General features: G+C 66.1%; 52 protein-coding genes (1 of these 52 running past the window's edge). 20 read left to right on the forward strand and 32 right to left on the reverse strand.

Annotated elements, in window-relative coordinates; all coding sequences use genetic code 11:
- The 3 genes from BR07_RS0121130 to BR07_RS0121145 all read right to left on the reverse strand — a co-directional run.
- Positions 1–546: ice-binding family protein (locus BR07_RS0121130; protein WP_037187216.1), on the reverse strand; the 546-nt coding region annotated here is incomplete at its 3' end.
- A 586-nt stretch (positions 547–1,132) separates the two neighbouring features.
- The gene (locus BR07_RS0121140; RefSeq protein WP_155957138.1) at positions 1,133–2,470 is read right to left on the reverse strand and encodes a hypothetical protein; all 1,338 of its coding nucleotides are present in this window, start codon (positions 2,468–2,470) and stop codon (positions 1,133–1,135) included.
- A gap of 296 nt (positions 2,471–2,766) precedes the next feature.
- On the reverse strand, positions 2,767–3,165 hold the full coding sequence (locus BR07_RS0121145; protein WP_027507121.1) for a hypothetical protein: 399 nt from the start codon (positions 3,163–3,165) through the stop codon (positions 2,767–2,769).
- Positions 3,166–3,441: 276 nt separating this feature from the next.
- Here BR07_RS0121145 and BR07_RS0121150 point away from each other — a divergent pair, with 276 nt between their 5' ends.
- From BR07_RS0121150 to BR07_RS25840, 3 genes are all read left to right on the forward strand, one after another.
- Positions 3,442–4,101 (forward strand): TetR/AcrR family transcriptional regulator, encoded by a 660-nt coding sequence (locus BR07_RS0121150; protein ID WP_197027860.1) that lies wholly within the window; start codon positions 3,442–3,444, stop codon positions 4,099–4,101.
- A gap of 67 nt (positions 4,102–4,168) precedes the next feature.
- Positions 4,169–4,750 (forward strand): DUF6790 family protein, encoded by a 582-nt coding sequence (locus BR07_RS25835; RefSeq protein WP_051613672.1) that lies wholly within the window; start codon positions 4,169–4,171, stop codon positions 4,748–4,750.
- The gene (locus BR07_RS25840) at positions 4,747–5,385 is read left to right on the forward strand and encodes a hypothetical protein (RefSeq protein ID WP_197027861.1); all 639 of its coding nucleotides are present in this window, start codon (positions 4,747–4,749) and stop codon (positions 5,383–5,385) included. The genes BR07_RS25835 and BR07_RS25840 overlap by 4 nt, the downstream gene beginning before the upstream one ends.
- Positions 5,386–6,286: 901 nt before the next feature.
- Here BR07_RS25840 and BR07_RS25845 read toward each other — a convergent pair.
- On the reverse strand, positions 6,287–6,589 hold the full coding sequence (locus BR07_RS25845) for a hypothetical protein (protein WP_155957139.1): 303 nt from the start codon (positions 6,587–6,589) through the stop codon (positions 6,287–6,289).
- Positions 6,590–6,942: 353 nt separating this feature from the next.
- Between BR07_RS25845 and BR07_RS0121175 the strand changes: the two genes are divergently transcribed.
- Entirely contained in the window at positions 6,943–7,311 is a 369-nt protein-coding gene (locus tag BR07_RS0121175) for a histone-like nucleoid-structuring protein Lsr2 (protein WP_027507123.1), read from the forward strand.
- 87 nt (positions 7,312–7,398) lie between these two features.
- Here the strand turns inward: BR07_RS0121175 and BR07_RS0121180 are convergent, their stop codons facing one another.
- The 16 genes from BR07_RS0121180 to BR07_RS26410 form a co-directional block, all read right to left on the reverse strand.
- Positions 7,399–7,917 (reverse strand): hypothetical protein, encoded by a 519-nt coding sequence (locus BR07_RS0121180; RefSeq protein ID WP_155957140.1) that lies wholly within the window; start codon positions 7,915–7,917, stop codon positions 7,399–7,401.
- 29 nt (positions 7,918–7,946) lie between these two features.
- On the reverse strand, positions 7,947–8,525 hold the full coding sequence (locus tag BR07_RS26400) for a hypothetical protein (RefSeq protein WP_051613674.1): 579 nt from the start codon (positions 8,523–8,525) through the stop codon (positions 7,947–7,949).
- 24 nt (positions 8,526–8,549) lie between these two features.
- A complete protein-coding gene (locus BR07_RS0121190; RefSeq protein WP_027507125.1) occupies positions 8,550–10,175 on the reverse strand; it encodes a peptidoglycan DD-metalloendopeptidase family protein in 1,626 nt (541 codons plus the stop codon).
- Positions 10,172–10,474: a hypothetical protein gene (locus BR07_RS0121195; protein WP_027507126.1), complete on the reverse strand. Its 303-nt coding sequence runs from the start codon at positions 10,472–10,474 to the stop codon at positions 10,172–10,174. Before BR07_RS0121195 ends, BR07_RS0121190 begins: the two co-directional genes overlap by 4 nt.
- Complete coding sequence (locus BR07_RS25855; protein ID WP_051613675.1) at positions 10,471–12,300, reverse strand: ATP/GTP-binding protein; 1,830 nt, start codon at positions 12,298–12,300, stop codon at positions 10,471–10,473. The genes BR07_RS0121195 and BR07_RS25855 overlap by 4 nt, the downstream gene beginning before the upstream one ends.
- 30 nt (positions 12,301–12,330) lie before the next feature.
- A complete protein-coding gene (locus BR07_RS0121205; RefSeq protein WP_027507127.1) occupies positions 12,331–13,830 on the reverse strand; it encodes an SCO6880 family protein in 1,500 nt (499 codons plus the stop codon).
- Positions 13,827–15,347, reverse strand: coding sequence for a hypothetical protein (locus tag BR07_RS0121210; RefSeq protein WP_027507128.1), 1,521 nt, complete (start codon positions 15,345–15,347; stop codon positions 13,827–13,829). Before BR07_RS0121210 ends, BR07_RS0121205 begins: the two co-directional genes overlap by 4 nt.
- Positions 15,344–16,162, reverse strand: a complete 819-nt coding sequence (locus BR07_RS26405; RefSeq protein WP_051613676.1) for a hypothetical protein — start codon at positions 16,160–16,162, stop codon at positions 15,344–15,346. The genes BR07_RS0121210 and BR07_RS26405 overlap by 4 nt, the downstream gene beginning before the upstream one ends.
- Positions 16,159–16,797, reverse strand: a complete 639-nt coding sequence (locus tag BR07_RS0121220) for a hypothetical protein (RefSeq protein WP_037187219.1) — start codon at positions 16,795–16,797, stop codon at positions 16,159–16,161. Before BR07_RS0121220 ends, BR07_RS26405 begins: the two co-directional genes overlap by 4 nt.
- A 27-nt stretch (positions 16,798–16,824) precedes the next feature.
- Entirely contained in the window at positions 16,825–17,112 is a 288-nt protein-coding gene (locus BR07_RS0121225; protein WP_027507130.1) for a hypothetical protein, read from the reverse strand.
- Complete coding sequence (locus tag BR07_RS0121230) at positions 17,109–17,402, reverse strand: hypothetical protein (protein WP_027507131.1); 294 nt, start codon at positions 17,400–17,402, stop codon at positions 17,109–17,111. Before BR07_RS0121230 ends, BR07_RS0121225 begins: the two co-directional genes overlap by 4 nt.
- Entirely contained in the window at positions 17,399–17,683 is a 285-nt protein-coding gene (locus BR07_RS0121235; protein WP_027507132.1) for a hypothetical protein, read from the reverse strand. Before BR07_RS0121235 ends, BR07_RS0121230 begins: the two co-directional genes overlap by 4 nt.
- Positions 17,684–17,727: 44 nt before the next feature.
- Positions 17,728–18,372: a DUF6668 family protein gene (locus tag BR07_RS0121240; RefSeq protein WP_027507133.1), complete on the reverse strand. Its 645-nt coding sequence runs from the start codon at positions 18,370–18,372 to the stop codon at positions 17,728–17,730.
- Between the two features lie 29 nt (positions 18,373–18,401).
- Positions 18,402–20,075: a cutinase family protein gene (locus BR07_RS25865; RefSeq protein WP_051613677.1), complete on the reverse strand. Its 1,674-nt coding sequence runs from the start codon at positions 20,073–20,075 to the stop codon at positions 18,402–18,404.
- Positions 20,076–20,100: 25 nt separating this feature from the next.
- The gene (locus BR07_RS0121250; protein WP_027507134.1) at positions 20,101–20,922 is read right to left on the reverse strand and encodes a hypothetical protein; all 822 of its coding nucleotides are present in this window, start codon (positions 20,920–20,922) and stop codon (positions 20,101–20,103) included.
- Between the two features lie 73 nt (positions 20,923–20,995).
- Positions 20,996–22,114 (reverse strand): hypothetical protein, encoded by a 1,119-nt coding sequence (locus BR07_RS26410; protein ID WP_051613678.1) that lies wholly within the window; start codon positions 22,112–22,114, stop codon positions 20,996–20,998.
- Positions 22,115–22,682: 568 nt separating this feature from the next.
- Here BR07_RS26410 and BR07_RS27915 point away from each other — a divergent pair.
- The gene (locus BR07_RS27915; protein ID WP_081821465.1) at positions 22,683–23,150 is read left to right on the forward strand and encodes a helix-turn-helix transcriptional regulator; all 468 of its coding nucleotides are present in this window, start codon (positions 22,683–22,685) and stop codon (positions 23,148–23,150) included.
- A 154-nt stretch (positions 23,151–23,304) separates the two neighbouring features.
- Here the strand turns inward: BR07_RS27915 and BR07_RS25880 are convergent, their stop codons facing one another.
- Positions 23,305–24,348 carry a GAF domain-containing protein gene (locus tag BR07_RS25880; RefSeq protein WP_231476470.1) on the reverse strand — a complete coding sequence of 348 codons (1,044 nt, stop codon included), beginning with the start codon at positions 24,346–24,348 and terminating at the stop codon, positions 23,305–23,307.
- A gap of 39 nt (positions 24,349–24,387) precedes the next feature.
- Positions 24,388–25,782, reverse strand: coding sequence for a cytochrome P450 (locus BR07_RS0121265; RefSeq protein ID WP_027507135.1), 1,395 nt, complete (start codon positions 25,780–25,782; stop codon positions 24,388–24,390).
- 142 nt (positions 25,783–25,924) lie between these two features.
- Here BR07_RS0121265 and BR07_RS27160 point away from each other — a divergent pair, with 142 nt between their 5' ends.
- The 3 genes from BR07_RS27160 to BR07_RS25885 all read left to right on the forward strand — a co-directional run bounded on the left by BR07_RS27160 (position 25,925) and on the right by BR07_RS25885 (position 28,894).
- On the forward strand, positions 25,925–26,125 hold the full coding sequence (locus tag BR07_RS27160) for a toxin-antitoxin system (RefSeq protein WP_155957142.1): 201 nt from the start codon (positions 25,925–25,927) through the stop codon (positions 26,123–26,125).
- A 438-nt stretch (positions 26,126–26,563) separates the two neighbouring features.
- The gene (locus BR07_RS0121270) at positions 26,564–26,743 is read left to right on the forward strand and encodes a hypothetical protein (RefSeq protein WP_027507136.1); all 180 of its coding nucleotides are present in this window, start codon (positions 26,564–26,566) and stop codon (positions 26,741–26,743) included.
- A gap of 231 nt (positions 26,744–26,974) precedes the next feature.
- Complete coding sequence (locus tag BR07_RS25885) at positions 26,975–28,894, forward strand: hypothetical protein (protein ID WP_051613680.1); 1,920 nt, start codon at positions 26,975–26,977, stop codon at positions 28,892–28,894.
- A 901-nt stretch (positions 28,895–29,795) separates the two neighbouring features.
- Here the strand turns inward: BR07_RS25885 and BR07_RS0121280 are convergent.
- Positions 29,796–30,689, reverse strand: coding sequence for a ParA family protein (locus BR07_RS0121280; RefSeq protein WP_037187262.1), 894 nt, complete (start codon positions 30,687–30,689; stop codon positions 29,796–29,798).
- 1,491 nt (positions 30,690–32,180) lie between these two features.
- Between BR07_RS0121280 and BR07_RS0121285 the strand changes: the two genes are divergently transcribed.
- The 6 genes from BR07_RS0121285 (at position 32,181) to BR07_RS0121305 (ending at position 40,153) form a co-directional block, all read left to right on the forward strand.
- On the forward strand, positions 32,181–33,353 hold the full coding sequence (locus BR07_RS0121285) for a site-specific integrase (RefSeq protein ID WP_027507138.1): 1,173 nt from the start codon (positions 32,181–32,183) through the stop codon (positions 33,351–33,353).
- Positions 33,354–33,769: 416 nt separating this feature from the next.
- Positions 33,770–34,051 carry a DUF3892 domain-containing protein gene (locus BR07_RS0121290; protein ID WP_027507139.1) on the forward strand — a complete coding sequence of 94 codons (282 nt, stop codon included), beginning with the start codon at positions 33,770–33,772 and terminating at the stop codon, positions 34,049–34,051.
- Between the two features lie 280 nt (positions 34,052–34,331).
- Positions 34,332–35,882: a GNAT family N-acetyltransferase gene (locus tag BR07_RS26800; protein WP_231476472.1), complete on the forward strand. Its 1,551-nt coding sequence runs from the start codon at positions 34,332–34,334 to the stop codon at positions 35,880–35,882.
- On the forward strand, positions 35,849–36,280 hold the full coding sequence (locus BR07_RS26805; RefSeq protein WP_081821467.1) for an ASCH domain-containing protein: 432 nt from the start codon (positions 35,849–35,851) through the stop codon (positions 36,278–36,280). The genes BR07_RS26800 and BR07_RS26805 overlap by 34 nt, the downstream gene beginning before the upstream one ends.
- A gap of 1,989 nt (positions 36,281–38,269) precedes the next feature.
- Entirely contained in the window at positions 38,270–39,454 is a 1,185-nt protein-coding gene (locus tag BR07_RS25895; protein WP_051613681.1) for a hypothetical protein, read from the forward strand.
- A gap of 147 nt (positions 39,455–39,601) precedes the next feature.
- Positions 39,602–40,153 (forward strand): hypothetical protein, encoded by a 552-nt coding sequence (locus tag BR07_RS0121305; protein WP_027507141.1) that lies wholly within the window; start codon positions 39,602–39,604, stop codon positions 40,151–40,153.
- Between the two features lie 245 nt (positions 40,154–40,398).
- On the opposite strand, the gene BR07_RS0121310 is transcribed toward BR07_RS0121305, so the two are convergent.
- From BR07_RS0121310 to BR07_RS0121330, 4 genes are all read right to left on the reverse strand, one after another.
- Positions 40,399–40,944, reverse strand: a complete 546-nt coding sequence (locus BR07_RS0121310; RefSeq protein WP_155957143.1) for a hypothetical protein — start codon at positions 40,942–40,944, stop codon at positions 40,399–40,401.
- Positions 40,945–41,065: 121 nt separating this feature from the next.
- A complete protein-coding gene (locus BR07_RS0121315) occupies positions 41,066–41,662 on the reverse strand; it encodes a chorismate mutase (RefSeq protein WP_027507143.1) in 597 nt (198 codons plus the stop codon).
- A gap of 85 nt (positions 41,663–41,747) precedes the next feature.
- Entirely contained in the window at positions 41,748–43,088 is a 1,341-nt protein-coding gene (locus BR07_RS0121320) for a YncE family protein (protein WP_155957144.1), read from the reverse strand.
- A gap of 898 nt (positions 43,089–43,986) precedes the next feature.
- A complete protein-coding gene (locus BR07_RS0121330) occupies positions 43,987–44,649 on the reverse strand; it encodes a hypothetical protein (protein WP_155957145.1) in 663 nt (220 codons plus the stop codon).
- A gap of 669 nt (positions 44,650–45,318) precedes the next feature.
- Between BR07_RS0121330 and BR07_RS0121335 the strand changes: the two genes are divergently transcribed.
- Positions 45,319–45,678 (forward strand): hypothetical protein, encoded by a 360-nt coding sequence (locus BR07_RS0121335; protein WP_027507146.1) that lies wholly within the window; start codon positions 45,319–45,321, stop codon positions 45,676–45,678.
- A gap of 569 nt (positions 45,679–46,247) precedes the next feature.
- Here BR07_RS0121335 and BR07_RS0121340 read toward each other — a convergent pair.
- The 4 genes from BR07_RS0121340 to BR07_RS0121360 form a co-directional block, all read right to left on the reverse strand.
- Positions 46,248–47,156 (reverse strand): hypothetical protein, encoded by a 909-nt coding sequence (locus tag BR07_RS0121340; protein ID WP_027507147.1) that lies wholly within the window; start codon positions 47,154–47,156, stop codon positions 46,248–46,250.
- Between the two features lie 345 nt (positions 47,157–47,501).
- The gene (locus BR07_RS25900; protein WP_051613683.1) at positions 47,502–48,719 is read right to left on the reverse strand and encodes an MFS transporter; all 1,218 of its coding nucleotides are present in this window, start codon (positions 48,717–48,719) and stop codon (positions 47,502–47,504) included.
- A gap of 192 nt (positions 48,720–48,911) precedes the next feature.
- The gene (locus tag BR07_RS26415) at positions 48,912–50,165 is read right to left on the reverse strand and encodes a TetR/AcrR family transcriptional regulator (RefSeq protein ID WP_197027862.1); all 1,254 of its coding nucleotides are present in this window, start codon (positions 50,163–50,165) and stop codon (positions 48,912–48,914) included.
- 235 nt (positions 50,166–50,400) lie between these two features.
- The gene (locus BR07_RS0121360) at positions 50,401–50,934 is read right to left on the reverse strand and encodes a hypothetical protein (RefSeq protein ID WP_155957146.1); all 534 of its coding nucleotides are present in this window, start codon (positions 50,932–50,934) and stop codon (positions 50,401–50,403) included.
- Positions 50,935–51,314: 380 nt separating this feature from the next.
- Here BR07_RS0121360 and BR07_RS26420 point away from each other — a divergent pair, with 380 nt between their 5' ends.
- The 4 genes from BR07_RS26420 (at position 51,315) to BR07_RS0121380 (ending at position 55,568) form a co-directional block, all read left to right on the forward strand.
- The gene (locus tag BR07_RS26420) at positions 51,315–51,956 is read left to right on the forward strand and encodes a hypothetical protein (protein ID WP_051613684.1); all 642 of its coding nucleotides are present in this window, start codon (positions 51,315–51,317) and stop codon (positions 51,954–51,956) included.
- Entirely contained in the window at positions 51,953–53,122 is a 1,170-nt protein-coding gene (locus BR07_RS0121370) for a PrsW family glutamic-type intramembrane protease (protein ID WP_027507150.1), read from the forward strand. Before BR07_RS26420 ends, BR07_RS0121370 begins: the two co-directional genes overlap by 4 nt.
- A gap of 179 nt (positions 53,123–53,301) precedes the next feature.
- Positions 53,302–54,000, forward strand: coding sequence for a DUF5715 family protein (locus BR07_RS27470; RefSeq protein ID WP_197027863.1), 699 nt, complete (start codon positions 53,302–53,304; stop codon positions 53,998–54,000).
- A 56-nt stretch (positions 54,001–54,056) separates the two neighbouring features.
- Positions 54,057–55,568, forward strand: coding sequence for an asparagine synthetase B family protein (locus tag BR07_RS0121380; protein WP_197027864.1), 1,512 nt, complete (start codon positions 54,057–54,059; stop codon positions 55,566–55,568).
- Between the two features lie 338 nt (positions 55,569–55,906).
- Here the strand turns inward: BR07_RS0121380 and BR07_RS0121390 are convergent, their stop codons facing one another.
- Positions 55,907–56,998, reverse strand: a complete 1,092-nt coding sequence (locus BR07_RS0121390) for a hypothetical protein (RefSeq protein WP_027507152.1) — start codon at positions 56,996–56,998, stop codon at positions 55,907–55,909.
- Between the two features lie 424 nt (positions 56,999–57,422).
- On the opposite strand from BR07_RS0121390, the gene BR07_RS0121395 reads away from it, so the two are divergent.
- Positions 57,423–57,671, forward strand: the 5' end (the start) of a protein-coding gene (locus BR07_RS0121395) for a hypothetical protein (RefSeq protein WP_027507153.1). It continues 1,770 nt past the right edge of the window; the window shows 249 of its 2,019 coding nt (coding positions 1–249); the start codon lies at positions 57,423–57,425; the stop codon falls past the right edge of the window.

The following is a 57,671-nucleotide window of genomic DNA, read 5'->3' on the forward strand; positions in this document are numbered from 1 at the left end:
GAGCGCCAGGATCGATCCGACGAAGGTGGTCGATGTCCCGAGGGCAGCGGATGATCCGACCTGCCAGAACACGTTGCAGGGCTGGGCACCGTTGACGAGGTTCACGGTGCTGTTCGACGCGGTGGTCAGGGTCGACCCCGCTTGAAAGATGAACACAGCGTTCGGGTCCGACTGAGCATCGAGTGTGACGGTGCCGGTGAGTCCGAGTTCGGTGTCCGCCTTGTACACACCGGAGACGAGTGTGCGGCCGCCGATCTCGACGGGCACGGCGGTCGGGGGTGTGCGGCCGGCGGCGTCGTTGTACGCGACGGTCAGATCGGCCTGCGCCTGCGCCGCGACGGGGTCTGCCCGGCGGATGACACCATTGGTGACGATTCCCGGTGGGAATCCGTCGACGGCGGATCCTGCGCTGACACCGACCGATCCGCTGATGTTCGACACGCCGGTGTTGGTCACGGCTGCGCCGGCCAACACTGCGAAGGGGTCGGCGGTACCGAGTCCGACGGTCGGCGTCGCAGCCGAGGCGACTGCCCCGTTGGTAAGCATCAGCGCTGCCGTCGCTAGTGCGGCCACCCCGACCAGAGGGGGCAAGGACCAGTTGAAGCTGTTGTGCGGGCGATGATTCGGGTGCGTCAAGAGGGATCCTGGTGAAGGAGAAGCGCGCGCAGCGAGTAGTCGTCGATGCGCTCGGGCACGCATCGCCGGCCCCCGACGGGCACTGGCGGTGCAGGTGAAACGTCCCCACGACGGTCGGCGTCGTTCCGCACCTCGATCACGAGGAAGATGCGGCGCACGAAGTCTCGTGAACACTGCGAAAACGGTGAAATTCGTCGACGCGCTCTCAGCGGAAACGACGGTGATCGAAACAGTGCAGCCCGCACCCGGAGGATGCGTCATGGCAAACGTTGCGTCTTGTTGCTGACGGTACACCCAAGCGACGTTTCACCTGGGGTTCTTCCGATTCCCGAATCCATGCTGCGAGATTGCACGTACTGGGATTAGGAAGTGCGCCGCGCATATGACGCCGTTCCTGCACGTGCCTCGACTCGTCCGCCTCATCACCGCCCACGAGCACGAACCCGGCCGGTAGACACCGCTGCGTGGCCGCACGAGGGACGACGGTGCGCCTGCGTCAGGAATCCCAGATGGGACCGAAGGCGGGGATGCCGCGGCGTTCGAACTCGCTGACCACTCGGTCGGTGACGGCCTTGTTGGAGACGATGATGACCGCGTCGGCGCCGGAGTCCACGAAAGCCTTGTACGAGAGGTCGAAGACGTCGGGTTTGCCCTGCTCGCTGGTGTTCCAGATGACGGCCTCCGGCTGCGATCCCTGCACTTCGTCGACGAGACCGTCGCCGTACGTCGCGCGCGGATTCTTGGTGACCCACACCAGACGTGCTCCTCGGGTGTCGGTGAGGAGGTGGCCGAGGGTCGGTCCGATTCCGCTACCGGTCGCGATGTAGAGGACGCGGTCGAAGAGCCTTTTGGCATTGGCGACACCGGCGGTCGGGATCCCACGTACCCATACGTGGGAGGGCGGATTCTCGATGAATTCACCCGTCCAGCCGCCCGCACGGGAGACGACCATGCGGTACCCGCTCTCGCCCGGAGCCGCGGGAACACACGCGAAAGGATGCCACCCGAGGAGCGGGTGACGGCTGATCGCGCGAGTGGTGCCCACGGCAGGGGTGAACCCGTGGTCGAGCCGGACGATGACGGTGTGATCGGAGGGGCGCTCGGTGGTGATCGCGACCTTGCGGAGCAGAAGCCACGGCCACACCGCCAGACTGGTGGACACCACCAGCATCCAGAAGATCGGGGAGGACACCAGCGCGTCGCCGAACGGGCGGGCCGGCCTGTGCAGATGGGCCAGGATCAGCGTGTTCGCCCAACTCAAAACCAGCACCGTCCACGTCCCGAATCGGTGCGAGGCCTCGAAGATGTCGTGGTGTCGGGTGCGTAAACCCGGTGAGGCCAAGACGCAGATGGTGATCAGCGTCAGGCAGACCGCGACGGCGATGCCCATGGACACGTCGTCGAAGCCCAGCACTCCGTCGAACCACGCCGGCGCCAGCTCGACCTGGTAGACCACGTACCAGAGCGTGCCGGAGATGGCGCCGCCGACGTGAAGGCCGCCCACGTGGTAGTACTGCGCCAGCCGCCAGCGCAGCCGCAGCGGCCAGGATGTGGGCGCTTTTGTCGCGAGGTAAGACAGCAGGTTCACCATCCAGTGTTGGCGCGGCAGGATCGCGAACAGGATGTTGACCTGGGAGATCGCCGCGATCACCTGCAGGCTGGGCGCGTCCGGTCGCCACCAGTTCGCACCCACACCCCAGAGGAACAGCGCAAGGTTCGCCGCGACCACACCGACGAAGAGCACGACGTACGTACCCACACGGGCCCGGCGTCGGCGATCGGGTTCGGCGAGGTTCGAGCCGTCGGCAGTGATCAGACCCGCGTCATTGGCCACGCGGCTCATCATTCTCCTTATCGTCAATTTCTGTCGCCGTTCGAGCAGTCGCACGAGACGGCTCTTTAGGACTCGACGACGCCGACACGTATCCGGTGGGCTGCGTTTCCCGGCGGAGGGCTTCGATGAAGCCGTTCACTCCGATTCTGGTCGTGTTGTACACCCATTGCGCTGTGAGCTGCGCGGCCGACGATCGACGAGACGTCGACGATGACGGACACGCGGGGGGCGTTGTCGACCAGTTGCCGCCGGGGATGTGCCGACAGAATCGTGTGGGAGGACCACGTCGAGGGTCCTCAGGGTGTGGGGGGTGTGAATCCCCTTGTGTCCCCGGCGGGGAGGTTCGTGACCGTCACACGTGCGCCGTTGTCGAGAAGGGCGATGGTGAGGTTTCGGTTCGTGCGGTTGTCGACGTAGAGAAGATCGCCCAGGCGTCTGCTGTCGGCCGGGAAGAAGGTCAAGTTTCCGTTCTCGCCGTCCCTGATGATGATCTCCCGGTACGGGATGATGGACGCCGAACCGACCGAGGCCCCGGTGGCCGGGTCGATGACGGCGACCGCGTAATGGCCACGATCGATGGTGGCGGCCGCGGGCGACGCGAGCAGCACCGGGGACAGAACGAGCGCGGCCGGGGCGAGGACGCGGCCGGCGATTTTGGCAACTGCGGACGCGGTCGGGTGCGGGGTGTTCGACATGAGGGCCGTGACCTTCTTTCGTGGGTGAGTGCGGCGTCAGCGACGGTCGAGCGACGAGTGGGTCGTGCGTGTGCGTCACCGGTCCGAACGGGCTCGGCCCTGACCACCGGTTTCGCTCCACTTGTCCGGGCGCCCTGCGAACGCTACGGGGAACCGGCACGGCAGGGTGAACGGTGTTCACCGTGACCTTTTCTCCGCCGTTACCGTGTGCGTGGTACCGCGAGTTCGCAGTACCACCGGTGCCGGACGGCGTCGTTTCGTGCAGGGGGAACTGTCTTGGTTGATCGCCGACCGAAGCGCCGTCAGGCCGGCCGCGGTGACGGGGCGCGGTTGCGTGAAGATCTGCTGCGGGCGGGCGGGGACATTCTCGCCGGATCCACCGGTGTTGCGGACTTGACCGTGCGTGCGGTGTGCGACCGAGTGACGGTCGCCCCGGCGTCGTTCTACTTGCATTTCGCAGGCCGCGACGAGTTCCTGTACGAGTTGGCCTACCGACGACTCGGTGATAGTGAGGCGACCCTCGCGCTCACCCTGGCCGCAGTGGACGATGCCTTCACGCGGGTGGAGTTGCGTGGGGAGTCGTACGTGAACTTCGCACTGTCCAACCCGGATCTGTATCGGGTGCTGTTCATGGGAAGCGGCCACGAGTCCACCCCGACTCGATTCGAGGAGGCCAGTACGTTCGCCGACACCGGGCTGGGGGCGTTGTCGGCCGATGTGGCCCAAGCAATGACCGAGGGCACCATCGCGGCCGGTGACCCCGACGCAGTGGCTGCGGTGCTGTGGATGAGCCAGCACGGCTTCGCCTCGCTGTTGATCTCTCTCCCCGACTTCCCCTGGCCCACGGTCGCGGCGTTACGCAGCACACTGTCCGCTTTCACCGGTGCCGCACTGGCCGGCCCGGAACAGCGCGGCCCGGTGCCGCCCACTCACTGATCGTTTCTCGGCCGCGCTCATTCGAGCGTGGGGCCCCGCACCATCCCGACCGACGAGGAGAACACCGATGTGGTCCGACGCCTGGAACAGTGCCCCCGACTACGGGCCGGTGGCTGTCCCCCTGATCAGCGTCATCGGGGCTGTCGTCAGCATCCGGCGACACCGCGGCGACCCCGCCGCGCCCTCGCCCGGTGACACGCTCCTGCTCTGGCTGTTGGTCGGAGTGGCAGGGGTCGGTGGCCTGGTGGTCACCGGCTCCCACGTGTTCGCCGCCGACGCCACTGCCGAGCAGATCGGCTTCCCCGCCGGAAACCCGTTCCAGTTCGAGGTCGCGATGGCCAACCTCGCTTTCGCCGTTCTCGGATTGCTCTGCGCGACACGAAAAGGGTCGTTTCGCACAGCAACCGCGATCGGATTCTCGGTCTTCTACCTCGGCGACGCCGTCGGGCACTTCGTGGAACTGGTGCGCAACGACAATTACGCCCCCTACAACTCCGGTCCCATCCTGATCGTCGACGTCGCTGTCCCGGTGCTGGTTCTCCTCGCGCTCTCCGCCGCCCACCGACACCGAACACGCCAACCGATTCGCACGGACCACGAGACAACAGTGGACCCGAACGGCGCTGCGGCACAACAGGAGATGCGATGACCACCCCCCACCCGATCGCAGATGCGGCAGTGAAGTTCACCGACAACCCCGCCGCGGGTTTCGTTCCCTGGATCGCGTTCTGGGTCATCGCCAGCAGTCCCAGCACGTGGGTCTACGGTGCGGCGGCGGCCGCCCTGGCGGGTGCGGTGATCTGCGTCCCGGACCTCCTCGCCCGGTCCCCAAAAATGCTCGACATCGCCACGACGGTGTTCTTCCTCGCCCTCACCGTCATCGGGGTGATGATCGGACCCGCGGAGGGTGACGTCGTGGACCGGTGGTCGAACGTCATCTCCAGCGCCGCGCTCGCCGTCATCGCGCTCGGCTCGTTGTTGTTCGTGCCGTTCACCGAGCAGTACGCCCGCCGGGGCGTTCCCCGCGCCGTCTGGACCACCCCCGCCTTCAAGCGCATCAACCGCGTCCTCACCGCAATGTGGGGTGTGGTCTTCGCTGCGATCGCTCTCAGCGGGGTCGTCGCCATCACCGCCCCCGCTACGGCCGACTGGACCAACTGGGTCATACCCATCGTCCTGCTCGTCGCGGCGATGAAGTTCACCGGCTGGTACCCCGACGCCGCGGCTCCTAACTCCCCGACACCGACTACCGCAGCCCGCGACGACCGGACGACGAGGGCGTAACGAACACGGCGGCATCGACCATCACCTGAACCAGGTCTTCGACTCGGATGTACGGCCCGTCGATGGCGCGGGGACTGCAGACTCGACCCCCCCCACGCCATCGACAGCGCGGGATTCTCGGCGCGGCGGAGTTCGCCGCGATGCGTCTGTTGCCGCGGCCTCAATGCAACGAACCCTACGTTTGAGTTATTTTTCGATCAGCCCACTGCCCACACGTGGACCGGGCCCGACAGTAAAACTCACGTGCGGGGGTTCCGGGTCAGTTGTCTTGGGGTGCGCGCTCCACCCGAGCGACAATCGATTCGGCGAGCTCGCGCATCGAGGCGGCGTCGCCGGGGGGGGGGGCATGCCGAGCTCTGACATGGTCCAGTGCCCATAGGCCAGAGCGAGAATGCGGTACGCGGCCTTGCTGTACAGCACGTCCGGTCGATACGGGTGATCGGCGGCCACTGCGTCGGCGACTGCGCAGTGCAGATCCATGTACGCGGCACGAATCTTCCGACGCAGATTCTCGTCGAAGCGAGCGGAGGCGATGAGTGCGTCGATGGCGGCGTAGTCGTCATCGACGGTGGTCGGTGCGACCCTCGGCGAGCCAGGCGTCGACGCAGGCGATCGACACCGGAAGCCGGGCCCACCGAACCCGAACAACGATGTCTCGGCCGGTAGGCAACACTCCGACGCCACCCGAGAGTTGTCGGTGACCGGCCGGTTCGCGCGGAGTCACAATCTGGGCACCGACGACGGAACTCAGCGACGGCGGGCGAGCCCACCGAGACCGGCCGCTGAAACGGGAGAGCCTCGCTCGATTCTCGGCAGCACCCCCCTCGCGCGAGCGGCGGTACAGATCCGGCTAGCTGCATAGCTGTACAGCTGCCTAGCTTGCTACCGAGTGCGGCCCGACTCAGAACATCGCCAGTTGAGCGGGGTCGTTCGGCCTCCCCCGCCGCGTGGACACGACGCGGATCGACGAGGGGGCGTACCCGGCCGCCGCCAGGATCGCCGACCTCACTGCCTCACGTTCCCGCGGCGATATCGACGGCCGGCGAAATTCCGTCAGCCATCGGGCGGTGCCGGGTTGCGGTGCGCTCACGACGCGGTCGGTGAGCCGGTCGAGGAGAACGTCGACGCGATCCTGAAGAACCGCCGCGGCCTCCGTGACCGCCGCGGCGTAGACGGACGGCGGGACGCCGCGGCGGCCGGTCACCACGCCTCCCCTCTCGCTGGCGCAGACTCGTCCCGGTCGGTGTCCATCCCAACAACGTTCGCGGTATGCGCCAGGATGATCACCCGACAGGTGTCAGCGACGATTTCGTGAGGAAGCGGCGGCCCTGCCAGCGTTCTGATGCGCACGGATGCACTGTGCACTCCCCCACCGACAAACACGTGTCCACTTTCGGACAGCACAATTCGTACCGTCCATCTCGTATTTGTTCCAACCCTCGGCCTGTTTTCCTGGCGAGGTACGCCGAACGCCCGGCCTCGCAACTATAGGTACGCGAAAAGCCGTGGTAGAACTCGACAGAGCACAGTTCACCGCGACGAAGAGGACCTTTACCCGTGGCCAAGCAATACGTCGTCGAATTGACCGACGACATCGACGGAACCGCCATCGCCGACGGCACCGGAGAATCGATCAGCTTCTCGGTCAACGGAGTCGACTACAGCATCGACCTCAAGGACAAGAACGCCACCGAGTTCCACCGCAAACTCGACTACTACATCCAGCACGCCGAACGTGTGGGTGGTCGCAAGCGCAAGACCGCCACCCCGAAGCCGTCTGCAGCGGCCGAATCGGCGCCGTCAACGAAACGTGATCCCGAGCAGACCCGCGCCATCCGTGAGTGGGCGAACGCGAACGGTTACACCGTCAACTCCCGCGGCCGCATTCCCGCCGAGGTCGTCGAGGCCTACGACTCCGCGAACTGACCCCCGCCACGATCCCCCGCGGTTCCTTGCGACGCCGTCCCTAGCGTGGTGGTCGTTGCATCACGCCCGCGGGGGCCACGACACCAGTCAGCGGGCGCTCAACGCTCCGGTGACGGTGGTCATCTCGGCGGCAGCGCGCCGTAGATGCAGCATCGTGGTCCGGTCGGGTCCTGCTTCCCACGGCACCGGTGGCCCGGACCGGACCATCAGGTAGCGCACGACGGACTTCACGGTGTCGGCGATCGCGACAGCGAGCACCCGATATCCGGCGGCCGGGTTGTCGCAGGTGCAGTCGGCCAATTGCAGCACGTCGCAGAGGTCGTCGAACGCCGCCCGCGCTTCCCACGACGCGATGTCCGCATCACGTCCGAGGGCGACGTACCAACTCTCGGCGGCGCGGCACACGTGACCACGGGCGGTCTCGAGCGCTCCGGCCAACTCCGGGTCGGCGTCGACGGTGCGATGCACCAGGCGCAGCGCGAACGCCACCGTCTGCACGTCTGTGGGGGTGAGGTCGTCACCCGACGGCACCGACATCAGCGCGGCGGCGGCCGCAGCGACAGGTGCGGTGTCGCAGCGACCCGGTCCGGTGTGTTTGGTCTGCATCGGTCGGCCTCCGTCGCGGTCGTGGGCGGTCACAGGGTGCTGCTCAGGATGCGGTAGTTCGCTACTTTCCACGACTCCTCGACCCGAGTCAGCGTCACGTCGGCGGTGTAGGTGGTGAACGGGGTGCTCTCCCGCGAGCGATGCAGCACCGTCTGGGAGATGGTCACCGGCACCGTCGCGGTGCCCCCGTCGACAACGGTCTCGCCGGGCGCTTCGACGGCCGCGGTGACGGTGTCGTCGCTGCGCGCCCACCCCGCCCACTCGCTCATCAGACGCGGCGCCGGCGTCGGGGGTGTGGCGGCGGCGGTGGCCATCGGCCCGGTCAGGAACGCGCTCTGGGTGTGCAGGGCGTCCCAGGTGGAGTCCTGCACCGACGGTTGCCAGGTGTAGATGCCGGCCATGACCACGGTGGCCACCGAGGTCGGATAATCAGCAATCGGGTCGATGGCGAAACCGGCGTCGGTGCCGCCCCGCTCGCCCTCACCGCGGGTGGTGCCGGTCAGGACGACCAGCGCAGTACCGACCGCGATGAGGGCGACGACGGCGACGGCCGCGAGGACGGCGGCGGCGACGCCGGGTGTGCGGGTGGTGGTGCGGTAGGCAGGCATCGGTGGTGTGTCCGTTCTTTTCGGTCAGCGGGCGAGGTCGTAGGCGGCGGCGGTGCCGCTGATGGTGGTGACGTAGTTCTGTGTTTCTGCATAGGGCGGGATGCCGCCGAACTGTTGGACGGCGCCGGGTCCGGCGTTGTAGCCGGCGAGCATCAACGCGACCGGGTCACCGGTGATGGCACCGGATTCGATGCCCGGCCTCAGTGTGTCGGCGACGGCGCAGTTGTAGCGGCCCTGCGCCATGACCGCGTCGCCGACGTCGTTGGGGTCACCGGCCCCGGCGGGCCCGGTGACCTGACCGGCCTCGTCGACCGGGTAGCCGTAGGAGGCCCAGGTGCCGGGGAGGAACTGCGCGTACCCCTGCGCCCCGGACGGGCTGGTCAGCCCCGCGGTGAACCCCGACTCCTGCTTCAGTTGCGCGGCGAGGATCGCCGGGGACAACTCGCGGCACTGCGCCGCCGAGAGCGGCAACCATCTCTCGAACTCCGGCGGGATCTGCCCGGCGGCGAGGTCACCCGTGCCGCCCAACCCGGCACCGGGGGCGGTGGTGCAGCTGCCGTTCGCCTTCGGTGCCGATCCGGCCCCGCCGGGGGCGGGTCCGTAGGTCTGCCCGGGTGCGGGCGGGCCGTGGCCGGCGACGGTGACGTGGACGTGGTCGAAGTGGTTCTGCGTCGGTGATCCCCTGTCCTCCATGATGTTCGGCTCACCGGTCGACGGGATGTACTGCTGACGCCAGATCATGTACTCGATCTGCAACACGTCGCGGTTGGCCCACAGGTAGTCCTTGACCTGGTCGCCGAGGGCTTTGCCGTCCTCGGTGGACCAGTTGTCGATCGTCACGTCGACGGCTCGGCCGGAGGGGTGGTCGTCGAATCCGCCGCCGTCGGCGCGCCACCCACCGATACGGGTGATCTGCGGGAACGTCGCGTGGACGGCGCGGGCGACGCGGACGGTGTCGACCTGGAAGTGCTCTTCCGAGCCGACGGAGGCGGGCAGCGCGGCCATCTCCGCGGCCCCGGCGGCGGTGTCCGGGGTGGACGGTGGCGAGGACGGCGGCGGCGACGGTGCCGACCCGGGCGCGCCGGTGCCGGGGTCGGCCGCGGCGGCGTAATAGGGGGCGGGGTCGATCGCGTGGCCGGGCGCCCACCCGCCGGGGTGGTACTCGAAATGCAGGTGCGCCCCGGTGGACTGGCCGTCGTTGCCCTCGTTCGCGATGTGCTGCCCGGCGGTGACCCGGTCCCCGACCTTCACTAGCACCCCGTCGGCGAACATGTGGCCGTAGACCGTAGAGACGAGCCGGCCGTCGATGTTGTGGTCGAGGACGATCCAGTTGCCGAACCCGGACGCAGGTCCTGCCTTGGAGACGATGCCGTCGGCGTAGGCGTAGATGGGGGTGCCGACCGGGCCGGCGATGTCCATCCCGTTGTGCTGAGTTCCCCACCGCGCCCCGAACGGACTGGTCACCTGCCCGTCGGAGGTCTTCATCGGCTTGGCGAACGACCCGGCCGGTACTCCACCGGCTGTCGAGCTGCTGCCGCCGCGCGGGATGCACGGATCGTCCGGGTCCGTGCCGATGGTGGTGACGAACAGGACCACGAACAACGCCGCCGCGAGCGCCGTGACCAGCGCGATCGCCCCGCCCTTCTTCATTGCGCTGCGATCGAGCGAGGCGAGACGGCGGCGAGCCGGTCGGTCAGGTCACGGTTGACCCGCAGCAGGCGTTCGATCTCCGCTTCGGCGGCGCGGAGCTTGGCGACCACCTCGTCCGCCGCCGGTGCGCGGGAGGGCCCGAACTCGAGCTTGATCCACCGGTTCACGGTGTTGACGTGCGCGCCGATCTGCTCGGCGATCGCGGTCACGCACTGGTCCCGTGAGGGGTAGTTCGGGCGGGAGGAGCGGTAGGTCTCGAGCGCCCACTCCTTGACCTCGGCGCCGTATTCGGCCCTCATCGGTACACCGGCCCGATCGCTTCGTCGCCGGCCGCGGTGGGAGTGGCGGCGGTGTCGAAGTAGTCGGCGAAGCGGGCGTTGGTGTCGTGGACACCGGAGTCGATCTCGAGGTCGGTGAACACCGTCTGGATGGGGATGCCAGGAGTGTTGTCCTTGGCCACTTTGATCAGGAACTTCCCCCGCCCGATCGGTGAGCGGGCGGTGCGCCGCTCCGCCGACCGCAATGCCGCCCCGCGGGACCAGGAGGTCACCATGTCCTGCTCGGCGGAGGTGAACTTCAGCTCGCCGGAGAGGCGTTCGACCTCACCGATGGGCAGGCCCCCGCAGACGACCATGCCGGCGCGGTCGATGAACCCCTTGGCGGTCTTGATGTCCGCTTCGGTGGGCAGGGTTTCGAGGTCGCGGCCGGTGTGGGTGATCATCAGCAGCCCGGTGGCGTCGGTGCGATTCAGGCGGGAGATCTCGTTGACGCGGGCGACCATGCCGGGTCCGGCGCCGATGACCTGCCACAGCTCGTCGAGGGCGAGCAGGAACAACCGCTGCCGGTCCAGGCCGGCGTCGGCGAGCAGGTGCGCCGCCTCCACAGTGCCGTAGGCATCGGCCCAGCAGGAGAGCATCACCGCGGCCTTGAGGGCGGTGTCGCCGCGGTCGAGGGAGGAGACGTCGATGCAGATCATGGGGACGTCGAGGTCGAGGGGCTGGGAGGTGTGGTCGGCGAAGATCGTCCCCAACGGACCCGAGATCAGCGCCCCGAGCGCCTGCATCAGCTCGGTGATGTGCGCCCGGTATCCCTCCCGGGTGGTTTGGTACGTCGCGCGCCGCATCGCCTCCGATCCGGTGTCGATGCGCTGGTAGAGGTCCCGGATCAGCGGCGGGTTCGCGTAGTCGAACCCACCGTCGGCGCCGTAGAGCTCGTCGAGGGCGATACCGATGATGGAGTTCTCGAACGCCCGCACCGAATGGGTGTCGTAGCGAATCAGCTCGATCAACGCGCACACCGCGTTGACCTGCCGCGTCCGCACCGTCAACTCCGCGGTGCCGAGCAGCTCGCCGAGGTGATCGACGCGCGCGGTGTCCCCGGCCGCGGCGGCGTCCGTGCGGGCAGCCCGCAACCGCACGACGGCGTGGCCGAGGGTGCCCGCGGCGAGAGGGTTGAGGTGCCCACCGCCGTGCCCGAGGGTGACGACCTGACCGCCGAGCATGGTGGTCAGGGCGACGTATTCGGCTTTGATGTCTCCGGCGACGATCGGCGTCTGCCCCCACGCGGTGGCCCCGAGCAGCACCTTGCGGATGAGCGAGGACTTCCCCAGGCCGGGGAGGGAGAGGACGAACATCGACGGGTTGGCGATGTGGTTGTCGCGGAAGTACGCGAACGGATCGCACGCGACGGCTTCTCCGGTGACGGCGTGCTGGCCGACGATGGTGCCCGAGTTCGGGGCGGCCGCACCGATGGCCCACGGGTTGAGCCCGCACAGCTGCACCGACGACGCCTCGTACTCGATCGGGGCGGGCACCGAGGTCATCCGACCGCCGCCGGCGCCCCGTGCCCCGTCCGCCGTGGTCGTCAGCGCCGACCGCCAGTCCGGGTCCGCGCGATGTTTCCCTTGCGGCGCAGCGGTGTTGGAGCCGGAACCGGCCTCGTCGCTGTGGGTGTTGCGCCAGCGGGCCAGGCCGATCCCGATGCGGCTGAGCTTCGCCGGTTCGGGCGTCTCGCCGGCCTCGATGCGGGCGGCGAGGTCGGCGTAGTCGAGATCCGGGATGAACCCGCGCCGCCGCGGCGGCTCATCGGAATCGGTGGAGGCTCTGCGGGTGTCGGTGAGTGTCATCGGTGGTCGCCTTCTTCCGAGGGTGAGGGGTCAGCTGCGGCGGACCAGGGCGGAGGTGGTGATGTGGTCGGGCAGCAGCACCCCGAGTCCGAGGCCGGCGGCGAACCCGGCGTCCTGGAATCCGTGCGCGCGCCGTAGCCGCAGGCGGGCGCGGGCGGCGAGGGATTCGGTGACCGCCGCGGCGTTCCCCACCTCGGCCGGGTCTTGGGCGGTGATCGTGAGCAGCGCCGAGTACCGGAGCTGCCCGGCGCCGGAGACCATCTCCTTGCGGGCCTGGGAGGTGATCTCGAGACGCTTCTCCGCCTCGGCGGAGCTGATCTTGGCGCCGCGGGAGTTGATGGCGTGCAGGGCGTCTCGGTGTTGCTTCTCGACCTTCTTCGCCGCGTCCCCGGCCGAATACGGCCGATAGATCAGGGTGAGGCGTTTGCGGGGTAGGTCGTCGTGCGGGGCGAGCAGCGGTTTGAGGACGGTGTCGGTGAACACCGACTCCGGTGGTGCGGCCATCTCCCACACCACCGACGTCGCGCCGTCGTGCCGGTAGTGCCCCCACTCGGTGCGGGCCCGGCCCGGTCCGGCGTCCTCCCACGCCACCCCGTGCGGTAGTCCGGCGATGTCGAGTTCCTCGAAGTCGTTCTCCGTCGAGGGGTTGTAGGAGCGGTGTGCGGTGGCCACGATCTCCGCCGCCGTCATCGGTTGGGCGTCGACACCGGCGCCGGCGAGGTGGCCGTAGAGGTCCGGCAGCCGCCGGGCCAGCTCCGCGGCCATCTCCTCCGGTTCCTTCTGTCGTTCGCGGGTGGTGGCGCGGAAGGTGATCGACAACCGCGCCAGGGTGCGGTGTCGACCCGAGGGCATCCGCACCGACGACTGCCGCACGAACTCCGCCGACAGCCCCGGCGCACTACCGGCCATCTCCCGTTCGACGAGGCGGGCCAGGCGCAGGCCGGTGGCGGGAATGTTCTCCACCACCACGGCCGCGCCGACGATGTCGCCGGGCAGCCCTAGGTCGGCGAGGTAGACGCCCCAGTCGGCGGTGTAGAGGTCCTTTTCGCTGCGCACCACCGCTTCGTCGCCGCCGGGCAGGCAGTCCACGATCACGGTGTAGCGGTGATCGGCGGGGTGGTGGATCATCCCGAACTCGTTGCCGTGCCGGTCGGTGCCGACGTGCAGGGTGGTCTTGGCGAGCAGTCCGGGGAGGCGGTAGCGGCCGCCGGGGATCTGCGAGTGCGGTCCGGCGTGGTACTCGGTGGAGCGGGAGATGTGCTTGCGGTGGAACCACTGCATCGCGAACTGTCCTGTCTCGTAGAGGGATCGCCCGTTCGGGGCGACCACCAGCGGCACCAGCAGCACGGCCATGACGGCCATGAGCGCCAGGCCGGGGATGACGCCGACGAAGATCAGCACCGCGAACGAGACGGCGAACCCGGCGGCGGCGTAGCCGACGGCTTTGACCGATAGTCCGTACGCGAACGTCGACTTCGGTCGGGTGCCGGCGGAGAAGATCGCCGGTTCGTCGTGCGTCGTGGCGGTCATCGGGGGATCCGGCCGTGGTAGTTGCCGACCGCCCCGCCGGCGGCGGACCCGAGGCCACCGGCGACCTGCGCTGCACTGCGCGCCCCGGACGCCGCCGTGCGCACTGCGCCGGCCGCGCCGCCGAGGGTCGCGGCGGTACCGCCGCGGGTGGCGGCCGCGACACCGGACGCACCGCGTGCTGCGCGTCCCACCGCACCGGAGGCGGTGTGGAGCTTCCCCAGCACGGGGGCTCCGCCGGTGTACTGACCGCGGTACCCCGCCGGAGCCTTTGCGCCCGTGCCCGCCGCGCCCATCCCCGGGCCGGGACCGGACCCACCTCCGGTGCCGCCGAGCGCGCGGGCACCCGTCGACAGCGCTTTCGCACCGAGCATTCCGGCTCCGCCGGCGAGGGCGCCGCCCGCCGCGGCCAACCCGGCCGCCTGCACGCCGCCCGCGGCGATCGTCTCCGCTGCGGGGGCGATGATCCGCACCAACGTCGGCAGCGCGAACCCGACGACTGCAAGCAGGACCGAGCCGATGATGACCGAGGCCACCGGGTCACCGGAGGACGAGGACTGCGCCCAGAACGCGAACAGATACAGCAGAGTCGCGACGGGCTTGAACAGCAACGCCCCCAACGTGAACGCGATCATCGACTTGTAGGACGAGCGGCCGGTGGCCGTCGCCGACGACGCCGCCGCGAGCGGGATCACCGCCACCACCACGCACAACACCGCCTCCCGGATCAGGAGGGCGATCAGCTGCGCGACGGAGCCGAGGAAGGCGAACCCGGCGCACGCGAGCGCGAACACCGGCCCCAGGCCGGTCTTCTCGTCGAAAGCGGTGATCGCAGTGATCTTCTCGTTCAGATCACCCCCGACGAACCTTTCGAGGGCGTAGGCCGAGGCGGCGTCGCCGCCCTGGTGGAACATCAGCACCAGCACCGGGAGCAGGGCGACGGTGAACACCGTCCGCACCAGCATCGACGCGGTTTCCGTCGCGCCTTCCATCACCGCTTGCTTGCGGGCGACGGCGAGTTTGGTCATCGCGATCACCAGCGAGGCGAACAGGGCGGCGACGGTGAATCCGGTGACGATGTTCCGCAGCCCCGACATCGCGGTCTCCGCGCCGAGGCCGGGGATGCCCGCGGTCATCCAGAACGTCATCACCGTCCGGAATGCCTGAGCGTTGCCCTCCATCACCGCCTTGGCGAAGTCGCCGACCGAGTCCCCCCAGAACGCCGACGCCGCCGACGACGCGGCCGTGGCCACCGCGTCACCCGGGTTGTCCTCGAACGACTGGATGAGGCACGCGCCTTCGGCCACCACTTCGCCGGTGACTTGGTTCATGAAGTTCTGGAAGGCGTTGCCGTCGAGGGTGTCCGCCAGGCACTCCCGGCGTTGCTGCTGGAACGCATTGCCGTCCTCGGCGATACCGGTGATCGGGGCGACCGGCTCGGGTTCCTGAGCGGAGGCGGTTCCGGCGCCGAGACCGATGAGGGCCAGGAGCAGGACGACCGCGGTGGCGAGCCGCCTCACGACAATGCCCAGGGGGTGGAGCCGGCGATGCTGGTGACGTCCGTCGTCGCGGAGACCGACCGGTTGTCGAGTCGAGCGCGCCATTCACCACCGTCGTGGAACAACGCCGCGCGCATGACCTGCCACACCGGCGTCGTGCGCCGCTGCCCGTTGTCGTCGATCGGGATGTTGATCGCGTACTCGACGGAGGCGAAGTCGTCGGTGCAGCTGACGATGCGGAATGCCTCCGGGGCGGGCAGCGACTGCGCCGCACCGAATCCGTTCCCGGTCCATGAGTCGCCGTCGACGAGGGCGTCGAGCTCCGGCGTCGAGACGGTCAGCTTGTCGTAGGCGTCTTTCGCCACCGGTCCGGGCCCGTAGAGGCGGCCGATCCAGTTCCAGCCGGCTAGGGCAGCTCCTTGGGGGGTGCGGCTGTAACCGGTGAGAACGTTGCCGTCGATGCGGGTCGGACCGTCGGTGGCCGAGACCAGCGTGGGGAGCCCGACGGTCTGCTGGATCTGCACACCACCGGGTGAGGGCACCGGACCGGCGACGTCGCAGCCGGTCCGGTCCTCGGTCGCTTGCTGCGGGAGCGGGGAGCCGACGGGGTTGTTCGGCACGGTCACCTTGCGACCGAGGATGTCGACGGTGGGAGTGCCGAAGCCGCTGCTGCCGTTGTCGATCGACCCCGGTGCGGGTGCCGGTGTGGTCGGAGTCGCCGGTGGGGCGGCGGTGTCATCGCCGCGCAGGTTCGGGACGACGAACGCAATGGCGCCGACGATCACCAGGACCAGAACAGCGACGGCGGCCACGATCAGGGTGCGGGTGCGGGTCACGATGCCCCTTCCAGGGTGGTGTAGCCGGTGAGGTCGGCGATCTCGGCGGCGTCGATGTTGTCCTCCGGAGTGGGCAGGACGATGCGCCAGTCGTCGTCGATCCATTGCAGGGCAACGGGATAGGCGTAGAGCTGCGGGTCGGTGCCGATGGTTTGTGCCACCGACACCGCTGCGGTCGGTGGGTCGAGCTGGTAGTCGGTGACCTCGAACCCGACGAACCGTGGTGCGGCGGTGGTGGGGACGGTGCCGGCGACGGTGACGCCGGCGCGGGCGACGGCGAACGCATCGCGGCCCGGTCCCGGTGCGGTGACGGTGTTGACCACCTCCGGCCAGGTGCGGTCGTCCGCGACGGCGAGTGCGGTCTGCCCGTTGATCGCGGCGAGCACCGCGCCCTGCGGGGTGCGCTCGTATCCGTGCCGGGCCGCTCCTGTCCCGGCGGTGGGACCGGCGGTGCGGGAGGTGGGGACCGAGACACCGGCGACGGTGCGCCACTGCAGGTCCTGCGGCGCGGAGGCGGTGTCGACCGAGGGGGTCGGGTCGGCGGTGTCGGAGGCGTCGTCGGTGCCGCATCCGGCGGCGGCGAGGATCACGGCGATTCCGGCGACGGTGAGGCGGGCGGTGCGGGAGACGGTCACGGGCGGGGCACCTTTCGAGTGGGTGGATCAGGCGAGGACGGCTTGGGCGATGCCGGCGGCGCCGCCGATGACGGCGGCGCAGACGAGGATGCGGCCGAGGGTGGCGTCCTCGACGACCTGCGTTCCGGTGGACTTGCGCTGGTTGACGAACACCGCACCGCAGACGAACAGCGCGGCGATGCAGGTGCAGATCGCGAACCACAGCAGCCACGACAGGGCCGTCATGAGCGGCCCCCAGACCTCGGAGGGGAAGGTCACCGGGGAGGTCGGTGGCTGCGCGAGCACCGTCGCCGCGGCCGCAGGAGCGGCGCTCATGTGCCGATCCCGGCGGTGGTGGCGTGGCCGATGATCCAGTCGATGCCGCCCGAGAGTCCGACGGTGGCCAGGACGACGCCGGTCACGCTGCCGAGGATCGTGCCGACGGCGCGGGAGCTGCCCGAGACGAGCATGACCACCCCGACGGCGATGCCGATGGCGGAGACGATCAACGCCCCGCGGGCGAGCAGTTCGAGCAGGCTCACCGCGGAGTCGACGGCGCCGGTGACGGTCTCGTTCAGCTCGTCGACCCCGGTGGCGGTGGGCGCGGAGGTGGCCCCGGTGGTCACAGGATGAGTCCGTTGACCAGGCCGGCGGCGCCGCCGATGATGACCGCGCCGACCAGGCCGCCGACGAGCTTGCCGGTGCTGTCTCCGCCGCCGCCGGTCATGCGCTGGTAACCGAGGGTGGCGCCGCAGATCATGATCGCGGCGACGGAGGCGAAGATGCAGCCCCACATCAGCCAGGACATGAGCATGTTGATCTTGTCGCCGAACTCCCCGCTCGGCGCGCTGGGGTCGACGTCGCCGATGTTCTGGGCCAGGACGACGGTCGCGGTGGTGGTGAGCATGGGGTCTCCGGTGGTGTGAGCGGTGTTGTCGGGGTTGGGGTCGGTCAGCGAGTGGTGGCGGCGGTGCGGGCGGCGTCGAACGCGGCGTGCCCGGCCGCGACGAGACCGGGGTGCGGGGCAGCGGCCGACGTCACCGACCGCATCCGACCGGGCGGGGCCGGGTCGGGTTCGGCGGGTGACCACGGGGCGAGATCGGTCAGGGTGTGCACCCGCAGATCCGGCACCCACGGCAGGTGCCACACCACGGGCGCGGCCGAGGCGACGACGTCGGCGCTGCGCCGCAGGGTCTTCGGGAGCTTGCCGGGGGCGTCGGGCACCAAAGCCAGTCCGAGGACGGTGCACCCGCCGACGAGACCGGCGGCAGCTTGCAGGAGGAGGTCGTGGGCGGCGGCGAGGCCGGTGCGGTGGGTGCGGGCGACGACGATCACCGACCGGTACTGGTCGGCGGCGGGCCACCCCCTGCGGGCATCGGCGGCCGGGGCCCACACCCGGGCGAGGGTGGAGGCTCCGGCGCCGCCGTGCGCGCCGAGCAGCCACATCACCGGTGGGCGTCCCGGCCCGGCCACCGGGTCCGCATGGACCGGTGCCTGCCGGTCCGCCGGGGGGATGCGGAGTCCGGCGGGAACGGGCGTCGAGCCGGTGGTGTCGTCGGTGTAGAGCTGGTGGTCGTCGATCGGTTGTGCGGCCATCTCCGTCCCTCCTGGATGGGGTGTGTCGGTCACCGGGTGCCGGTCGAGGACGCCCCGACCGGTGCAGTGCTGGTGGTCGCCGACGGCGTCGTGGTCGACGGGGTCGCCGTGGCCGACATCGTCCGCGCGGACGCAGTACCGGCGGCGGCGAGGATCTGGCCGGCGGGGCGGACGGTGTCGGTGGTCGCGAGCAACTGCGCGCTGCGAGTCAGGACGGCCCCGACCTTCTCGGCGAGGGTGCTATCGCCGGTGAGGTCGGCGGCGAGGGCGACGATCCACCGGACCGTGAGCTGCACCGGAGTTTCGCCGCGAGTTCCGACCGGGACGCTGTCGTAGGAGCCGTGCTTGGCGGCGGTGTTCCAGTACGAGGTGTCGGTCACCAGCTTCGCCAGGCCCGCGTTGTCGTCGACGGTGCGGGTGACCTCGTCGAACGCCACGGCCACGGCGGAGTCGATCGTCGCCGGCGGCACCAATTTCACCGCCGCAGCACCGACCTTGGTGGCGAGGACGGCGAGCGCAGCCGGGGGGTTCGCCAGCCCGACGGCGGCGAGCTGGCCGATGGTCTCGGCAGTGATGACGTCCTTGGCGACGGTGATCGCCGCCCCGATCGCCATGCCGGCGATCTTGGTGACCGCGCCGACCGCTTCGTCGACGGCCTCGCCGTCGGTGACGGCGGTTGGGTCGGAGTACTTCGCCATCTTCCCCAGCACCGTCTCCGATGCGGGGTTGACCTCGAAACGGCCTGCGCGGGAATCGAAGTCGATGTTGTCGTTGACGGCCGAGGCGCTGGTGAGCAGGGCGGAGCGGCCGACCGCGGCGGAGACGTCGGTGAGGATGCGCACCGGGTCGCGGGTGTCCATCGAGGACTGCCCGGCAATGTTGGCGACCAGCTTCGCAGCGGGTGCGTCGGCGGGAGTGTCACACGCCAGATCGCCCGCGGTGCAGTAGGAGGCGACGCGGTCGGCGACGGCGCCGAAGTCCGCGTCGGCGGGGTCGGGGGCGATGCCGCCTCCGGCCGGCGGTGACGCGGCGACCGCGGGCGCGAGCTGGACGGACTGCACCGCGTCCCCGGTGGTGCCCGGGGCCGGTGCCGGTGCGCGGTCACCGCCGCCGAGGACGGGTTCTCCCTGGCCGCGGGTGGGGTCGGAGAACAGGGCGCCGCCGGCGAACCGGTCGGCGTCGATGGGGCCGGTTCCGGCGCCGATCTCGCGGATGACCTCGGAGGCGATCTGCCCGCCCTGCGAGTAGCCGGAGACGAACACCCTGGTGCCGGGGCACTTCTCGGCAATGTCGCCGATCATGGTGGTGGCGTTGTCGATGCCGGTCTGCACGGACGCCGCGTAGGTGTCGGCGCTGCGGTCGCCGGGCTTGCCGCCGAACGATGCCGGGTAGGGAACGTAGCTGCGCTCCAGTGCGGGTTCAGTGCCGGAGTTGGCGTCGCGCATGGCCGGGACGGTGAGCCGGGAGAAGAACCCGGAATCGGCGTCGGGTGAGCTGTTCTCGTCGATTTCGGTGGTGCCGGGGACGACGAGAAGGTGCAGCGGTGCGCACCCGTCAGCGGCGGGTGCCGTGGTGGTCGGGGTGGCGGTGGCGGTCCCGGTTGTTGCGAGGAGTCCGATGACTGCGAGTAGCCATGCCATGACCGCGTGAAGGAGTAGGCGGGGTGGGCGCGCCGGTGGTGCGGCGTTGCGTGTGGCGGTCATGGGTGGTGCCTCTCTTCGAGTCGGGTCAACGGCGGGTGATGGCGGTGATGGAGGTGGTGCCGCCGGCCTCGGCGGTGGTGAAGCGTTGAGAGGAGGTGCGTGGGTCGATGCCGGGTCCGCGTTCGACCACGGTCACGTCGTAGACGCCGGATGAGACGGGGTTGGCGAGGACGCAGAACTCGACCGACGGTTCGAGGGCGTCGATGCCCATGCGCAGGCGCTCGGCCGATGCCATGACGGCTTCCGGTGCACCGACGGCGCGGGCCGCGACCGGGTCACGGTCGTAGTAGAACGCCTTCTCGAAGCGCCAGATCGCGCTCAGGCCGGGATCGGTGGTGTCCTCGGTGACCGGTTCCCCGGCACCTTGGCCGGCGCACCAGGTGAAGTCCGCGGCAGCCGCGGCGCCCGCTGCCGACTCCGCCGCGACAGGAGGAGTGGCCCGGGTGGTCGGAAGAAGTGGTGCCGGATCCGCGGTGAAGGTGTCCTCGGTGGCTCCGGTGAGGAACACGGCGGTAGCGCCCACCGCACCCACCAGGACCAGCAGGGACGCGGTGACCGCCACGGCGGACCGATGACGACGCCACCACGAGGACCTGACAGCGGGGCCGGCGGCTCCGCTGCGCAGGGTCTGCGTCTGCACGTCGAACGTCGGTGTCGGAGCGTCCGCGAGCCATCCGTCGCCGTCGTCCGTGCCGGTGTCTCGGTCGGCGAGGACGGTGAGGCGCCTGTTGGGTGGCGTGTCAGTGGACGCGGCGGGACTGGCGGGCGGGACGGGCGAGCGTTCGCCTGTGGCGGGCGGCGCGGCCTCGAACCAGTCATCGGCTGCGCTGTCGTCGGGATGAGCCACAGCGGGACCTCCTCGGTCGGATCGGGCGAGCGTCGGGCGCGGACGAGCGGTGCCGGCCGCACCCGACGCAAGGTCAGGCCCCGATGTTCAGAGCGGACAGTGCGCCGGTCAGGGCTACTGCGCCCTGATCGAGTGCGGGGGCGTTGTCGGCGATCACGGTGTCCACCGCGGCCAGGACGTCCACGCCGCCCGGCGCGTCGGCGACCGCCTGGCGGGCCTGCTCCACGTAGGCCGGGGCTGTGTCGCCGACCTGTTGCACCTGCTCGGGGGGTGTCCACACCGGAGCGGCCGGGGCGGGAGCCGGTGCCTCGGGCGCGGGTGCGGGAACAGGGGCGGGTTCGGTGATGGTGGTCTGCTGACCGCCGAGTGCGGTCGCACCGATAGCACCGCCGATCGCGCCGCCGATGCCGGCACCGATGACGGTGGCCGGGACGCCGAGCGCCGCCGCTCCAGCGCCTGCGCCGATGGCTGCGCCGACTCCGGGTCCGAAGACCCAGCCGACGCCGGGTGCCCACCAGGTGAACGGCACGGTGGCCGCGCCGACCCCGAGACCGATCAGTCCGCCGCCGACAGCGCCGAGTGCGGTGGCGGGGACACCGAGTGCGGCTGCGCCGACAGCGCCGCCGACGACGATGCCCGTCGCCGCGCCTGCTGCGGTGCGGTCGGCCTGCGGTGCGTCGACGAGGCCGGCGTTCACGAGAGCGTTGGCGCCGTCCGCCTGCAGGGCGGAAGCGGAGTTGTTGAACTGCTCTGCGAAGCGGGGATCCACCCAGTCGGGGCGGGCGATGGCCTGGCTGCCGATGAGGATGGTGCCCTCGGGTGCGTCGACCGGGGCGATGATCTTGCGGTCGACGGTGGGGACGGGAGGCGGCTGCGGCGGGGCGATCGGTGCAGGGGGTCCTACCTGTGGGGTCGGCTGCACGGGAGGTGCCGCGTAGTAGGTGGTCGCGGCGGTGGCGGACTGCTGGCGGCCTGACTGGTAGTCGTCGTAGCTGCGCCACTGCGACTGCTGTACCTGCGGGGACGGGGTGAAGCCTGGCAGGAACTCGCGCTGCTGGGTTGGTGCCGGGACCGGGGTGGTGTCGGTGGTGCCGGACTGGGCGGTGTCGGGAGCGGTGACGAAGTCCTGCGGAGCGGCGTTCGCCGTCGCAGAACCCATCGCCACGGCGAACGCGATCGGGACGGCCGTCAAGACTACAGCTCGTTCCTTACGTCTGCGGTGTCGGCCGCCGATTCCTTGCTGAGGAGACATGGCTAATGGTGCCTTTCGTAAAGCGCTGCGTCGCAGCGGCAATGAGCAGTTCAGGGAGGTCGTTGTTGGTGGAACCGTTAACGACCGCGATGAATGGAGCTGCGCGACCGAAGGCGAGGGCCAGCGTTCGGGAGCGCGAGCTCGGAGAAGTGGGCATGACGGTCGGCCTGGTCGCATGATCTGACCAGTTCGAGCCAGAACAACGGTTGCCGAAGACGACGGGCATGCGGGCGGTTGCCGGGTCTCCGACTCGGAGGAGCGTGCACCGCAGCGAGCACAAACAATCCGTGACCGAAGGTGCGCAGGCAAGTAGCCTGGAGCTACCACGCCCTTTTCTGGTGTGTGGGTTGGTCCCTGGACGCGCTACGCGGACGGCAATCAGCTTGCGCGTTCAGGGACTTCTTCAACTTGTAAGGCGACCCCTTTCTGTGTTGCTGGTCTAAACAACCAGCTTTAACGTAGCATCTAAACATCCGTTACGTGCTACATCAATGGAGCAAGTGGCATCGTGCCCACTCGTGAGGTTCCTTCGTTGAGGCGGCGACTGCGAGGCTTCGCGCCAGAACGGCTTCGGGCACGTCGCCTTGCCGTAGGCCTCAGCGGAGCGGAAGTGGCCCGTCTGGTGGGTGTCGCGTCGTCGACGTACTCGCAATGGGAGCGGGGACAGTCGCACCCTCGAATCGACTCACTAGCTCGCTGCGCGGAGGAACTGGGTCGGCCGATCAGCGACTTCGTCTTCGTAGTCGAGGAAGAGGAGTACCTGGGAGACCTACGCACGTCTCGCGGGCTGACCCAAGGCGCGCTGGCCAATGAGGTGGGTGTCAGCCCCCAGTACATCGGAGCGCTGGAGCGAGGCCAGAGCCGACTGAGCGACTCGACCGCATCAAAAATTGCAGAGGTGTTGCAGTATCCCGCTCCACGCGTTGCCGCGGCATACGAACGGGTCCGTAGCCGTCCGCGAGGCGAGCCGGCCTGACGCTGCTGTGGCTGTAGGAACAACATGGGCAAACTCCAGACGCAGTATCGACGTCACGGAAGCGAACAAGCACCCGTGATGGATAGGCTGCGTCTGAAGGCCGTTCGGCCAACAGGAATCTCGACCCAGGAGGGCGAGTGCCTTGGAGAAGGTATCACGACTGCCGCCGGACCGGAATCCTCGCCAGACCATCATGTGACGTCGGCGCGGACGCGGGTAGCACAGCCAGGACCAGACGCTCGCTCAACTGTCCTGGGTAGGGCCTGAGCTCTACTTCCGTACGTTGCCACCGCCAATCAGCTCCGTTCTTGGCCCTGATGCGAACGATCGCGACGACGGGTCGATAGGTAGATCGCGACCACTGGTCGAGGGCATCGGTCAAGACCGATCGATCTTCCTCGTGGACAACATCGCGTCCGCTGGCGACGTCTCTCCATCGGACCCATTCCGGCGCATCCGTCAGCCACATTGTCAGGATTCCGGTATGCGCATCGAACACCGCCATCCGGGTGCCCGCGCTCTCTAATGCGCTGGGTAGGCCCAGTTCGAGCAGCGTCGGCTTGTCAGGTGGAGTCGTGTCGGTGATGTCGTGCCACAGCAGTCGCAGGCCGACGTTGCCGGGGTCAGTGCGCCCCTTGCCCCAGCAGTGCCAACGCATGATGTGCCCGTCAGCGTGTAGGACGGACATCGGTCCTTCCCAACTTTTGCCATGCTCCGGGTTCAACGCCGCGGCGAACAGCGACTCCGAATCATCGAACTTGACAGCTTTGGCGTAGTACTCGGCGGGCGTGCGTTCTGGGACGTGATCGGCGGGGTTCACACCGGACATCAAGGCCGCCTCGAGTGACTGGGCGATTACCGTGCGTTGCAGCAACCACGAGATTCCCGAAACGATACGAGGTGGGTCAGGAACGATCCCGGACTCGCCCAACCACAGCTGAGCGCCATGTGCCTCGCCGGAGGGCCCCAACACCGGAACCACGCGGATCAGAATCAAGCCGCGGCGGCTCGCGACACGGTGCTCTTGGATCTGCCGAGAGTGGCATGCGTGTGTGATGAGAGAGGGCAAATCGATGTCCGGAGCGGGAGAGAGGCGGTCGACCTTTGTCCAATTCCGGGTCCTCCCACCCGAACTGACGACCGTCATTACTCCCGGTGTAAGAGTCTCGATCAAGTGCCAACTGTTCAGAACATCCATGCGCGAACTCCCCCGACTAGGCGAGACCAGACGTTACATCTAATCGCATCGTGAGAGCCGCAATCGAACCCCGTGGGGTCGCAAAGTGATGGCCTCCCGCACGTCGAGCTCGTACGTGCCGTCAGGTGTCACGTTGTACCGCCGGACAATGGACGCGAGGGCCAACACCGCCTCGTGGAGGGCAAACTGACGACCGATGCACGCTCTCAAACCTGTCCCCCACGGCTTGTAGACACGATCGGGGGCATGGTCCATCCTGCCGGCCATGAACCGATCGGGGTCGAAGCTTCTGGCGTCTGTTCCCCAGGATGCAGATCGATGTACCTGTGGAAGGAGAACGAAGACCCATCCTTCGGGAATCTCGTAGCCGCCCAGTTCAGCCGGGCCGCGTTCACGCGCCTTACGGAAGTAACCGGGTGCAGCGGGCCAGAGACGCAGCGTCTCGTCGACCACTCGGCGAACGCGACGGAGCTTCGGTACGTCGTCGAACTCGACCGCGCCGCCACCGGGAGCGACGTGTTTCACCTCTTCCCGCAGAGACTGCAGCAGACCCGAGTCACGACTCAAGAAATGCAGTGCGAACGCCATGGTGGACGCAGTCGTCTCGTTCCCAGCAACGAGGAAGGTGATGATTTGGTTCTTGATGTTGCCGATGCTGAGACCACTCCCAGTCGTGGGGTCGACCGTCTCGAACATGTGTTGTAGCAGGTCCGAGTTGGCGTTGACGCCGGAACGGCGAGCGAGAATTCGGCTGTCGACGAGTGAGTCGACAGTATCCCGGATCAGTGCCAGATCCTGCCCGTGTTGCCGCGCGGCGGATCGACCTGTGACGGCTCTGACCACGGGGACGTCGTTCGATGACCGATTGACGTAGCCAAGCGCCCGGGCAATTGCTTCTGCGAACGGCACGTTGCCGTCGAACGTCCCGAAGTTGTGTGACAGGGCGCACCGCCCAATCACATCGAATGCCAGTTTCGAGCACTCGTCGTACGCATCGACCGATTTGGAAGCGGACGAGTTGTCCCAGGTTGTCAGCAATCCGTCGATGGAATCCTGCATCGATTGGTGGTAGCGGCGCATCGCGGCCTTGTTGAAGGCTGGGCCGAGTACCGAATGACCCAGTTGCCAGTTGGGTTCGGAGTTGAATGCTGTGAACAGCCCGTCGCCCGCGATGCCACGTAGCTTGCGGTGCGGGAGGCCGAGAAACTTGGTCCAAACCTTTTCGTCGTTGACCTCGTTGACCAGAATCGGATCAGACACCACCACGAGTCGATGTCCGAATATTTTGCGTTCGTAGATACCCCCGAGCTCATCGGCCATCTTCATCTCGCGCTGCACAGGCTTGGATGAGTCGACGCTGAGCAGATCCCCCGCGATGGGAAGCCGGAACTTCGGATGCGGGAGGCGAGCGAGCGGTGGTCCAGCTTGTTCCATGGAGACAGTGTCCCTCAGGACGGTGCCGGTCATTTTGGGTCGCGATTACGGCGTGTCCTCCCCGCGCGGGGCCTGTCGCAGGGCAGTATCGGGCTTGCCGTCCGTGGTTGTTTGCACCGAACCCGACAAGGAGGTACACCTCATGGGACGTCCCCATCTCGGTCCGACTACTCGTCTCGGATCAGTCCCGACGGAGGTCTACGCGGCGCTGACCGCGGCGGCAGCACAGCACGGCTACAGGGAGACGACGGCTTACGTCTCGGACATCCTCAGTCTTCATGTCGGCCGGCCCGACAAATTACGCGGCGCACTCAGCCAGGAGGTGCTGCCACTGACGGGCTAGTTCGGCTACTGAAATCTGCGCAGCATCTACGTGTGCAGAACATACGAGCGAGCCAACAAACACCGAACCCCCCGACCCGTGGGCCGAGGGGTTCGGTGTCAAGGACGAAGGGCCAACTTCGTCCTCGGGTGCAGCTCACCAACTGAAGGGACAGACTGTGTCGGTCTGGTCTCAGGGTACAACACACCCTGATGCACGTTCAGGAAGTAACTGCCGTGTCTCCGCGCCCACCGCACGGGCGGTTCCTCACGTACCCGTCCAACGCCTGGGTCTCGTCACGTGGGGTGTGTTGCCTTGACACGGCTATCTGAAAATCTCTCGAGGTGTCGGCGTGTCGCAGCACACCCGACGGGGCCTCGAGGCAACATTCCTGCCGTGCCCAGGCCACCGAGAACACGTCCAATAGGGCGCCCACAGCTGCCCTATCGACCGGTACAGATGAACACCAAAGTGCACCCCCAGGTCAAGCAACAGCTCACCGCACTGGCTGCGGAGCGAGGAATCACGTTGGGAGCTCTGCTCGCCGAGCTAACCGCGCGCGCCGCAGGGAGCACTGTCGAAGAGTTGACTGCAGGTGGGTTCGACCACAACCCGCAGGAGCTGCCGATGACGGGTTGATCGCTCTGACACAACGCTCGTTCGGACGAGAACGCCGACGAGCTTCATAAAACAGCACCGACATGACGAAGCCCCCGGCGGGGCGGCCGAGGGCTTCAAGGTCATTAGGAACGAGCGGGAACTCGAACCTCGGTGCTGCTAATCCCCGAAGGGACTGTCTTGCTGGACAGGTCTCAGGGTACATGCTGCCCTGATCAAGCTTCAAGTATCGATGCACGTGTCGTGTCGCCGATGTCGGCACCGGACGCTGTGTGGCGGCGCTTGTCGCCCATGGTGGCGGCGCGCCGGTCCATGCGTTTGTACGACGCGGCGGCGCGGTCCTTCACCTCGTCGCGGGCGCTGACGAGCAAACGGCCGCTGGTGCCGGCGGCGGTGCCGCTGTTCGCCCACGGGCGTGCGCGGGTGCTCGCGTTGGACTTCGACGCCAAGATGCACGGCGCCGCCGCTGTCGAGGCAGACGTGGCACGGGTTCTCGGGTGGTTGACCGAGACTGGTGGCCGCGCGGTCGTCGACATCTCCACCAGCGGCGGCCGCCACGTTCTGGTCCCCTTAGCCCCGGGCGTCACCGCCGGCGTCACCGAGCTGCGTCCGCTGTTGAATCTGCTGGCCGCTCGCCTGCCGACGTTAGACATTGTTCCGATGACCAACGCCGCGACCGGATGCATCACCGTCCCCGGCTCCGCGTGCAGAGAAGGCGGGCACCGGCATCTGATCGGTGACCTGGCCACCGCGACCGACACCCTGACCATCGGTTCCGAGCCTGCGGTCTTGACCCGCCTCGCAGCGCTCCTCGGCGGGCTACCTCACGTCCGCCCGCGCGCCGGGGCTGCGGTGCGCACCGTAGACGACGAGATCCGGGATACCACGGTCGCCGAGCGTGTCATCGGGAAGGGCCGCGCAGCTCGGTTGCACAGCCGGTTCTGCCGTACCACTCCCCCACCCGCGGCGGTCCGTGTGTTCGCTGCCACCGGACGACTGGATCGCTCTCGGTGGGCGTCTCGTTCGGAGGCCCGCCAGTCCGTCATCGCGCACGCAGTGCTCTCCGGCAACACTGCCGACGACATCGCCGCCCGCCTCGACACACCCGAATGGGCTGGCGTCCGGGACGCGTACGCCCATTACGGCGATGCTCTCGGCGCCGTCCGCCGCGACACCGCACGCGCGCTCGAATGGGCTGCGTCGTCGCTGCCCGAACCAGTCCGGCACACGGGGCACAAGCTAATGCACACAGGGGGGGGTAACGACCCGGTCGTTTCGGGCTGGCTGGCCGCGGCCCAAGACTGGGCCGGTCGGGAATACGCCTCGCGGCGAGATCGGTGGTCCACCCATGCGGTGCTGCAGGCGCTGGCATGGGGTGCGGCAACAGCAGGAGAAGTCATCGAGGGTGTCCCGGTGGTGGCGTTGGGTGGGCGATCGTTGTCCACAGCTGCAGGGTTGCTGCCGGAGACCACCGTGTGGTCTGTGCTGGCGCGACTACGGGACACTCCCGGTTCCCCAGTCTTGCTCATCGCCCGCGGCGTCGGCCAGAACGCCGACCGTTACGCCCTGGTACCCCCGCGAGGAGAAACACCGTCACAGAGCCACCCAGAGCGTCAATTTCGGGCGGCGGGCATCGACACGGTTCACCCGGCCTGGAGCGTCGTCGGTTATCGTCACCGCGTCCTCTACGACGCGGTCGCGGCCGCCGCCCGTCCCATGACCGTCGACACCCTGCTCCAGCAGGTGCGAATCGGGCGATCCAGCGGTTACGACACCGTTCTGGATCTGCGCACCGCGGGCTTGCTCACCGTCACCGACGGATATGTCCAGCTCGGCGACGCCGATCTCGACGACATCGCCCACCGCAACGGCCTCGCCGCCGCACTACGCTCACGCACCGTTCGGCACCGGGCCGAACGCGTCATCTGGCGGCAGTGGCTCGCCGAACGCGAAGCCCAACACATCCCCACTCCCCCACCGATGTCCACAGCCGCCGTCATCGTCGACGACGGCATCGCACCTCCCGACGAAGGGCTCTGGGACTCCGTCATGGCCGACGAACCCCGATACCGACCCGACAACGACCCCTTCGCGTCATTGAGCACCCTGCTCGACGCAGTCGACCCCATCACCACCGCAGCCAACCAACGCAGCACAACGCTCGGCGCATGACCGGCCTTTGATGACCTTCGAGACGTGTCCGCGTATGAACTAAGAATGAGTTACCCATCAGGGGAAGTCGTCGGCAGATTGACGCGTTCGGGTTCCGTACCGCGCACGAGTGATCCGTTCAACTTCTAGTCCGCAGAGGGAACGTCCAGGTACCTGCGCAGAGCTTCTTCGACGAGAGCGCTCCTACTCCCGGCGCCCCAATCGATGGCCAGTTGATCGAGGAGTGATGCGTCGGCATTGATGACCCCCGCGAGAGGTACGCGTGCCCGCGGTTCTTGGTGCCGCCTACGTGTCGGTCTGCCGGCCTCAGCACGTTTAAACAGCCCTGATGAGGCACGGCTCGCCACGCCTACCCAGTGATCCTGCAATTCGTCCGCGTGTTTTTCGACAGCATCAAGAACTACTTGTCCGTATGAGCGGGCGGTCGCTGGGTTCGAGTTGCGCTCGTCCAGCGTGAGCGACCGAAGGGCGACATACAAAGCCTGCGGCAAAGCAACCTCCGGGGGCGCAATGCGGCTTGGAGTTGGAGACGAGTCGCGCCGGGTGTTGCGCCGACGCGCGTCCGCACGGCGGCGCGTGTTCGTGTCGTCTACGACAGCGGCTGTCCGGACTCCCTCCGACTGTTCCTTCCGCGGCGTCGAATCTTCCTGATGGGAACCTGATGACGATGAAGGTGCCTCTTGCTGCGGCGTGGGTTTGACCGGGTGATCTTCATCGGGATCGTCTCCCGTCCCACCCGAACCCACAACCGACAGAGTGGTCACTGGCTTGGCCGCGTCGTCGCTGTTCACAGAGTCGTGGTCGCGGCCGCCGGAACCTTGCGCGGGCTCCACAGGTGGTAGCACGTCAGCGAGATCCCCCAAGAGCTCGGGATTGAAAGCCGCACGTCGTTTGCGGCTGCTCATGCGACGCCACCTTCGACACGCTGACGTTCAGCACGGGTCACGCGGGTCAGGATCTCGCGGGTGAGTGCTTGGTAGTCGCTAGCGAGGCCGGAGGGGTCTCGTGACCACAGTCTTTCGCCCGGCTTGCTTTTCTGGCGAAGTCGCTGCAACCGATTCTTTTGGTCCGACTCAGCGGCTTCCACTAGTTCCAACGGTGTGAGGTGTCGTGTTCGTAGATCGACCGCAGCGGCTCTGTCGGACCGAATGAACGCCTCGAACGGATCGGCGCCGCTGCCTTCAAGTAAGTCGTTTACCTGGTCGAAGACATCGCGATTCCGGGCCGTGGCGCGGGGGTTGGTATCAAAGAGCACCACGCCGAGAAGCTCGATAACAGACCCTGCTTGGCGTGCGCGGAGGTAACGAAGAGCAAGCAGTTCAACCCCAGACAAGCTCGCGTCGTCGTCCCTGGTGGGCACGATGAGATACCTGGCTGTGCCGAGTAGTGCATCAAGTAGCGGCGCGTCGCCGGGCCCCGAGTCGATGAGGATCAGCTCATACCCCTCAGTCGCGCACAACGAGTTGAGGGTGTGGTCAAAGTTCGCTCGAAGATCAATCCCGGTCTGGCCCGCAGTGGCCGCCACCGATGCGACGACCGCAAGAGCAGGTCCCCCAGGGATGACATCCATGTTCGGGCGCACGTTGCGAATGGGCTGTAGTTCTTGCGCGAACTGCAGAGCCATGCTCAAGCCTCTACCGCCGTCGCCTTCGACACCCAGATCTGAGGAACTGACGTTCGCTTGTTGGTCGGCATCAACAACGAGCACTCTGCGACCCGCTGCAGCGACCATGCCGGCTACCGCGGACACGATGGAGCTCTTCCCAACGCCGCCCTTCTGGTTGGCGACCAGCAGAGTCCTTGAAGTTCCCGATGTCGTCACCCCGCAGAAAGTACTGCATGTCGGCCAGAGTGGAGTGCAGCGACACGGCCCTGCCATCGACATGTCGAAGAGATTGACAGCGCGCTGTTGTAGCAGCCTGGCGCAGAGCAATGCACATGGTCGAGAACATGGCTGCACACGTGGTCATTGCTCTTGGTTGAGAGCTAGCTTGGTCAGCCGCCTTACATAGGGGCATCATAATGACTACAACAACGGGCAGTGTAAAGGTATTACTTGGAGCCCGAAGGTCAGCCGTATGTGTGGAGCACCGTGCGGGCGCAGCATTGTCCTTGAAAATGAACGTATTGCAGTCCATATGTAGCGCCATACACTCAGGTGCGATTCAGGTCTTACCTACAGCGCGTTGTCGCCCCATAATTCTAGCCTGACTGCGTGTCTGGCGTATGGCCATGTGTATGGGCGTGCACATGGCCATAACACGAGGTGGGTAAAATTAGCAGGTCAAGGCACGCAATGACCGATATCAGACATCCATGGGCTCGCTCCCGAGGAAAGTGAGCGGACGCCGTTGAGGCACCAAAACCGTAACAAGTGAGCGATCCCATGGTTGCGGGGCGCGCTCCGGCGATGGCCCATACAGTCGGCTGTTGTTGTCCTGATGCATGCCAGTTCATATTGACTTCTTGCCTCACCGACGCGATGCCAACGCCGTCGTGATCGAAAACTCGAAGATCCAACACGTTGTGTTATTTGTCCCTATCGCGAACTGAAGGGCGTCGCTCCAGCCATTGAGGAGCGGGTGGTCCAAGCATGACGCAGCGTTCCGACACCCGCTGATGGTCCGACCGGGTGTAAACGCGCTCGGTAACGACCCGACACGACTATGTCTCCGTGGATTGACCAGCACCCCTCGTCCTTGCCCAATCCCAGCCCGCGAACACACGATTCGCAAGTACGGGCATACGTATGGCAGGTCGTATGGCCTTATTCAAGGCAGTTTGTTGCGACCAGTTCGCACGACGGCCCTCGGACCCTGCACCATGGACTCAGTATCGACACCATACGTCTTGAAAGTGGTGTCACTGTGACAAAACTCCATCTACGGGAGCATCTACGGAGGAAAGCAAAGCCTGATCCCGTGGTGCTCTCGCGGGCATGCTGGCTAGCAGCCGCCGCTCGCTTCTCCGGGTTTCATGGTGTCTCTTCGACGACTACGCAGAAGCGGTGTTGTCCAGTACCTTCTGCACGCGCCTACCGATTGGGCCGGATGCGGCAAGACATACCTCACGACGACGGTGACCATCAGTTTCCCGTTCGGGTGCGCTCAACATCGCGTCGACGCGATGGTGCTTACGAGACCGGAAACTTAGTCACATGTTGTCACCCAATGTTTCAACGAGATTGATCGTGATAATTTCACTTAACGCACTATCGAACCAGAATCGCCAGCTCAGCACAGTTTTGGCCCGCGACCATGTCGGACGAAGGGTCTAGGCTGCGGATATGGAGTCCCGACCTGTCGAACCGGCCCCCGTGCGCCCGCTGGCGGCCGTCTCAGGTCCCTCGGAGGGCGCGAAAGCGCCGGCGATCCCCGCGGCGGTGGCCGCTCGCATTGCCGGAGCGGTGGAGTCGTCCCGGTCGGCCGGGACCCGCCGCGCCTACGCTGCCGGGTGGCGACGGTTCACCGCCTGGTGCACCCGCAACGGCCACGTCGCACTGCCGGCGCACCCCGTCACCGTCGCCGCGTATCTCGTCGACGCTGCCGACACCGTCACCGCGGCGGGGGAGAAGGCCTACGCCGCCAGCACCCTGTCGGCGTGGGCATCAGCGATCAACCACTACCACCAGACCACCGGGCACACCTCGCCCACGAAGCACCACCTCGTCACGGCTGCGCTTGCAGGTATCCGCCGGCAGTACGCCAGCGCCGGCGACCGACCCCGCACCCAGCGAGCACCTTTACTGGTATCCGACATCCGGCACCTCGTCGTCACCGCCCGCTCGCAATGCGAAGGATGGGCCGACGAGGTATTTGAGCGCCGCGACACCGCACTGCTACTTCTCGGATTCGCCGGGGCGTTCCGCCGCTCCGAGCTCGCCGACCTCGAGTGCCGCGACATCAGCCTGCACCGCGAGGACGGCCTGCACATCCGGCTCCGCAAGACCAAGACCGACCAGGAAGGGCAGGGCGTTATTCGGGCACTCCCGGCCACCGAATCGCACACCACGTGCTCACCATGTGCGTACGTGCGTTGGGTGCAGGTTGTGTCAGCCTTCGACGCCGGCGGACGCCCGTTTGTCATTCGACTGCTTCGTAGTCGGGACCCGTTCGACGAGCATGTGTGCCGCGGGGGAGTGCCCCGCACTACCGCACGCGCGCCGCTGTTCCGGGCTATCGCCAAGAATGGCAACCTTGGGGACACCTCGCTATCGGGGGCCGCGGTACACAAGACCATCCGACGCCGCGCCGAGCGCGCGGGTTATGACGCCACCCTCACCGTCCAGCTTGGTGGGCACTCGCTGCGCTCCGGATTCGTCACTCAAGCGTTCCGCAACGGTGCCGACGCGCACGCCATCATGCGCCAGACCGGCCACGCCACACCCGCCATGCTCGAACGCTACGCACGCGAGAACGCACCACTCATCGGCAACGCAGTTAACGACATCGGATTATGACCGGAACAAGCTGAAGTACTGGAGCCAATGACCGCACGCCAAGCGGTGGCTGACTCGTCGTCCTCTGCCTACAGGTGAGTGAAGATGGTGAGAGCTGTCGTGTCCCAGGGACGGAAAACGTCATAACTCAGGGTCAACAGGATTGACACTGTTCGCAAGATGTGTCGGCCCCCTGCTGTCGAACTAGTAATCCACGCACGGTGGCGGACTTGCGACGTCGGGCTAAGCGTTCGCTTGAGACCGTCTCAGTGGCCGACCGACGCGACTGGGTGACGCAATTGGCGCGTTTCAAAGCATGGACCCTGCAGAACGACGCCCGAGCATACGAACACTATTAGTCAGGCGTGACGCGATGTTGTCGGTACTCGGTGCTACAAACCGGCTGGTACCGACAACGAGAAACGAGGGTTCGAGTCATGCCGCTTCAAATCACGCACATTCGCTTGTCAACGGGTGGGACGCGCAACGAGCACATCACCGATGTGTACTGGCAGGGCGACGCAGGGGAGGGCGCTGCGCCTGCCACTAAGGCGCAGATGGTGGACTACATCGACAACCAGGGGTTCCGCGCCTATGTGGTGGGGCCACGGTCTCGCTCGGACGTGGTGACGGTAAAACGAGCGGGCACTGCGCCCTATCTGCGTACTGTCGCGAACGGCGTGGAGAACGATAATCTGTTGTCGCTGCCGAGGTTCTAACGACCGGTCGAAAGCCCCCAAGTACCCTTTGCGTCGGCCTGGAGGCTCACCTCAAGCGCAGCAGGGCGGCGACCGGGGCCGCACCAGACACAGTGAGCCGCGGTGCTTTGAGCTGTGGGCGGCGCGTCATCGACGGGCAGCGTTCTTCCTTGATCGGTACACCGGTGGGCCCGACTGTCAGCACATCGTCTGACGCATTGGTCGGGCCGGGTGAATTCGCCGCCGAGCGGGCGGCGTGGCTCCACACCGTTCGCGGGCACGAAGGTCGATCATTTGGTGCGTGAGTACTGAAGGCGGTGAACCATCGGCACCCTCTCCTCTGCGCTTCCTCCTCGATACGAACGCGTTCATTGCGATGGAACCGTATGACGGCTTCCTAGAGGACGAGCTGGATGCAGCGACCACGGTAATGCGCCTCGCCCAAAAGCAGGGGCATTTGTTGCTCGTGCACCCGGCAACACGCGATGAGCTAGGCGGTGGGGCGAACAAGCCGCGAACTGCTCAGCGCCTTGCTGAGCTGGCCAAGTTCACGATGGTGAGCGAGTCTCCCATCGCGGTATCGCTTCGTGAAGCGGCCGGTGACAGCGCAGCCGACACAAATGATCACCGCGATCTTCGAATTCTTGCGGGGCTGCACGCAAACGCTGCGCACTTCTTGATCAGCAATGATGCTGGACTTCGACGTCGGGCAGTGCGCGCGGGTATCGGAGATCGCGTTCTTACGCTCGCAGACGCAGCTGCGATGCTGGTTGACCTTGAACCTGGCATTGCAAAGCAGCCCCCAAGAGTCGAACGCATCGACGCGTACGCGCTCGACCTCGACCAAGAAGTGTTCGACGACCTACGAGCCGATTACGCCGACTTTACGACATGGATCGGCAAAGTTCGTGCGGACTCCGAGAATCGAGCTTGCTTTGTCATACGCGAAGTCGACGGTACCTATGCTGCTGTTGCTCTAGTGAAGCTGGTCGAGACGGAATGCGTGTACGGATTCTCCGCTCCAGTATCAAAGATCTCGACTTTCAAAGTCTCCAGCCGTCGCGCCGGAAACAGATATGGTGAGCTCCTATTGAAGGCAGTTTTTCTCGCTCATCACGCTAACGGCACCTCATCTACCTATGTCGAGGTATTTCCGAAACACGAGCGTCTTGTCGACTTTCTGAAACTATTCGGATTCCTGAAACAAGAAGAACTGACGTCACGAGACGAACTGGTCTGCGTTAAAAGCTACAAGCCGGCGTCGGACGCAGAACCAACGATGTCGTCGTTCGACTTCCATGTGCGTTACGGGCCACCGGCGATTATGCGAGGCACCTCAACATTCGTCATCCCCATTGTGCCACGGTGGCACTCGCAGCTATTCCCGGATGTCGCAGAGGAGATTGTCCTTGACGATCAGCTGCCGTTTCCGAATTTTGTGGGGGCGACGACACGTCCGTGGGGCAATGCCATTCGAAAGGCGTATCTGTGCAACGCGCCGACGAACCAGATGAAGTCCGGTGACACAGTGTTGTTCTATCGCTCACACGGAGCCGCTTCGGTCACGGCAGTAGGTGTGATTGAAGACACCTTCCGGTCGTACAGCTCCGACCAAATCCTCAACGCCGTTGCGGGACGTACTGTGTACAGCCGTGAAGCTGTCGGGGAGCTGTGCAACCATCCTTCGGGAGTCCTGGTGGTGCTGTTTCGCCAGGACCGACTGCTGGATCCAAGTTGGTCAATCGGGGAGCTCGTTGCCAACTCAGTATTGAAGGGACCGCCACAGACCGTGACGAGAGTGAAGGAGCGCGGTAACGCATGGGTGAACTCGCAACTAGTCGATCTGCGCTGATGTCGATACACCCGGTGTATGCAACAGCAATAATGAGCGGGCAAAAAACAGTGGAGTTCCGGAAGCGGCGTCTTGCGGACGACATCACTACAGTGTGGGTGTATGCAACGGCGCCTGTTCAAGCAGTCGTTGGATGGTTCCAAATTGAAGAAGTGATTGAGGACAGTCCTGCCTCGCTATGGAGGCAATTCGGAGAAGTTGGGTGCATCAACCGTAGCGAATTCGACAAGTACTATAAGGCCCACACGTCTGGAGTTGGTATTCGTATAGGCAAGGTCGCCGAATTTGACAGTCCCTTGAATCTGTCGAGTGTCGTCGCTAGCGGCGTCCCTCCGCAGAGCTTCCTTTACATCAACGACGCGGTACTCAATGAGCTGCATGCGTCGCTGGCAGAATGAGTCAATAGTTGGTGCACCCGCTGGGTGCGAGGTTACCGTCACTTTTGATGCGTGACTGCAATTGCGAGAACACTTGGCGCAACCAACGTGTGTACTCCCGCACGTTCGACCTTATCGTGCGGGTCCTTCGCCGAGCATGACCACAACTCGGCGTCTATCAACAAACGCGCACGTCCGGCCAGTCAATAAGCGGTACTGTGGACCGCGAGCCAGCTCACGCATTAGAAGGGCCAGTGAAAAAAGCCCCGCATCGGGCGCAGGTTCAGAAGAAACGGTCTGGTGCGGAGAACGAGACTCGAAATGTCAAGCCACACTTTGCTTGTGCAAAGACGCAGGCTGGCAGCATCGCCGGTGCATTTCGGGGGTTTTCGTCCAATAGGTTCCGGACGGTTCGATACTATTCGTCGCGCTCCGCCGAAGTCAGGTGCACGGTGCGTTCTCAGTGTTACGCCAGCGACGGTGCGTTAACACGCATCCGCCGTACCTATGCCGTTCGCGCTAGGTGGTCTGGGCGCCAGGAAACACTGATGGTGCCCGCACGACCACGGAGCTCCCCGACCGTTCCGTTCGGGCTTGTCGACCGGTAAGTGATGGTGAAACTCAGGATGTGAAATTTGCAGCGCAGTGACACGTTGACACCGCACCGCCGGTCGATCCGAAAGTTGGCAGCTGAACTTCTACGCCTGCAAAGTTTCGGCGGCGCTTGTCTGCCGAATCATCCGCCTGTCACGGAGACATGGCTTGCTGACGTGTGCGGGTCCCGACCACAGGGCCGGTTGGTGCTGACAGCACGTAGTCGGTTCTCGGCGATCAGCCAGTGTCGGCCCGACGACGTGAGCCGACCGAGTGTAGTGCTGCGACCCCCGTGGAGTTGCGTCTCACCACCGCATGGGGGGCGGTGGTATCGGAACGATCTGTATCGGTGCGGGCGATGGCTTGGGGGTTTGTTGCGGGATTGGTTGAGGTCGCGGTCTGGGGTACTGGGGTTGAAAACAGTAGGCGTCGTAGCACCCGCCCAGAGCGGGCAGGGCTTCGAGGATGCTGAGTGCACCGTCGCCGTTGACGTCGGATGCCGGGGCGTAGGCGGATGGCACCAGCGGAGCTTCCACGATCTCTCGAACTGTGACGACACCGTCGCCGCTCGGGTCGAACGCGGGTGTCGCCGCCGCGGTAGCGGTGGTTGCCAGAATGGAGAGAACGGTCAGCGCGCCGATTGACATCGCAGAGACCGCTATGCGGTGAGTCATGTGTACCTCTCGTCGTGTGCAGTCATCATCGACCCCGGCGGCGCATGTACAGGCTCTCAGCATTGCGATATGGAGACTCTTCAATCGGATGCGTAGTGCGACGCTGGTCGATGTACTGAGCGACTGACCGGACGATCAGTACGCGAACGTCGGCGCCCATCGCATGTACTGAGTCGAGTCACTTCCACGGGCCCAGGCACGAGAACGCAGTCGGGGCGATGGCGACACGAACTACATCCGAGGTGATGCATCTGTATTCAGCGCTTCCTCGGTAGACGACGTCGCTCGCCCACATCAGTGCGCTCAGGTAACCATTTTCGTCCGTAGTGCTGATCGATCGGTCAGTGTGCGGGCGCGAATGCCCCGCGTACTCGCGGTCTTCCTGTCATAGAGTCGCCGAGCGGTGCGCGGGGATGTCCCGACAGCGCCTGTCCCACAACGGTTGTGTGATGAACTGCGCGCGAGGCTGACCGGGTCGAGCGCGGGTCGGGGCCGCAGAGACACTAGGAGTGCGATGATCTTGAGGGGCAGACGGAGCGCCGCAATGGCGGTGGTGGCAGCTACGGCGCTGGTCGCCACCTCGTGTTCGCTATCTCCGCCGAGCCCCCAGTTCGTCACTGCCGACCCCGACGACGGCACATTGATCGCTGCTTCCGGATTCGATGTGCACCGCGACGGTTTCGGGTTTCGAAACTGGGGCCCGGCTGACGCAGCCCACGGACGGGTATTGACACCCGCGGCGATGCAGTCCTTGTTCGGCGACGGGGTGTGCACACCCCCCGCAGCGATGGGATCCTGCAACCTGACCGCGGCCGGCCAGGTGTCCTCGGAGATCTTCGAACAGGGCATGAGTGGTGGGCACTGCTTCGGGATGGCCGCGGTCGCAGGATTGTGGTTTCGCGGTCTCGTGGACACCGCGCCCTACGTCTCGGCCGGCGCTACGGTCTACGACACCGGACCCTCTCCGACGGTGGACGAGCTCATCGGGAGGTACTTCCTGACCCAAGGATTCGCCCCCACCGTCGCCGCCGCCGAGTCCGCTCCGGTCGCGGACATCGTCGACGACCTCGCCGCTGCATGGTCTCGTGGAGAGGATTACGTGCTGGGGTTCTACACCGACGCCGACAAGAACTCCGGCCACGCCGTCACCCCGATCGAGACCCGCGACCTCGGTGACGGTGAGGTCGGGATAGTGCTCTATGACAACAATTTCCCGGGTCGGGAGACGATGCTCGTGGCGAACCGCGACCAGGACACGTGGTACTACACCACAGCCGCGGACCCCGCTGACGACAGCTATCTTTTCGTCGGCGGACCCGACAACCAACTGGAACTCACGCCGTTGACGTCGATGACCGGCATGCACCAGTGCCCCATGTGTGAGGAGTCGGACGGTTCCGACTACGTCGCACTGGTTACCGACGGGGACCCCGATGCCGATCCGGCGTCGAACGAAGACCCCGAATGGTCGCTGGCGGTGGCCGATGCCAACGGCGATCATTCCGAGACCATCCGGCGTTCCGAGTTCTTCAACAACGACAACACCGCGCTGCTCGAAGCGCCCTTGAACACCCCGATGCGGTTGACTCTGTCGGATCTCGACGGTGATGCCGACAGCGCTGCCGCCACAGACCTCTCGATCATGGGAGACGGGTGGGTGGCGAGACTGCAATCTCTGCAGCTCGATCTTGACGCCACGCTGACCGTCACTGCCGACCCCGCCGCACGTACCGTGACCCTTTTCGCTGATGCGCCCACTACCGCTGATCTGACGGTTGCCGTCGACACCGACACGCTGTCCCGCTCGGCCACGGTCCGCTCGACCGCCGTGGACGCGGGGCAGACGGTCACGCTCGGCACGACGGGACAGTCCCTCATTCTGACGGACAGCGACGGAACGACGTTGCGAGAGGTAGAGATGCGTTGAACCGATTCGACGGGGTGCGGACATCTTCGGCGGGTTCCCGTGTGCGAGTCCCGCGCCGTCATCCGACGATCACCGATGATGGTGGGAGACAGTGCCGAAACCGGGCGCGGCCGGATGGGTCGGCGTAGGCGCGAGGAGAGGGAACAGATGGCTCAGAAGCAGACCACGCCGAGGACGCGAGCGTTCCGGCGCGCACGCGTCAAGTGGCGGGCGGTGTCGTCTTTGTTCGAGATCGAGCCGCTGGTGTACGGGACGGTCATCGTTCTGACCGTCCTGCTCGCCGCGGACGAGCACGTGGTCGACGACTACGGCGACGCGACCGGTCTCGTTCTGGGGCCCATGCTCGCGACGATGCTCGCGCACCTGTTCGCCTCGTCTTTAGGGTTCGTTCATCGCCACCATCGGGCACCCGATCGCGCTGAGGTGCGGCACCTCGTCCGTCATGCGGGCCAGTTTCTTTGGCTCACGGTCCTTCCGCTGATGTTGCTGGCGATAGGGCGAACGACAGGCACATTCTCGGCGCAGGGTGTCCTCGACGCAGTTGTCGAACTCGGCTTCTGGTTTCTCGTGGTGCTCGGTGGATTGGGCGGGTGGCACGCCTCTCCCTCGGCACGATGGTTGGGCGTCGGCGTCGGCGCGGTCGGTGCCGTGGTCATCGGCATGGTTCTCGTGGTGCTCAAAGCCGTTCTCGAACACTGACAGTTGGCGAATTGTCGGGTGAGTGCGCCGCGGAACGTGTAGGGGCACCCTACGCGGCACCGCGGGTTCGATTCTCCTGTGCGCCATGACGGTTCTTCACCACCCCGCAGTGGGCGGACACCGATCGGCATTTCGGGAGCGTTCGTCCCCTTGTCTGACCGCATGCGCCGTTCGGATGACCGATTTATGTCTCCGTACGCGGGGTGGGGCTCAACCGGGGATGCCGCGAGCGCAACCGCAGGTGTCTACGAGGCGGCGATGCTCACTCGGACCAGTTTCGGGTCGAAACTGTCCCCGGCAGTCCACGTGTCGGCCGACACCCGACCTGCGGGCACTGTCAACCTGGTTCTGTAGACGGCGCCTGACACATCATGAAAACCGATCTGATAGGTCACCGTCTTGTCGGCGATCTGGTTTCGAACGAAGACGTTGTAGACATAGGCTCCCCTCTGCAGCGCGGTGGGTCGGTCCATTCCGACGACCCAGCGGGTGCTGTACGGGCCGTCGATATCCCCCTGCGATTGCCCGAGCTTGATATCTGTCTCGAGCGTGATCGAACCGGAGTTGGGAAGCGGGCCGGGTCCGGTGTGCATCACAGGTACCGAGCGCCCCAGTCCTTCGTTGATGCTCACTGCGCCGTCGCCGTTGGTGTCCGACCCGGGCAGATAGCCATCGGGTACCAGGGACGCATCGAGGACTTCATTCTGCGTCACCACCCCGTCGCCGTCCGGATCGAATGCAGGCCCGGCGTTCGCGGTTCCAGGTGTTCCGACGGCGAGGCCGGCGGCCACACCGAATGCCGCTGCAGTTCGTGCCTTGTACAGCCTCATGACATTGCCTCTCGTGCTGACTCGGTAATTCTCGGGGGGGGTGCCGAACGCATTCGTCCTCGGCACAATGACGGGGCTCGGCTCACAGGCTGCAGTACGACGCGGTCGCGCGGGTGAGCGCTACCGCATAGTCAGCCCCGAGGGCCAGTCGTCCGATCGTGTCGGCAACGGCCGCGACGACCAGCGCTTCGCACCCGGGGCTGGTGAGGACGTGACGGTGCCGGTGGAGCTGATCCACCATCGCCACATTGAGCGCGTCGATGGTCGCACGTGCGGTCGACAGATCTGGTCGTACAGTCGGCGCCGTGTGCGGCAACAGCTTCCACTGTGCAAACCGGGCGTATTCGACGGCTTCCGTGGCGTCGATCTGGTCCCGGAACACCCTGTACACGAAGGCCTGGTCCAGGCCCGCTTCCGCGGCCAGGCGAGTCACGGTATCGAGAACCTGCTTCTCGCGAGGGGGATCGTTGACAGGTGTGACCGTGCCCCATTTCGCACTGGCAGCGTCGTCAGCGATCAGAAGTCGTTGGCCGGCGGCGAACACAAGCGCGTTCAGTGGCAAATCTGCGGCCTGTGCCGTCGTACCGGCGCCTACCGCGATCCCGGCGGTGACTGTGAGTGAGAGCGCGAGCGCGCGTGCCCATGAGCGGGCGCGGTGCGCTCGTGCCGAAGACGACATCGATCGGGGTGGTCGCATGAAGTGCTCTCTGAACAAGTGTCGAATGGACTGATGGTGACGGCGAACGGCGTGTTCGGGTCAGTCGTCAACTGCCGAAGACGGAGGGGGTGCTGGCAGTGGAGAGGGTGTAGGCAATCAACCCTTGGCCTGTCGCGCCGGCAACGAACACCGTCGATGTACCGGAATCGTAAGCGGGACTGTGCAGCCCCGATCCGGGCGATGTCACGCGGTCGACGACCGCCCCGTCCTCGACGCGCACCAGATCGCGCCCGTCAGCGAGATAGAACACATCGTCGCTCGGGCCGTACGTGACGTCGAGGAACCGGCCCGCCTCACCTGTGACGGGTGTGGTGACCCCGGTGGAGGTATCGAGGATCGACCCCACCCCGTAATCGGTGGTGAACACGTGACGTCCGCTGGGCGAGACGGCGATCTTGGTGGTCGATCCAGATCCGGCAACTCGGATCGGCCAACTCTTGCCCACAACCTTCGATCTGACATCCACCGGGAACAGCGTCGGGGGAGTCAAGCCGACCACGTAGGCAGTGCGGCCGTCGCCTGATCGTGCCGGGCGTACGGCGACGGGGCTGACGTCGAGTGGTGCACTGGTCCCAGTGCGGGTGTCGATGATATCGGCGCCGTTCACGAGTGTCGTACGGACGAGGCTGTCGCCAGCGGTCGCCACCGCTGCGGTGGTCGACTGCGAGCTGATCACTGCGCTCACTGTCAAGTCGTGCATGTTGACGCGAAGTATTCCATTCGTCAGCGCAACGTACGCTACCCAACCGTCGTCGACAGAGACGGACAGCGACCTGATCTGCGCCGCACCGGGGTCGGGTATGGGAAGCGTCACCCATCTGCCGACAGTTCTGCGTGTGTGGGCATCGACGACTTCCGCTGTCTTCCTGTCACCGTCGACGACCCACACCCAATTCGAGTCGGGCGACACTGCCACAAGTGTGGGTGTTCCCACCCGGTCCAGAGCGATGCTTTCAAAGCCGCTCGACCACATTGCCGGCTGCGCCTCGGCGGGCAGCGCTGACACCACGAGAGCGGTGGTCAGGGTCGCCAGGACGATGGTGAACCGACGTGTTCTACTCGTCAACATGGTGGTGATCTCGCCTCCGTCGCTCCGCGCGAACGAATTCGATCGCATGTGAGCGAGGAAACCACGTGCTCGGATAGGCGAACGACCATCACACACCACGTCGCAGGATCTCCGGCGTGACCCTCGGACGAAACTCCACTTCACCGCAGCGTCGACTGACTGATCGCACAGACTCCGCCGGCGCATGATGGTGGTCGGCGATGTGGCGCAATTGGTTTTGAACACCATCGTGAGCACCGCGACGTTGGACGGTCCGATACCCTTCTCGGCCGAAGGGTTCGGCGACCCGACGCCGACGAGACTGGCGTCGATCGTCACCCGGACGATCGTGGGTCGACGGGTCTGGTGAACGTGACCTTTTTCCGGATTGTGTTTCGCACCCACGGGCTGGCTGTCTTGTAGATGGCACCGGAGGCAACTTCGAAAGCGAATTTGTAGGCCGACTATCCTGTCTGGCGCGGATCCATCTCCGGGTCGACCTCGACCTCGATCGAGGCGCGTCGACGCTGAGACGGCCGTAGGGCTCGTATCGCGAGCCTGTGAGGTTCATCGTGAATCTTCCCGTCCACGTTCTGCTCGCCGGGGCACCGGCGGCTTCACCGAGACTGACGGCGCCGTCCCCCTTGCCCTCTCGGCCGGACGCGACCGTGGTGGGAAGCGGAGGTGCCGACAAGACCTCGCAGTCGGTCACGATTCCCGTCGCCATCGGGATCGAAGATCGGCGCGGCCAGCGCCGATTACATCGACCCGCCCGTCAGTGCAGCGATCATGGTGATCGTGGCAGCGGTACGACGTGGCTTCGTCATCGAGATGATCCGTCCTGTTAGCAGTTGGTTGATCGCGCAACTGACCCGACCTTCGCCGCAGCAGACCATGTCTGCCGGCAGGACCTGGAATCGAATGAGCCGACCACGCGTGCGCGTGCGGAGGTCACAACGTGATCCGATGTGCCCGGTTCGACCCCAGTCGGAGTCCGAGACACCCAGCTCAACCGTCCCCGTCTCTGGCGATGGTTCCGCGCCTCTCCCTCACGCGTGGTGATCGATCCATGAGTTCGAGCGGGGGAATCGCGACTTCTAGCCGGTTGTCGCACGAGGCGTGCGGAGAGCAGGTGGCGCAGACTCCGCCGCCCGCGGACAGCTATTACCGGGAACGGGCTGGGTATTCTCTCGACAATGCTGCGCACGACGATGTGCCCGTGACATCGCCGACGGAGTCAGTGTCGGATGATGACCTTCACAATGGTGGGATCCGAACTGTAGTAGCCGATCTCCTGGGTGCGATCGTGCACGTTGATAAAGGACTGCAGCTGGTACTGGTCGCCTGTGGCATCCTCGAACGTGAACCGAAAATCCTCGAACCTCAGACCTTTGTCGATGCGCCTTACGTTGATCACGTACTGCCCCCACTGCACCAGAGCCGCCTTGGTCACGCTGATGGACCACAGCGAATCCGCCGGCCCGCGGACGGACTTAGTCTCTCCGAACCTGATTGGTTCCCCAGAAAAGGTGATCTCCTCGCCGGTCGGCGCTACGAACGAGTCACCACCGCGAACTGCCTCGGCAATGCTCAGCGCACCGTCACCGTCGGCGTCCCGGTCCGGCAGGTATCCGGCAGGAACCAGCGGCGCAGTGAAGACCTCGGCAGGGGTCATGGTGCCGTTGTTGTCCGGGTCGAGAGCCGGTGTCGCTGCAGCAGGGATGGCGGCGATGGAAGAGAACAGTGTGGCACCGAGGAGTGACGTGGCAGCTAATCGGACGATTGATCGCATGATGTGGTGAGTCCTGACATGAGCACGATGGATGGGGGACGGCATGATGGGCGAAACTTCGGCCACCGGTGAAATCGCCAGCGCACTGAATCTAGCTGCATGAATCATCGCAAAATTGAGTGAGTAGTCCGGCTGGAGAAACTGTCTTTTCCGAGGAGGCACTCGCTCCAGCCCTGGGTAGGGTTTTCCTGAACGATCGCTCAGCCAGCAATTTGTCGTGGTGTCGCACCGCCGCTTCCTCGTCGACGGCGAAGTACGGCGTGCCGGAAGCCAACGATCGAATGCGGGTCCGACGAGGGACCGAACGATCAGTGATCATGCTCTCGAACAGCGTGTTCGGGCCGCCGCCGACCCGAAGCGTCTCCACAATCGGCAGGGGTGTCCCGTCGTCCTGATGTTCAGGCGACAATGGAGCAGGATCAGCACGTAGATCAGGCGAGCGTCGCCATCGCCATTCATTCCGAGTCGGAGCCGAGCAGTTGGTTTCGCCACAGAGAGAGAACAGTCATGTCGCATTCATGTCGAGGCCGGGTTCAGGTGGCCGCAACTGCAACTGCAGCTGCATTTCTACTCCTGCTGGCGCAACCGACTGTGGCTGCCGCCCACCCTCTGCCCTGTTGCGCAGTACCCACGACGAGCGCGGCCACGGGCCCGGGATCGCACGTACTTCCTCCCGACCCGCAGCCCGCGGTCGTTCGTCCGACGCAGACGCAGGACGGCAGAGTCAGCGCTGTGGAGATCGACCTACGTGACGACCGTGTGTTACGGGACGGCGAAATGTTCGATGTGTCGGCAGCGCTGCGGGCCTCGGGTCTGAGCTTCACCGGCGCCATGGTCGAGATGGGGTGGCAGTCGACGAACGCGAGCGTGAAGGTCACTACGCATCAACGGCTGTGGTACCACAACCGCATCACGACATCGGTCAACTTTCGTGACAAGTCCCCGGTGAAGGTGGACTGGTCATTCACCGATGCCACGGGAGACGTGTACTCCCTCTCCGACGAGACATCGGGTGAGCACACCGTGGACTACAACAGCGACAGTCCCACGCTCGTCCGTCTGACCGTCAAGGCAGAGTTCTCCTCGCCCGGGCCCGATCCGGGACCCGCTCCGTACCACGAGCAGTGGGCTTCCTGATCAGTACAGGGTAAGTGCGTAGCAGGTCGAAGTACCTGTGCAACTCGGCGCGTTCGACGTCCGACGCGAGGGCGACACGATCGTCATCGGACTCGGAGGAAACGCCGTCGGAGCGTCCGCTGGCTCGGATTGGTCCTCGCAAGTTGCGACGTCGGCCAGACTCGGTCCGTGGTGGACACCAGAGATGCGAGCGACACAACCCGTCCGACGATTGAAGTGGTCCCCACACACCAAGTTGTGGGGACAGTGTTCTCGGCTCACAGCGGGTGGGTTCAGACCGGACTCGAAGGCGGTAACGAGGTCGTTCGACGTCCGCGTTCCGGCTTCTTTCGACCTGACAGCAATCACGGGCCCTACCGGCTCGGGCTGCTGTCGGTTCGGATGCATCACAGCGACTGTGACGATGCAGGATGTTGCGACAGTTCTGTACACGGCGTCGCGGCATCGCTCGTCGAGATGCATCACTCGGATTGGTGCCGGCGATGTGCGCTGAGGCGAACTGATCACTTGTCTCTCTGTCGAACAGGCAGTCTTCGACGACAGGGCCCCGACGCTCGTGTGCTACGCGATCAGCTGCCGAAGGGGGATCGAGTCGTCGTCTGTGGATTGAGGACAGCGATCAGCACGCCCCCGCCAGCGGCGAACAGGGTGTTCGTCCCGGTCGCGTACACAGGATTGTGAACGGTGGCGGCAGGCGTGGGAATGCGGTCGATGACCGTGGCGCCGTCGACGAGTACCAGATCCGATCCCACAGCCACGTAGTACGCACCGTCGCGGGCGCTTGCGCTGACGTCTCCGGCGCGTCCGATACTTGCGGGTGCGGGTGTGCTGGCCCCGGTGGTGACGTCGACGGAGACGGCCGTTCCCTGAGCGCCGGAGGCGAAGAGATGTTGTCCGGACATCGATACCGCGGTCCGAGCCCCGGATCCGTCGTTGGCTTGCGGTACTGGGTGGCTGGCGACCGCCGTACGTGATCGGATGTCCACCGCCCAGAGTGTCGAGCCGGCGATCCGACGCACGTAGGCGGTCCGGCCATCAGAAGAGAGCGTCACACCGCTGAGTGGGCCCGGGACCGCGGGGACGGGCGTTGCGCTTCCACTCGCGAGATCGATTATCTCCGTGCCGGTGTCGAGACCGGCGACGACCAAGGTGTCGTCCACGCCGGCGACAGCACCCATGACGGAGAACCCGCCCTTGACTTCGGTCGACGTGAGGTTGTGCATGTCGACCCGCAGGATGTTGCCGGACAGTGCGACGTAGGCGACCCACCCATCGGTGGGTGAGACCGAGATCGACCGGACGTCGATGTTCGCTGTGGTGCTCTCGAGTTGTACGTACCTGTTCGTGCGCGTGCGCGTTCTGGCGTCGACGACCTCGACCACCCCGGAGGTGGCGTCCGCTACCCACACCCAGTTGCTGTCGGGCGAGACCGCGACGTGTGTGGGGTTGAAGGTGTGTCCCAGTCTGACCGTCTGCACGGTTGTCCCCTGAGTCAGGGGTTCTGCCTGGCCTGTCACAGTCGTCGTTGCGACCAGCGCGCTGAACACCAGTGCGATTGTTCCAAGTCGCCACAGTGGTCCAGCGGTGAACAAACGCGTCATGGGGTACTCCGATCCTCACGCGCGGTCGAAGGAACTCGCGTCTGTCGGCAATCTTGCTCGCTGATCCACCGTTGGAGCCGCGCCGCACAAAATTCGGAGGTCCTCGACTGTGGTAGTTCGGGTGGAGGCCAGTTCGACGGCCCCCGCGCTGAGCGACCGCACAGGTGGTGACCAGATCCAGTGCGGCTTCGCGACCTGGTCGTAGGGGAAGTCACCGCGAGGTCAGCGCTTCTGCCGGCGTGCGGCGCCGAGAAGTCCCAGCGACGCCAGCATCAGAGCGCAGGGGACGACGAGGAGGAGGCTGTGCCGCAGTCCCGTCGCAGCGGCCGTGCCGGCGCCGAGGATGTCGGAGAGCGCGCCCACCAGGACAGGTCCGAGTGCCCCTCCGAGAAGGTAGAACGCCGCGTAGAACACGCCGACGGCTGAGCCACGCTGCTGTGGGGGGACGACGTCGAACAATGTTGCCAACGCAGCTGAGTGAAACGCGTTGACGCACAGCCACCCCGCGGAGAACACCACAACGAATGCTTCGAAGGATCTCGATGAGAACGTGAAGCTCAGCGCGGTCAGTGGAACGGCCGCCAGCACCGCGAGTCCGCCCGCCGCGGAGCGGGCAGCGGAGGACCGCTTTCGAGCGCGGTCGGCCAGGACGCCGCCCAGCAGCAGTCCCAGCACGGCGCTGGCGCCGACCGTGACCCCGACTGTCGTGGCCGCCCGTGTGAGCGTGAGCCCGAAGTAGCGCTGAACATAGGCGGTGAGGAACGTCGCGACCGCGTACGAGGCGATCTGAATTCCGATTCCGCTGAGAACCAGCCACCGCACCTCGGCGATCGAGACCAGGGCCATGATCGACCGGATGCTGCCGGAATCGTGGTCCGCGGGTGGTCGTCGATCCGCCGGCATGCGATACAGCATCGCTGCCACCACGCATCCGGCTGCGGCAGCGAGGACGAAAGGCGCCCGCCACGTCCCGAACGAGTTGACGACCGGTCCCACGGTCAATGCTGCCAGCACGAAGCCCACCGGTATGCCGAGTTGCAGAACAGCTGTCGCCCGTCCACGTCGTTCGGTGGGGAACCGTTCTCCGATGAGGGAATTGGCGGCCGGGGCGAAGGCGGCCTCCCCGATGCCGACACCGGCCCGAGCAATGAGCAGGATGAGCAGACTCGACGCCGCTCCTGTCAGTGCTGTGAACGTGCTCCATGCCAGGACACCCAGGACGAGAATGCGCCGACGGCTGTAACGGTCTGTGAGGCGACCCAGGTGCAGTCCTGCCAGCGCGTAGACCACCACGAACAGTGACCCGAGGGTGCCGATCATGGTGTCGGAGAGTCCGAACTCGGCTGCGACGGGTTCGACGAGTATTCCCGGGAGTGCTCGGTCGTAGAAATTGAGAACGTTGGCGAGCGTCAGCACCGCCAGAACACGCCACGCGGCCACTACCTGTCCACCCCTGACCGATGATCGTTCGACGGAATATGTTGCGCCGGAGACTGAGCGCCGCCGAATGGTAACGCTTGCCCGCATTGCCGGGGCTGTAATCGTCGTCCCGTTCGTTGTCGACCGGTGGCTCATCGACTGTGGGACCGATGTCGCCGATCCCGATCGGCGAGGCGCGGAAACAGGGTTCGGTCACGACCTGTGAGTCTGTTCGGGGGAGGTGCGTACGCGCTCGCGCAGCACGTGCGCGGCCACCATGCGTGCGGTGTGGGAAGGGAACCTCAGGGTCCGTCGGATGGTCGCGATGATGATCATCGTCGCTTCCTCCATCCGATCGTCGTGGTCGCGGTGTCCGTCGTTCAACAGTTTGGCCAGCGCGGTGATGACGGTTTGCGGCGCACGGCGGGAGGTGGGATCGACGAGTTCCGCGAGGTACGGGGGTGCGATGTCGGTGCGGGTCGCGGCCGCGGTGACCAGAGCGCGCACAGCTCGCTCGAGCGAATCCGGCTGGTCGGCACCTTGATCGTGGCCGGTGCCACCTCGCAGTACCCCGTCTGCGGCCTGTTTGTCGAACAGTTCGGCAGCGAGCGCCGCTTTGGAGACGAAATGGCTGTAGAGCGTCGATTCGCTGACTTTCGCAGCTCGCGCGATCTGGGACATCTTGGTGACTGCGAAGCCGCGTGTGCCGAACTGTTCTGCAGCGGTGTGGAGAAGAACGGCGTGTTTGCGTTCGGAGATTTCGGTGATGGCCCGTCGTCCCCGCCGAAGTGGGTAGTAGTTGATCTCACTGAGGCGGTCCTCGACGGTGTGGCGGTCGCCGATCACCCGCATCGAGATCATCGACATCGACGCGGCGGCGCGAGCGAAGGAGTCTATGTCGCCTCGGTCGGGGTCGATGAGGTGGCGGGTGACGGATCCGGACAGCAGCGACGAGTGTGCGGCGATATAGGTGCTCGGTGTCCACGGGGGACGTAGTTCGCGGCCCCAACTGTGCAATAGCTTGGCGAGCATGGGCTCGAGGCGAGCATCGATGGCCGCGAGATACTGCTGATACGCAGCGTCGGCCGTCGGTCCACCCAATGCCCACACACCCAGACGCAACCGCAGCTCGGGATCGCCGGTGACCCGGAGAAACTCGTTGTGGTGCAAAGCCACGGCAGCATCGACAGGAAGTGCGGATTCCGCCAGTGCGTCGATGGTGGCGCCGACCTCCCCGGCGGGGACAGTGCCGGGATCGAAGATCCGGTCCACGACTTCGACCGCGAGTGTCTCGACCGAACCGAAGTGATGGAACACCAGGGCTGTCGACACGCCCGCGCGCCGCGCAATCGCACGGGTTCCGACTGCGCTCAACATCAGTGCGGGCGTCAGTTCGGACAGGCTCCGTACGGCTGCGGTGATGATGCGGTCGCGGGCGGAGGGCCCGGATTCGCGTAAGGCTGCCATGGCCGCCGACGTCTCCTCCGGGTCCGGGAAGTCTGATGGTCGACGAGACGTCATCGACAGATTCCGGCTGCGTCGGTCGATCGTTCGGTCGGGCCAACGGGCGGGTGGCCGCGTCGCGTCTCCATGATCATGCCGGCGGCCTCGCTCTGTTCATCGACCCATCGTGTCAAAGGTTGCTGATCATTCTCGCGAGGATCGACCGCACCGCAGATCGTCTGCCGCCTCGGGACTCGTCCTAGAACCCGGACTCCCGGCAGAGCTGGGTGTCGATGTCGCCTTGCGAGCACAGGTACTGCAGCTGTGCGTCGGCCGCTGACGGTGTGTCGCTCTGGTGCGGAACCGCGAACCCTGCGTCGGCGCACAGGCCGGTCCCGGCCTCGCCGCGAGAACACAAGTACTGGAGCTGTGCGTCGGCCGCGGAAGCAGCTGTCGGCGGGGACGGCACTTCGAACCCTGCGGCGCCGCACACGTCGGAGGCGGCTTCACCAGTCGAGCAGAGGTACCGCAACTGCGCGTCCGCCGCACCGGGTCCGGTCTGGCCCGGCACCGAGGGCGCTCGGGTGTCCATTGCTGATCCGGCGGTCGGCGTAGCCGGGACGGATGTGGGAACGGCGGTGGTCGTGGGCACCGTGGTGGACGGCGCGCCGCTGGCGGACGCGGCAGCACTGGCGGACGCGCTGGTCGCCGGGGTGGATGTCTCGCCCTGACTGCAGGCGGATGCGAAGACCACGTACCCCAGCGCTGCGATGGTCACAAGAATTCGCTTCATGAACGTCCCGTCCGTGTCGGTTGTCTCGCACTCGTCGTGTCCCGGTGCCGAGCCGACAGTGTCACGGGTGGGACCCGGCGGCGGCGAGATCATGGGATCGTCCGAGTTCCTCGTTCCCGTTCTTGTCTCACGACATGGGCGAGGACGTCGATTCGCTGACAAACCGATCAGTAGTTGTCGGTGAAATCGCAGCTCACCGGTACGCCGACTGATCCGCCCGCCTCGGGGACGCGGCCGCAGTGCTGTGGACGCAGTGTCCGACCGTGGCCCACCATGTGCTGGACCGGAGGGTGTCGTGCGGCGCCGAGCCGTACCGCGGAGCGAATCCCCGATTGTGATCACCGCGTCTGACCACTCGCATTCTCGGAAGGGATTCGAACTTGCTGAACAACGGCGTCGGTCAACGATCGACCGGTGATCACGCTGCGCCGGAGGGTGACTCGGTCTTCGTTCCGGTGGACCGACGATGGTGGGGCCTCGACCGCCGTTCGTTCGCGCCAGCTGCGATGCTGGTGGTGGTCGCGACCTGCCTGGCTGTGGTTCTGCCTCTGGTTGATGACGCGATGGCTGCCGAGAACCCTGCGGACGTCGGTGACATCTACGAACTCGACGGGGACATCACGGTCGTGCCGGCACGCGGGTGGGACGTCGTGGCCGGGGTGCGTCGAGGGCAGGGGCCGCCGGAGTACCCGTCCGTGACCGTGTTCGGCCGAGCTGACACCAGTTTCCAGATCAGCACCCGCCCGTTCATGGGTGACGCGACTGAACTGCTGGAACAGAACGCTCCGCCGGCGGCATCCGATTCCGTGCAACGCCCGGTGACCACCGACAGCGGGCTGCACGGAGTGATCGCCGTGCGCGACCAGGTCGATGTCGATGCGACCGTCGCTGCCTTCGTCACCGAGAAGGGCGTCGGAGTTCTCGTCGTCGTGGCCGGTGCGCCCGCCGTCCTCGACGAGCGGACCGAAGCGCAGGTGCGCGAGATGATAGGCAGCATCGCGGCCGCGGAGTCCCCGCGATGACGCCTGCGACCATGGTCGATGAGCGTGCGTCGGCAATCGCCGAATCCGGCCGCGGCCACTCACCGACGCTGCTGCTGCCTCGCAACCTCACGATGTGGGTGGCCGCACTCATCGCTGTCTGCGGGACGACGGTGTTCGCCCGCATGATCCTCGCCGGGGTAGCTGTGAGCGGTGATGCGGTAGCGGTCGCCGTGGCCATCATCCTCACCTTCAACGGTGTCTTGTTGCTCGGCATCATGCATTTCTGCGGTATAGGCCGTCCCCGTTCCGTTCTCGTCGCCGCCTTGTTGTGGGGTGTTTGCGCTGCGCCGTTCGCTCTGGCAGCTCCGGCGAATGGGGCGCTCGGGGGCATGTACGGCAAGCTCTTCGGTCAGGCGTGGGCGATGAACTGGAGTGCAGCGCTGTCAGCCCCCTTCACCGAGGAGATCGCCAAGGGCCTCGGCCTGCTCGTGCTGGTTGCCCTGTCGCCGCGCGCCGTGCGCACCGCTTTCGACGCTCTCTGGGTAGGCGCGGTCATCGGTCTCGGGTTCCAGTTCACCGAGGACATCGCATACTCGATCATGACGATCGTCGCGGCAGACGACGCCCCTGTCAGGTCCGCGTCCGGCGTCGCAGTACTTCGATGCGTCCTCGGGGTGGCGGGTCACGTGGCGTACTCGGCTCTGTTCTGCGCCGGCCTCGTCTACCTCGTCGGTCGGTCAGCGCAACCACGCAGAGTCGTCCGCGGAGGTGTTCTCGTCGTCCTCGCAGTGCTGCTGCACGCGTTGTGGGACTGCGCACCGGCACTCGCCGGGGACAACGGCATCGGGGTGTTGGTTCTCATGGCGGCCATCACCACAGCCACCATCGCAGCCGTCGTCGTCGAGTACAGACACGCGGTACGAACCGAACGCGAGCTTCTCCGGGCCGTTCTCGCCCCGGAAGTGGCGCTCGGTGTGGTGTCGCCGGCCGAACTCGACGCGCTGTGCGGGTCCGCTCGGACACGTCGGAGGTTTCTGCGGGCGGGTCGCCGCAGAGAGGTGAAGGGTCGCCGTCACCGGCTCGACTCGTGCCGGGATCTCGCGCGGGCGCTGATCACCTCGGGAGGCGCTGTCTCCGAGGCGGTCCAGCGGAGGCGTCGCGAGGTCCACCGCGTTCGCGACACCGACGGGCAGGTAGCGAGTTGATGCGGTTCAGCGAGCAGCATCCCTCGCGGGATGCTGCTGCGGAGTACCGGCGAGCGGTAGATGCTGTGGTCGACGAGGTCGAAGAAGCGGAAAATCGTGACTGTGCCACGTCCGCTGTGGTGTCCCACCACCTGAGATCGGGTGTTCTCGCACCGTACTTGCGGCGAGTGGACGAGGCCTTGATCGGGTCCGTGACCGTGGGAGTCGACGGCTTCGTTCCGACATCTGTGTCGACGGCGTCCGGTACGACTTCGCTGGTCGGTGTTCGGTTGCTCTCCTTGCTCGAGTCCGAATGGTGGTGTGGCGCCGACGCGTTCGACTCCGATCACGACGTGCGCGCCAGCACCGAACTCGTCGACCTGCGACGCGCTCGTCGGCAAGGTCTGCTCCTGTTCCGCTTCCGTGTGCAGACGCACCACATGGTCGGCCGAGTGGTGCGCGCCGTCGACCGTCGGTTGCTGCCGGGTAGAGCTCCGGTCACTATCGGCATGCGACTGCCGTTCGCGCGACCGGCCGTGGTGGAACTGCTCAACCACTGCGCGCACCGGCTCACTGTCGTCGATCCATGGGCGCCCCCGTTGTGGGTCAACAGCTGCACGCGCAGCGTCGACTACCAGACGTCACTGCGCGAGCGCGGATACGGCGCACGCGAGGGCAGTACACACTGTTCCGGTTGGGCTGCCGACATCGAGATGACGTGGATGCGGCGCCGCGGACACGGAGACGCCCTCGCCGAGGTGCTACACACCGTCCAGGCATCCGGAGAGGTCAGCGTCATCGACGAGGGGCAGGCGTGGCACGTGTGCGTGGCACCGCACGCCGCCGAGTCCCTCACGCGCGACTGGCACCGCCACGTCGCATTCGCCGGTGTCGGCTGATGTGCGGTATCGCGGTGATCGCCGGTTCCGCCGCTGACGAATGCACCCTCGAGGCGATGATCGCCGCGATCGAGCACCGCGGACTGGTCACCGAGACCGCGGTCGTCGGGACGGCAGCGGTAGCGACACGCCGACTTCCCATCGTCGACCGCACAGCGGCGGTGCAGCCAGTCACGCTCACCTCCCCCGGCGGGGGTATCCTGGCGTATAACGGCGAGATCTACAACTGTCCGGAGCTGCGAACCGAGCTCGCCACTGCTGGCGCGTCTTTCGTCACCGAGTCCGACACCGAAGTGGTGGCCGTGGCCATGGCCAATCTCGACGAGCACGCGGTGACGAAATTTCGCGGCGAGTTCGCGTTTGCCGTGGCCGATCCGACAGGTGGCCGTGTCTATCTCGCGCGAGACGCTCTCGGAGTCAAACCGCTGTACTACTCGTTCGCGCGCGCGTCGGTGTTCGTCGCCTCCGAGATCAAGGCACTGACCTTCCTCGGCACCGCCATCCACGCGCTACCTCCCGGTAGCCATGGTTGGGTCCATGCGAATGGACACACCGCCCTGACGCCGTTCACGGCTGATGCACGGGTCGATGTGTTCGACGACGTCCCCGCGGCGATCGAGGCAGTGCGGAACGCCGTGGTGGACTCGATCCGGGTGCGGCTCAGGACGGACCTCCCCGTCGCAGTGATCCTGTCCGGTGGACTGGACTCCACGATCGTGGCCTGCGTCGCAGCGCGCGAACGCTCCGACGTCACAGCCTTCACCGTCGGAGACTCAGACAGTCCCGACGTCGTCTACGCCCGAAAGGTCGCCAGCCACCTCGGCATCGACCACGTCGTCGTCGACGTCGAGCATCGGACGGTGTCCGCGCGAGACGTGCGCGAGGCCGTCGCAGGAAGCGAGCTGACGGAGTACGGCGACGTGATCAATGCTGTCATCTCGAATCGGTTGTTCGCGACGATCCGCGATCACGGTTTTCGCATCGCGATCGGGGGAGATGGATCCGACGAAGTATTCGGCGGGTACCCGATGTACGCGTCCACCCCGGACGACACAGTCCATGCACTTTTCGCTCACAAGCTCGGTCAGCTCCATCGCACCGAACTGCAACGCGTCGACAGAGCGAGCATGTCTCACACGGTGGAAGTACGAGTACCCTTCCTCGACCCCATCGTCGTCAACGCCGCACGTCGCATACCCACTGTGTGGCGCCACGACGGCGACATCGACAAATGGCTTCTACGAGCAGCATTCGCCGACTGGGTGCCCGCATACGTCCTGAGCAGACCCAAACACGGTCTGTCGTACTCCTCAGGACTGCACGACCGCGTGCGCATGTTCAGGGCCGTCCACGAACGGGCATACCGTGCAGCTCGATACGACCTCCACGCACCCCTCCGTCGAGACTTCGACGCCGCATTGCGTCGCACACACGGTGGTCTCACCGCTCTCCTCGCCGACGGCGGCGACGGCGAAGCTCCGACACGCCTTGAGGTGACCCTCGACACCGTGTCGGCCATCAGGTGGAACCTGCAGCGCGTCCTCGGCCGACTGCGGATGAAGAAATGAAGTCATCCGATCCGCTCTTGACCGCGGCACACCGGAACAGGCTCGCTTCCGTTGCCCGGAAACACTATGCGAACGTCACAGCACCCGGACTGCACGTCCACGGGTCCACGCCCACCGTCGTCGGTGACGTCGACTCGGTGAGGTCGAGCGCGAACCGGGAACTGTCGTACCCGAATGCCACTGTCCGGTCCGCCCGCTCCTCCGGTGAGATCGTCCAACAGGGTGATCTCCACCTTGCGAACCATGAACGTGCTGCCTCTCTCCGAGCTCCGATGAACGTTGTCGACCGTCTCGTCACCATCTTGCCTCTCGAGCCGCGCCGGTTTCCCATTCGGCGGTCAGCCCGATCCGTGCGACTGGACGACCGACCACAGTGGGTCGTCATAGCCGATGTCGAAGGTGCACTCGTTAGGGCGTGGGTCGGGGACGAACGCCCACAGCAGGAAACCTGCAGACCCTGCGGCGCGTTGCCCGTCGACTTTGGTGTCGATGTCGTCGGCGCGTTCGACCGGGTCGAGGCAGGAACCTGCCGCTTGTCCGATCTCCGCGACCACCAACGGTTTCCCGGCGTCTGATGCTTGGTCGAGTCGCCGAGCGAGTCCGTTCCATTGATCACCCGGGAGGGCGACCCCGTCGGCGCCGTAGTCGTGGTACTGCAGGATGTCGACGTGCGGCGAGGCTGCGATCAGCCCGTACTCGTCGCCCTGGGTGCCGCACTGCCCACCACCGGTCAGCCCGGCGGTGATGGGGGTGGCAGTGTCCGTCGAGCGCACCACGGCGCCGGATGCGTCGGTGAAGGCACGCAGGACAGCGGCCGCGTCCGAGGGGCAGCTGCGGTCGGTCCAGTCGCACGTCTGCCCGCACACCGACGTCTCCGGTTCTCCGACCGTCTCCCACGCCGCGAGGGAGGGCTCGTCCCGCCACCGTTCGACGGCGATGCCCACCCAGTCCTCGAACGAGACGATCGCCGAGGTGTCGGCGACGGAGCGCCATCCGTCGGTGTACCAAATGCGGTCCTTGAATTTCTCGTCCTCGCACGCTCCGTCCTGAGCGGTGAGGACCGGCACGACGAGTTGCCCGTGCACCCGCGCCGCTTCGAACACGGCGTCGATGGGCGCGAAGTTCAGCATCCCGGTGGTGCGGTCGATCGCCAACGACTGGAACGCGTTGAAACGCGTCAGTGAATTCGGCGGGAGGGAGGAGAAGTAGCGGTCGAGGTCCACCATGGCGCCGCACCCGAGATTGACCGACCAGTTCGTCGCCAACTGGTAGGCGTCGAACCCTGTGGGATACCACGGCCGACTGTCGAGCGTCAGCCCGCTCGCGGTCGCCCCCACGCGTGGTGGCGTGGGGGCGGCGGAAGACGGCGGCGCGGCGTGGGCGCAGCCGACCATGAGAAGAACGGCCGTCACGACGGTCGCCGTGAACATCCGACAGGTCCAGTGCATGGGATGAAACTATCCCCGCGTCGACACCGGTAAACGACGGCGCCACGAAACGGTGCACCAGGACCGAACAGCAATTGCGCAATGGTATCCGTGGCGGTTTGATCCCCTCATTCATGTCGTGTTGCCGGTCAAAACTGGCGTGTGTCAGCGGATGTCGTGGTGATCACAGAGCACGTTCCGTGGTTGGCGCGCGATCGCTGTCGTGCACTTTTACGATGACCAGGCAGTCGCAAGTGTGCGGGGGCACCGTTCACGGTTTCGTTCTGTCGAGAAAGTCGAGGCGCACCGAATGCGTGTGTCCGTTCGCCCCCGCCATGGAATTGGCTCCCGCCCTGGATTCCATTTCCGACCCGGTCGGTGTCCGCGTTCCCCGGGCCGCCTCGTCGCTCTGATCGTCGCGGCCCTCATGCTCGCACTCGGTGTCCCGACGACCGCGACCGCGCAAGAGGTCGACGACCAGGACATCACCGCGCAGGACGGGGCCATGCAGGAGAGCACGACGCTGGAGGGGCCGGCGCCGGCGGCGTCTGCGTTGTCGTTCGGCGAGATGGGCCTCGGCGGGTCGGTAGCACTGACCGGCCAGCGTGGGCGGGCGACGATCACGGTTCCTGTTCCTCCCGGCACTGTTCCGGTGGCGCTGCGGGGCGTGCTCGAG

Source organism: Rhodococcus sp. UNC23MFCrub1.1 (assembly GCF_000686025.1).
In the GTDB taxonomy this organism is placed as follows: domain Bacteria; phylum Actinomycetota; class Actinomycetes; order Mycobacteriales; family Mycobacteriaceae; genus Rhodococcoides.

Bases quoted from the DNA above. Each gene is read 5' to 3' on its own strand.
- BR07_RS0121145 (WP_027507121.1), bottom strand. From the start codon at position 3,165: ATGTCGAACACCCCGCACCCGACCGCGTCCGCAGTTGCCAAAATCGCC.
- BR07_RS25835 (WP_051613672.1), top strand. From the start codon at position 4,169: ATGTGGTCCGACGCCTGGAACAGTGCCCCCGACTACGGGCCGGTGGCT.
- BR07_RS25840 (WP_197027861.1), top strand. From the start codon at position 4,747: ATGACCACCCCCCACCCGATCGCAGATGCGGCAGTGAAGTTCACCGAC.
- BR07_RS0121180 (WP_155957140.1), bottom strand. From the start codon at position 7,917: ATGCAGACCAAACACACCGGACCGGGTCGCTGCGACACCGCACCTGTC.
- BR07_RS26400 (WP_051613674.1), bottom strand. From the start codon at position 8,525: ATGCCTGCCTACCGCACCACCACCCGCACACCCGGCGTCGCCGCCGCC.
- BR07_RS0121190 (WP_027507125.1), bottom strand. From the start codon at position 10,175: ATGAAGAAGGGCGGGGCGATCGCGCTGGTCACGGCGCTCGCGGCGGCG.
- BR07_RS0121195 (WP_027507126.1), bottom strand. From the start codon at position 10,474: ATGAGGGCCGAATACGGCGCCGAGGTCAAGGAGTGGGCGCTCGAGACC.
- BR07_RS25855 (WP_051613675.1), bottom strand. From the start codon at position 12,300: ATGACACTCACCGACACCCGCAGAGCCTCCACCGATTCCGATGAGCCG.
- BR07_RS0121205 (WP_027507127.1), bottom strand. From the start codon at position 13,830: ATGACCGCCACGACGCACGACGAACCGGCGATCTTCTCCGCCGGCACC.
- BR07_RS0121225 (WP_027507130.1), bottom strand. From the start codon at position 17,112: ATGAGCGCCGCTCCTGCGGCCGCGGCGACGGTGCTCGCGCAGCCACCG.
- BR07_RS0121235 (WP_027507132.1), bottom strand. From the start codon at position 17,683: ATGCTCACCACCACCGCGACCGTCGTCCTGGCCCAGAACATCGGCGAC.
- BR07_RS0121240 (WP_027507133.1), bottom strand. From the start codon at position 18,372: ATGGCCGCACAACCGATCGACGACCACCAGCTCTACACCGACGACACC.
- BR07_RS25865 (WP_051613677.1), bottom strand. From the start codon at position 20,075: ATGACCGCCACACGCAACGCCGCACCACCGGCGCGCCCACCCCGCCTA.
- BR07_RS25880 (WP_231476470.1), bottom strand. From the start codon at position 24,348: ATGGATGTTCTGAACAGTTGGCACTTGATCGAGACTCTTACACCGGGA.
- BR07_RS0121265 (WP_027507135.1), bottom strand. From the start codon at position 25,782: ATGGAACAAGCTGGACCACCGCTCGCTCGCCTCCCGCATCCGAAGTTC.
- BR07_RS27160 (WP_155957142.1), top strand. From the start codon at position 25,925: ATGGGACGTCCCCATCTCGGTCCGACTACTCGTCTCGGATCAGTCCCG.
- BR07_RS0121270 (WP_027507136.1), top strand. From the start codon at position 26,564: ATGAACACCAAAGTGCACCCCCAGGTCAAGCAACAGCTCACCGCACTG.
- BR07_RS25885 (WP_051613680.1), top strand. From the start codon at position 26,975: ATGTCGGCACCGGACGCTGTGTGGCGGCGCTTGTCGCCCATGGTGGCG.
- BR07_RS0121285 (WP_027507138.1), top strand. From the start codon at position 32,181: ATGGAGTCCCGACCTGTCGAACCGGCCCCCGTGCGCCCGCTGGCGGCC.
- BR07_RS0121290 (WP_027507139.1), top strand. From the start codon at position 33,770: ATGCCGCTTCAAATCACGCACATTCGCTTGTCAACGGGTGGGACGCGC.
- BR07_RS26805 (WP_081821467.1), top strand. From the start codon at position 35,849: ATGGGTGAACTCGCAACTAGTCGATCTGCGCTGATGTCGATACACCCG.
- BR07_RS25895 (WP_051613681.1), top strand. From the start codon at position 38,270: ATGCAGTCCTTGTTCGGCGACGGGGTGTGCACACCCCCCGCAGCGATG.
- BR07_RS0121305 (WP_027507141.1), top strand. From the start codon at position 39,602: ATGGCTCAGAAGCAGACCACGCCGAGGACGCGAGCGTTCCGGCGCGCA.
- BR07_RS0121315 (WP_027507143.1), bottom strand. From the start codon at position 41,662: ATGTCGTCTTCGGCACGAGCGCACCGCGCCCGCTCATGGGCACGCGCG.
- BR07_RS0121330 (WP_155957145.1), bottom strand. From the start codon at position 44,649: ATGATTCATGCAGCTAGATTCAGTGCGCTGGCGATTTCACCGGTGGCC.
- BR07_RS0121335 (WP_027507146.1), top strand. From the start codon at position 45,319: ATGTTCGATGTGTCGGCAGCGCTGCGGGCCTCGGGTCTGAGCTTCACC.
- BR07_RS26415 (WP_197027862.1), bottom strand. From the start codon at position 50,165: ATGGCAGCCTTACGCGAATCCGGGCCCTCCGCCCGCGACCGCATCATC.
- BR07_RS0121360 (WP_155957146.1), bottom strand. From the start codon at position 50,934: ATGAAGCGAATTCTTGTGACCATCGCAGCGCTGGGGTACGTGGTCTTC.
- BR07_RS0121370 (WP_027507150.1), top strand. From the start codon at position 51,953: ATGACGCCTGCGACCATGGTCGATGAGCGTGCGTCGGCAATCGCCGAA.
- BR07_RS0121380 (WP_197027864.1), top strand. From the start codon at position 54,057: ATGATCGCCGCGATCGAGCACCGCGGACTGGTCACCGAGACCGCGGTC.
- BR07_RS0121390 (WP_027507152.1), bottom strand. From the start codon at position 56,998: ATGTTCACGGCGACCGTCGTGACGGCCGTTCTTCTCATGGTCGGCTGC.